Origin of the sequence: Arenibacter certesii DSM 19833 (assembly GCF_000429545.1) — a bacterium.
Classification (GTDB): Bacteria; Bacteroidota; Bacteroidia; order Flavobacteriales; family Flavobacteriaceae; genus Arenibacter; species Arenibacter certesii.
This window is the reverse complement of record NZ_AUCB01000037.1, coordinates 1-48,546: the sequence shown is the minus strand read 5'-3', so window position 1 is coordinate 48,546 and position 48,546 is coordinate 1. Positions and strand designations below refer to the sequence as shown.

Here is a 48,546-nt window from a genome sequence, read left to right as displayed (position 1 = left end):
AGTAGTGAGTAGTGAGATAAAGAGACACAGGCCGCGAGAAACCTCAACACATTATTAAAAAGATAAGCCCTTTCCAACTCTATAAAAAAAAGAGCTATTCATATTATATATAGTAGTGAGTAGTGAGTAGTGAGATGTTAGTATTGAGATAGCAGAATTGAGCAGTGAGATTTGGTTACTCAACATAAAATCGATGACCATGGTCAACCTCAACACACCAACAAGGCACGACTTTTCTCTAATCGGAGCAACAGACCTATATCGATGTAGATACAATAAGGAATAGGCGCATTTCGATATAACCTATCCTATATATAGTAAGGAGCAGTATGATGCATCCATTTTGGAGTAAAAAAAACTCAACAGGCCGCGTTAGCGATCGCAGTGGCATCCCCGCACCAACGCAAGGGATATAACGAAGAGCGCGACCTAACGAAGGAAGGGAACGCCCAAATGAATAACAGCCTAATTCTGAATTAAGAAAAGAAGTTCCAAACCAATCCAAAACGGATTACAAAATCCCTATATGGATAGTTTGGTGCTGCGTAAAACTTATTATCCGAAAACAAAGAATTGAAGTGTTCCGCTTTTAAGAACACCCTAGTCTGCTGGATACGGGCATTAATAAAGAAATCTAGCATGGGGAAACCACCCAACTTCTCGTTGTCCTGCGAATAGAATTCCCCCAATACCGGGTTATAGGCATCCATAGTGTATTCCGTAAAATACTTGAGTGTCACCCCCGTCTGAAAGTACAAGGCTTTTTTAAATCCATAATTGGAGTAGTACAGGGTGTTCCTGGTCACAAAATCGGGCAGATTTAAAACTGCATTGGGTTGCGACACATTTTGATACATAATCGTATTATTAAGCGCAAACCCTTTCCACTTAAACTCCTTTTCGTATTTTAACTTAACAAGATCAATAGTCCCCGACTCTTGAAACGGCTTAATAAAAGCCTGCTCCCTACCTTGGACTATGGTTTCCGACGGATCTGATGCAAAATAGGTATAGTTGGTTAAGGTAGTGTACTTAGCCATGAGATTACCCCAAAACTTGGAATCTAAATCGAACTGAAACCCATTGTTACCTACCTTCTTAAAGTCTGATGTATGTTGCCAGTTGTAATTGCGATAATCACTTTGGTATAACAAGTAATTAAAATCAGGCATCTTAAAAGAAGAATGAACTGAAAACTTAAGAGCATGGTTTTCATTAATGCGATAACTAGCAAAGGCATCCAACATAGTACCAGAAAGATCTCCAGAGATATTGGATCGTAACAACCCATTCAATTGGAATCCTCCTATCTTTTTTACATATTTCGCGCCAATAGCTATTTCATCCCCCTTTAGCTGACTCTGTATCAACTGGGTATCCGTTTGTAGCACCGTATTAAAAAAATAATTGTACTGATAAAGATCCAAATGCCCCGTGAGCACCCCTAGAGTCTTATTTGAAAACTGGGCACTGAGCTGATTATTCATGGTCTTTAAATGCGCCTTGTCTCCAATAACAGCGGTAAACGCATCCCCGAAATAGGCGTTTTCCGAAGTTTGCTGGTAATGATAGTATTTTGTCTCATAATTAAACTGGTGTCCAATAGTAAGCGCGGTAGTCTTTACTTTTCCAGAATCTGATTGCTTACCGAACAATACATATTGATGATCCAAAAAATATCGCTTCCCTAAAAGCCTATTATTGGCGTTAGAAAACAATACGTCTATCCTTGACCGATCTCTAAACTCGGGATCATTAGATTCAAATTGTAATTCTTTATTGGCTAATCCGCCATTTTCTTCAGTCTCCTGGTTTTGAGCGGCAATATGCGCTCTTATATTATACCGTCCATTCTGTGTAACGTAATTGGTAGTCGCTTTAAAACTTCCTGCCTCTGCCTGACTGTATTGATATTTTCCCAACGACTTAAATCCTTTATAACCTATAGAAAAATTAAGCCTTCTAGAAGTATTAAAGGTTAGCAAAGCATCTAACAACTGGCCCTGCTCAAAGGTTGTCTTGAACATTAGGTCTGACATAGGAGTAGCCACATTGTAATAATCTACTTCCCTTGCCTCCAAATAATTAAAATGTTTGGCATTGGCCCCTAGTCGGGGGTAAATATCTTTGGCATCTAAATCTACCCCTAACTTATTATAAGGTTGCCCTACATTGGCAAAGGGCATAAGCTCGAAATTATCTCGTCGTAAAAAATTGTATTTATACTCTTTTTGAATTGATATGGTGGTATCCAAAAAAGTAGTATCCCTTTGATAATTGATTATCTTATAATCTTTAATCGTTATTTCTTGCACTTTGCCCCCTCCAGCACGCTTAGAAGGGATCTTTCTATTCATACCACCAACGGCAGGGACATCAATTTTCCTTTCGGAAGGAATTGAATCTTCTTGAGCCCAAAGGGCTTGACCAAAAAACACTAATAAAAGCGCCAATACATGTTTCATTCTATAAACTTACGCCGACAAAGTTAATTTTTTTGTCCTTAACGAAATACTAAACTTCAAAAAACAGAAAAACAATACCTTAGCTACTGAATTAAAGATTGTCATTCTTGATTTAAAGATCACGAACCCTAAATTACTTTTTAACCTTATCAGCCGATTTCAAAGGTATAGAAAATATAAAACCCGCAGTTAAAAACTGCAGGTTTCATCTTAAGTTATAAATCCTTTTTTTTAATTTTTATATTTGGCATTGGAGATAAAGCAATTAAACCCAAATAGGTTAAAGTTTGAATAGATAAGCCATGGCTTAATTACAGATTTCCACTTACGTAATTGAATAAAACCCATAAATGCTACAACCGTATTATACTACCTCTATAGAAGCGGGCACCGATGAAGCCGGAAGAGGATGTCTTGCTGGGCCGGTTACTGCAGCTGCAGTAATATTACCCCCTAATTACACCAATAAAATATTAAACGATTCCAAACTGTTGTCGGAAAAGAAAAGAGATCTCATTAGGCCTACTATAGAAATTAGCGCTGTGAGCTATGGCATTGCACATATTTTTCCGGGTGAGATTGATGATATAAATATTTTAAACGCCTCTTTTTTGGCCATGCACAAAGCATTGGATCAATTACACTTACCCCCGGAATTTATAATCGTAGACGGCAATAGGTTTAAGCCATATAGGAATATTCCCTTTACTTGTATCGTTAAGGGAGATGCCAAATACCAGAGTATTGCAGCAGCATCGGTTTTAGCAAAAACGGCAAGGGACCGATATATGGAAGAATTACATTTGGAATTCCCCATGTATAATTGGAAAAAGAACAAAGGTTACCCCACAAGAGAACATAGGGAAGCCATTAAAAGGTATGGAATTACGAAATACCACAGAAAATCATTCCGACTATTATCCGACCCAATAAATCTAGATGTTTAAAAATCCTATTTTTGCGCAAAGTTCTTTCTATGAAATTTAAATTAGCCATTGTATCCTTATTACTTTTTATTGGATGTGCCAAGGAGAACAACACTACTTCTCCCCTGTTAACGTATGTTCCCCAAAACAGTGCGGTAATTATTACGATAAATGATAAAACCGCTTTTTCCAGTGATTTAGGAGATAGCGACCTATTAAAATCCTTTTCCGCTACCAAAACTTACACTTCCATTGTAAATAAGGTACAACCATTGGATTACCTACAGACCGAAATGGAGAGTATTCTTGCCTTTGTAGAATTAGGCAAAGGAAATTTTGAAGTCCTGTTTGTGGCACATTATTCCGATGAGCTTTTTAACTTGGAGGAAGTTACCGACAAAAAGGTAGAACAACTCACTTATGAGGGGAAAACCATTGAGAAATATATTTTAGAAGGAAACACCTTCTTTTCAATTAAAATCAATGATAAAATAATTATTAGTTCGGCCAAAATGCTACTGGAAAATTTGCTGCGAAATAAAAAGAGCTTGGTTATAGACTCATCGTTAGCCAAACTAAATGCGGTTACCAACACGCAAAGCAGTGCCAATATTTTTATAAATACTAAGAAAAGCACTTCCCTACTTTCCAGCATTTTGGCAGAAGGAATAAATTTGGATATTTCAAAATTTACCGAATGGGTATACTTAGACTTTAAATCCAATAAAGATCACATAAAACTAAATGGAATAAATACGGTAAACGATACCATTCCAAAGGTAAGTGACCTGTTTAAGAACACCCACGCACTAGTAAATAAGACACCCAACCTAGCTCCTATGGCTTCGGAAGCGATATTATCATATACTTTTGACAATTATAATGCCTTTGCCCGTAATCAAAAAAAGCATTTGGATAGATCTATATTAATCGACAACACTTTTGATGCTGTTGAGGAAATAGGTCTTATCCGTTTAAAGGGAGACCTATCCATTGTATTGTATACCAATGGGTCAGAAAAGATCCACAAATTTTTAGATGGGGTAAAAACAAGCTCAGAGGAATATCAAGGCCATGAAATAATTGCGTTAACTAAAGGTAACTTTTTAAACTTATACTTTGATCCCCTTATAAAAAATTACAATGCCAATTTCCATACTATTATAGAGAATGCTTTTGTGTTTTCCAGTACTGCTGAAAGCCTAAAAACTATTATCGCAAACTATAAAAATGAAGCCACTTTTGACAAAACAGCGACATATAGGACCGCTAAAGAACAATTGGCAGATGAATCATCTATTCTATTTGTTGCCAATGCCAACGGAATGGAATATTATTTAAACCACTATTTCTCGAACGAAATTGCTAAAGAAGTTAAGACCAAGGAGCTATCCGAATATTCTTTTGCCGCCCAAATGGTAGCAGAAGACAATTTTCATCATACTAATATTTTGTTCCAAAAAATTGCTCACGAAACTTCCTTAAACAAAACCACCCCCCTATTTACACTAACTTTGGAAAGCGAAGTGGCCACAATCCCACAATTCGTGAAAAACCACCACACCAACAAAGATGAAATAGTGGTTCAAGATCAAGAAAACAAGCTATATCTAATTTCTACAGAAGGGAAAATATTGTGGAAAAAGCAACTAGATGGGAGGATACAAGGACGCATAGAACAGGTAGATCTCTATAAAAACGGTCGATTTCAGCTAGCATTTACTACAGAAAAGCAATTTTTGATATTAGACAGAAATGGAAATGTGGTTTCCCCATTCTCATTTTCCTATGATGGAGAAATCCTAAATCCCTTAGCTGTGTTTGATTATGAACGAAAAAGAGATTATCGATTTGTTATATCTCAAGGTAGCAAGGTGTACATGTATAATAGACTAGGAAAGTCAGTGTCCGGTTTTAAATTTAAAAAGGCCGACCAGCCCATTTTAGGTAGCGCAAAACATTTCAGGGTAGGCAGAAAAGATTATCTAGTTTTTAAAGAAGAGGGAGGTAAAATAAGAATACTATCTAGAACAGGCGATACACGGGTCCCGGTAAAAGAAACAATAACATTTTCCGATAATGAGATACAACTCCACAAAAACAAGTTTACCTTAACCGATACCGAAGGCCGATTGTATCAGATAGATGAGAAAGGCAAAATGAGTTCGGCCAACCTCAATCTATTACCCGATCACGGTGTGGATGCTACTAGCAATACCTTGGTCATTATGAACGATAATGAATTATCTATTAGAGGAAAGAAGGTAGAACTAGAGCTAGGAATGTATTCCAAGCCCAGAATATTTTACCTGAATGACAAAATATATGTTAGCGTAACCGATATTCAGAATCAAAAAATTTATTTGTTCGACAGTCAGGCAAAACCCATTTCCGACTTTCCCGTACCAGGTAGTTCGCTAATAGATCTTAGTGATATGGACAACGATCATAAATTAGAATTGGTTGCCAAAGACCAGAATAACTCTATTATTGTTTATAGAATTAATTAAACCAGCGTTGGGTTGGAGTAAAATCACCTAACCCAACACTTTATTTCAGAATTATCACTGTTAAAACCGTCTCATATTTAGGCTTCCGCCAACTTGTTTCATCCTTTTAGGCGGGTACATAAACCGAGAATACCCAATGTTAAGCTCTTTCACGATAATAAATGGATTGGCTTTTTAGCCAATCAAAAGTACCTGCTGTTTGCTTTAGCTTTCTTTATCTGACCAAAGCAAAATAATTCGTCCCGATATCAACCAAGTATATGCTCTAGGCTATTTTTTAAAACTTCATACTTCTCTAAAAAATAGCTATATCCTCTGACCTTTCCAAGACACAAAAATGGCAGGGACATCAAGGTATTTCCTACCTTAAAATGCCATAGGAAACGGACTATCCAAAATTATTTACCACTAGTACAATAAATCGTGCATTACATACAGTCTGTATACATAAATCATTCTAATCGCCTTATTTTTAAAGGAATATGATGCCAGGCATTATTAATTAGATTAATCATAAAATTTGAAATATGAAACTTAGGATAATCCTACCAAAAGCAACACTTTGCTTCTTACTATTTTTTTGCTTTACGAATGTAACCAATGCCCAATTTTTAAAAAAACTAGGAAAAATAACTGAAAAAGCCGCAGAGCGGACTGTCGAACGGCGAGTAGACAGGGAGGTCAGTAAGAAAACAGATGAGGCCTTAGACGAAATGCTTGAGCCTGGAGCCAATACTCCTAACCCTCGGACCAATCCACCAATAAAGCAGGAAGAAAAAAATTCTCCAAATACTAATACTCCGGAAGAGGCAAACCCTACAACCAATGAGGTTAATGAAGGCTCCAAAACACTAAAGTTCTATACCAATTATGATTTTGTTGCTGGGGATAGAGTTTTATTGTACGACGATTTCTCAGTGGATAATGTGGGCGATTTTCCTGCCAAATGGAACACCAATGGTTCTGGTGAGGTCGTTACCTTTAACGACAGTCCCGATAAATGGTTAAAATTATCGCATAGTACTACTTTTATTCCTGAGCTCCCAGGAACATTACCTAACGACTTCACTATTGAATTTGATATGATTACCTCCGGACTCGATAGGAATACAAGTATAAACTCTCGGTTAACACTACTTTTAGACGATAACAATTCTTTTAACTATGGCGCCAATTACGCAGAAATGGGAATTCCCCTAGCGCAACATACGGATGCGGGGATTTACGTAAATAATCGCATTAACAATGAAAATACTATTAGGAACTCTGTTATGAAAGACGTGCGCAATGAGGTACTACAACTTTCTCATGTGGCTGTAGCTGTTAATGGTACGCGATATCGTATGTGGATGAACGAACGCAAATTGGTAGACCTTCCACGGTTTATTGGATCAGGTCTAATTAAAGACGCTAAGTTTATCTTACATAATGTAAATAGCGAAAACAAGGAACAACCTATTTTTATAACAAATATAAAAGTGGCAGAAGGCGGCGAGGACCTTCGTAGCAAATTACTAAAGGAAGGGAAATTTTCAACAACAGGGATTTTATTCGATTCCGGATCTGATAGGATTAAACCCGAATCTTATGGCACCTTAAAAAAAGTTGCCGATGCCCTGCAGCAAGAATCGGGAATAAATGTACGGATTGTAGGCCATACCGATGCAGACGGTAGCGATGTTACTAATCTTGAACTATCTAAGAAAAGAGCCGCTTCTGTAAGGCAGGCCCTGAGCAACGATTTCGCAATATCGGAAAGTCGGTTGCAGATTGACGGCAAGGGCGAAGCCGAACCCGTAGGGGATAATAGCTCTGCCGCTGGCAAAGCACAAAACAGAAGAGTGGAGTTTGTGAAATTTTAATCAAACAGCCAGCGAATGCAATTCCAACTTTAATAGCACTTTAGTATAGATTTTACAATAAACCTAATATTTGAAATTATGAAAAAAAGAAATATCATCGTATTGTTTTCCGTTGTAATAACCTCTTTAGGCTTTTCTCAGAACAATTGCAGTAAATTCTATCCCATGGAAGAAGGGGTAAGCTTTCAATACACCATGAGCGATAGAAAAGGTAAGCCCGATGGCACTACCGATTACTATGTTAAAGACGTATCGAACTCTGGAGGGACTACCACAGCAACTATGAATATGAAATTTACCGACAAAAAGGGCAAGGAAGTTATGGTTTCCGATTTTAAATTCAGTTGTACGGGAGATGGCGTTAAAATAGACTACAATTCCCTGGTGCCCTCCCAAATGATGAAACAATACACTGATATGGGAATGGAAATGGATATTTCTGGTACTGATATTGACATCCCCAATAGCCTAAGTGTAGGCCAAGAATTAAAAGATGCCAATGTAACCGTAAACATAAAGATGACTGGTATGAATATGACCATGAAGGTAGATCAGACGAATAGAAAGGTAGAAAAAAAAGAAAGTGTTACTACCCCTGCTGGAACATTTGACTGTTATGTCCTAACTGAAAACAACGTTTCTGAGACCATGGGTATCAAGCAAAACATGACTTCAAAGATATGGCTTGCAGAAGGTATAGGAATGGTTAAACAAGAAATGTATAATAAGAATGGTAATTTAAGCAGCCATATGGAACTGACCAAGTATAACAGATAACACTCAAAATATAATAAAAGTAAAAACCGGGACATGATCTCGGTTTTTACTTTTATTATACCTTATTATAAGCGAGTTGGAATTCAGCTTCAAAGAGGGCAGAAAAATGTTTTAATAATTTTTTCTTCACTTCATCCGTATCCACCTCCTTCACGCCCAATTCCACATTTAAGGAAGTTACCGCCTTGCCCTTTATCCCACATGGAATCATCAGGTCAAAATAACCTAGCTCTGTATTTACGTTTAAAGCAAAACCATGCATGGTCACCCAACGACTTGCTCGCACTCCCATGGCACATATTTTCCTAACAAAGGGCGTTCCAACATCGATCCAGACCCCTGTCTCACCTTTAGATCGTTCTCCCTTTATGCCATATTCTGCCAAGGTAAGAATAATCATATCCTCCAAAAGTCGTAGATATTTATGAATGTCGGTAAAAAAATTATCCAGATCTAAAATAGGATAACCTACAATCTGACCTGGTCCATGATAAGTTATATCCCCACCTCTGTTTATCTTATAAAAAGTAGCTTGTTTCTCTGCCAAATAGGCTTCATCTACTAATAGATTACTCATGTCTCCACTTTTCCCCAAGGTATATACATGGGGGTGTTCCACAAACAAAAAATGGTTAGGTGTTTCCTGTCCGGCCTCTTCCCTTCTATTCTTTATTTTTAGGTCAATAATAGATTTGAATAGCTCTTCCTGATAGTCCCAGGTTTCCTTATAATCTCTATTTCCTAAATCTTTAAGGAGAATCTTTTTATTCATACTGCAAAGATACAAACTCCACCTAAATTAATGACCTAATTAGGATTGTTAAGTATGATCAAAGCAGCAACCACACCGGGGACCCATCCACATAAAGTAAGTAAAAAAACAATTATAATAGATCCGCAACCTTTGTCTATTACCGACAAGGGTGGGAAGATTATGGCCAATAATACTCTAAAACAGCCCATTTATTTTTGATTTTGATTGATGTACTAAAAAGACGAAAATAAGAAGTTTTTGTTACAACAAGTTGGGGAAAATACGAACGGGGATATAACAATGCTATATACAAATTGATAGATTAAGCGAGAGTAGCTATATTTGCAGCCTTAATCATTATTGTATGCAACTTTCGGAACAAGAAGTAATCAGAAGAGAAAAACTTGGCAAGTTACGGGAAATGGGAATAGACCCATACCCTGCGGCGCTTTACCCTGTAAACAGCATGTCCAAGACCATCAAGGAAAATTATGAAGAAGACAAAGAGGTGATTATTTCCGGAAGGCTAATGTCCCGAAGGATACAGGGGAAAGCCTCCTTTGCCGAATTACAGGATAGTGAAGGAAGGATCCAAGTTTATTTTAACCGGGATGAAATTTGTCCCGGAGAAGATAAGACCTTGTACAATGAGGTGTATAAAAAACTCTTAGATATTGGGGATATCATTGGTGTAGAAGGAACCCTTTTCACTACCCAGGTAGGAGAGAAAACAGTTATGGTAAAGAAATTTACCCTTCTCAGCAAATCCCTGCGTCCATTACCCCTTCCAAAGGTAGACCCAGATGGCAAGGTACACGACCAATTTAATGATCCAGAGTTACGTTACCGTCAGCGTTATGTAGACCTAATTGTAAACCCTGAGGTAAAGAAAAACTTTATAAAGCGCACCAAGATTACCAACAGCATACGTCAATTTTTTAACGATGCAGGTTATTTGGAAGTAGAAACCCCTATTCTACAGCCTATTCCAGGTGGTGCTGCGGCCCGTCCCTTTGTAACTCACCACAATGCGCTTAACATCCCCTTATATTTAAGGGTAGCTAATGAGCTATATCTAAAAAGATTGATCGTTGGTGGTTTTGATGGGGTTTATGAATTTGCGAAGGATTTTAGGAACGAAGGCATGGACCGAACTCATAATCCTGAATTTACGGTTATGGAACTTTATGTGGCCTATAAGGATTATAACTGGATGATGGACATGACAGAAACGCTATTGGAAAAGGTAGCAGTAGATTCTAATGGTACATCAAAAGTTTTAGTAGGTAAAAACGAAATTGAATTCAAAGCTCCATATCCTAGAATTCCTATTTTGGAAGCCATTAAAACACATACCGGCTATGATGTTGCTGGCATGGACGAGAAGGAGCTTAGGGAGGTTGCCAAAAAATTAAATCTAGAGGTAGACGATACCATGGGAGTCGGAAAATTGATAGATGAAATTTTTGGTGAAAAATGTGAACATCACTATATACAACCAACCTTTATTACGGACTACCCAAAAGAGATGAGTCCGCTTACCAAAGAACACCGAAGCAATCCGGCCTTAACAGAACGCTTTGAATTGATGGTAAACGGGAAGGAGTTAGCAAATGCGTATTCCGAGTTGAACGACCCTATTGATCAGCGAGAAAGATTTGAAGACCAACTACAACTCTCGGAAAAAGGAGATGATGAGGCTATGTTTATAGATCAGGATTTTATCAGGTCTTTGGAGTATGGAATGCCCCCAACAAGTGGTATTGGTATTGGAATAGACCGCTTGGTAATGTTGATGACCAACAATGCTTCTATACAAGAAGTCTTGTTTTTCCCTCAAATGCGCCCCGAAAGAAAAGAGGTGGATTTAACCGATGAAGAAAAAGAAATCCTTGCTCTACTAAAACCTTCTGGCTCCATGAACCTGGAGGATCTAAAGGAAAAAGCAGGATTAAGCGGCAAGAAATGGGATAAATCCATAAAAGCTCTTTCTAAGCACGAACTAATTAAGGTTACTACAGACGGTACTTCAAAAATGGTAGTTTTAAAGAAGTAAGTTTTATTTTATTTACTTTAACACACAATAGATTTGTGTTATACTATTAAGGGTCGGGAATCAAATTTCGGCCCTTTTATCTTTTTTACACTTTACATTATAGTGTCAATCTAATGCAGGCTTATACCTCATCTAATCGCCAAATTATAAAACCAGCCAACCTATTTTCCTATATTGTGTTTGGCAAATTCTATATTTTAAATCTAGTACTTTTCATTCTAAGCGTTTAGCGCATATAGAGTAGCCGTTTAATTCCCTATATTTATAAGTACCATAAAATGGTCATTTCAACCAAGGGCATTTGTACATAACGGAACAGCAACACCCTGGTTAAACGCAAAATTGTATCATGATTTGTAATTTTGATAGAAGTAAATAGGTTATTTTATCCCTATCATTGTTACACTAATTACTCAGAATCAATATAGTAATAAGGATAATTTGCAGGAGACATCAATTTAGTTCTCTTCTATACTTTATAGTTAGATTAACGGCAAACATAAACAACTTGAAAAACAAACTATACATACTTATTTTTATTTCAGGATTTATTCTGCTAGGACTATTTATGTGGAACATCTTTAAACCTGAAGACACTATAGATTTTAGCACTCAGATAAAACCCATCCTAAATAAGAACTGCATCACCTGTCATGGAGGTGTTAAGAAAAACGGTGATTTTAGTTTATTGTTTGAAGAAGAAGCTTTTGCTAATACCGAATCAGGTTCTCCAGCAATAATTCCAGGCAATGCCGCAAAGAGTCCTCTGATCCAACGTTTACATGAGGACGACCCGGAACTCCGAATGCCCTACCAAAAGCCCAAATTATCTAAGGAAGAAATTGAATTACTGACCAAATGGGTAGACCAAGGTGCCAAATGGGGTGAACATTGGGCGTATACCTTACCTAAAGAGGTAGAAGTACCTACTAGCACCCAATCCGCCGGAATGGCGAGTTATGGACCAGATGGTTTTATAAAAAACAATATTGATTATTTTGTTTTAAAAAAATTAAATCAAAACGGGCTGGAACCTAGTCCACCTGCAGATTCCAGTGTTTTAACAAGACGGCTAGCACTAGACATTACGGGACTTCCTCCGGACTCCGGTTTATATGAGGATTATAACTCAGGAAAAATTACCTACGAACAATTGGTAGATAATTTACTGGCCGATACATCTTATGGTGAAAAATGGGCTAGTTGGTGGTTGGACCACGCCAGATATGCCGACACAAAGGGTTACGAAAAAGATATGGGGAGAACCATGTGGAAATATCGTGATTGGGTAATTAAGGCTTTCAATGAAGATATGCCCTTTGACCAATTTACAATAGAGCAATTGGCTGGAGATTTATTACCAGACCCCTCCGAAGATCAATTGATCGCTACCGCCTTTCATAGAAATACTATGAGCAATGATGAAGGAGGAACGGAAGATGAGGAATTTAGGGTAGCTTCAGTAATAGATAGGGTGAATACCACCTTTGAAGTATGGCAAAGTACTACTATTGGCTGTGTACAATGTCACTCCCACACCTATGATCCGTTTAAACAACGGGAGTACTATAATCTAATGGCATTTTTCAACAATTCTAGGGATGAGGACACATCGGAAGATGAGCCTAACCTAAGGTTTTATAATGAAAATCAAAAAGTGGAAATCGACAAGATTTATGAATGGATTTCCAAAAACAACAATAAGGAGGTCGCCACCTCCTATAACAAATTCCTAAAATACCTAGAACCTGTTTACCATGCCCATTTGGCATACAATTACACAAATGGGAATTTGGCCGATACCAAATGGCTAGCCTTGCGTGACAATGGCTCCTGCTACCTTGATGATGTTTTTACACAAAATTCCAATTTCATTTACTTAAGGTATTCCTCTGGTATAGATGGCACCAAAATGACCATTCGCCAAGATAATTCCGAAGGTGAAATTCTATCCCAATTTACTATTAATAAAACAAGGGGAAGGGTAATACAAAAATTCCCCTTTAAAAAGGTGGATGGGAAAATAAACCTATATATAGAGGCACACAATGACAAAATTCCCTCTACCAGCCCTACTAGCTATATCACCTGGTTTGCATTTCTACCTGAAATCACCTCTGCTAATGAGGCACAAGCACAAATAGAGGATAACTTTATGGCTCTAATAAATTCCCATGTACCCACTTTACCAATTGTAATAGAAAACCCTGACTATCAAAAAAGAACCACTCAGGTATTTGAACGTGGCAACTGGCTTATGAAAACAGATACTGTTGAACCGGCTACTCCACAAAGTCTCAATAAATGGAATGAGGCATGGCCAAAAAACAGACTGGGACTCTCTAAATGGTTGGTCAGCAAGGATAATCCGCTTACCGCACGCACCGTAGTTAATCGTGTTTGGCATCAACTTTATGGGAGAGGTATTGTGGCAACATTAGAGGATATGGGCTCACAATCCGATCCCCCTTCCCACCCCGAACTATTGGATTGGCTGGCCCTAAGATTTATGAACGAGCATCAATGGAGCATTAAAGCATTGGTTAAGGACATTGTTATGTCTGGCACCTACCAACAAAGCTCCAAGAGTAATGCACAACTATTCAATTTAGATCCGAACAACACACTTTATGCCAGAGGTCCTAGAATACGCCTAAGCGCAGAGCAGATTAGAGATCAAGCCCTTTCGGTTTCTGGACTCTTGAGCAACAAAATGTATGGCCCCAGTGTAATGCCCCCACAACCCGATGGCATTTGGCAAACTGTTTATAATGGAGGTAATTGGGTAGAAAGCAAAGGCGAAGATAAATACAGGAGAGGTTTATATACCTATCTAAAAAGAACCAGCCCCTATCCTTCCTTTCTAACATTTGATGCTGGCAGCAGGGAGGTATCTACGGTAAGGAGAACGGTAACCAATACCCCACTGCAAGCATTGGTAACTCTTAACGATCCCGTATATTTGGAAACGGCCTTTTATTTGGCAAAGTATATGGAACAGAGTAAGGAAGTAGAAATGGGCATTAGAAAAGGCTATAGTAAAGCGGTACTGGTAGATATCGATAATGAAAAGCTTATGATTTTAAAAGAGCTGTACGATAACTCCCTATCCGATTTCATAAAAAACCCGAACAATATAAAAGAGTTTATACCTAATGATGAGAATGGGGATGCAAAATTAGCTGCACTGACCGTAGTAGCCACATCCATTATGAATTTGGACGAATTCTTAACAAAATCGTAGCGATGAATAGTTTAGACCGACTTATAAAAGAACAAATAAACAGGGAGATTCAGGCAAAAACCCGTAGACATTTCATTAAGGAATGTGTTGCTGGGATGGGCGGATTAGCCTTAGGCTCCATGTTTATGGGCTGTAATCCCTTCCTAGGCAATAGTAAAAATGGGAAAATAGCGCTTACAGAGAGGGATATAAACCCTTTGGCCTCCATGCCTCCTCCATTTCCCGCAAAAGTAAAGTCTGTTATTTACCTGCACATGGCTGGCGCTCCATCGCAATTGGAAATGTTTGATTATAAACCAACCCTCCATAAACTAGATGGACAGGCTACCCCGCAATCCCTCTTGGAAGGAAAAAAGTTCGCATTTATTAGGGGAACACCTAAACTGCTAGGGCCACAAGCCGAATTTAAACAATACGGAGAATCGGGAAATTGGGTTTCCAACTTTCTGCCCCATTTCTCCAAAGTAGTAGATGAAGTAGCTTTTCTTAAAGCCGTAAATACAGATCAGTTTAACCATGGTCCCGCTCAACTGTTTATGCATACCGGTGGCCCGCGATTAGGAAGACCTAGCATTGGATCATGGGTAACCTACGGATTGGGATCGGAAAATCAGAACCTTCCAGGTTTTGTAGTACTTACTTCGGGCGGAAAAACCCCGGATGCGGGGAAGAGTGTATGGGGAAGCGGATTTTTACCATCGGTATACCAAGGAGTACAATGTCGTTCCAAAGGAGACCCAGTACTGTATATCGAAGATCCGAAAGGCATCAGTAGAAATTTAAAAAAGAGCACCATAGATGCTATAAATAAAATAAACAAAGCTGAATTTAATGAATATGCCGATCCGGAAATTTTAGCCCGTATCAATCAGTACGAAATGGCTTATAGAATGCAGACTGCCGTTCCAGAAGTAATGAATATCAACGATGAGCCAGAGTATATCAGGGAAATGTACGGAGTAGAACCAGGGAAGGAGTCTTTTGCCAATAACTGTCTCCTAGCAAGGAAACTAGTGGAAGACGGAGTACGGTTCGTTCAATTGTTCGATTGGGGCTGGGACAGCCATGGAACAGGACACGAAACTTCTATTGATCTTGGTCTTAGAAATAAGTGTACGGAAATAGACCGTCCTATGTCTGCCCTTCTTTTAGATTTAAAACAAAGAGGGTTATTAGAAGAAACCCTTGTGGTATGGGGAGGCGAGTTTGGACGAACGCCAATGTTAGAAAATAGGGAAGGTCAAAAAATGGCCTATTTAGGTCGGGACCATCATGGCGATGCATTTACCATGTGGATGGCAGGAGGCGGTATAAAAAAAGGAGCCAGTTGGGGACTTACAGATGAAATAGGGTTTTCTGCGCTAGAGGGACAAGTTTCCGTTCACGACGTACATGCTACAATTCTCCATCTATTGGGATTTGACCATGAGCAATTTACCTATGAGTTTCAGGGTAGACCATTCCGACTTACCGATGTAGAAGGTCAAGTAATCCATGAAATCCTTTCCTAACCAACCGTAAATATTACTATGAATTCCATTAAGACCTTTATAATTCTCCTTTTTAGTAGCATATCAATTTCCCTTGCCCAGGAAAAAGTATTGTTTTTTCAAACAGATTGGGGCAATCAGTTAAATTATGATGCCTTTTGTGAACGGGTAAAAGATGCGGGCTACGATGGCATAGAAGTTTGGCGTCCATCTAAACGTGAGTCACAAACCAGTTTAAAAGAGGCAATCGCAAAACACGGGCTTAAACTGATTTTTTTACATGGCACCAATAAAGGATTACCGTTTAAAGAAAGTTTGGAGGACTATAAAAATAACTTAGAAGAAATTCTGAAATGGAATCCTATTTTAGTCAATTGCCATACCGGCAGCGATTTTTATACTTATGAGGAAAACCACGCATTTATAGAAGCCGCAAATTCCCTGAGCACAAAATATAACATTCCCGTTTATCATGAGACTCACAGAGGCCGATTTAGCTATAGCCTACCAGAAACCAATAAATACCTAACACAAAATCCCGAATTAAAACTTACCTTGGATGTAAGTCATTGGATGGTGGTTCACGAATCCCTGCTACAGGGAAAAGAAAATCTGCTTGCACCGGTAATTGATCGGACGCATCACATCCACGCCCGTATTGGTCATGCCCAAGGACCTCAGGTGAACGACCCCACCGCACCCGAATGGACAAATGCGTTGGAAAAACATCTAGACATATGGGAGGCCATTATCAAAAAAGGCTGGAAAGAGCATAAGGGAATATTTACAGTAACTACAGAGTTTGGCCCTGCAGATTACATGCCTACATTGCCCTATACTAGACTTCCCTTGTCCGACCAATGGAAAGCGAATGTATTTATGATGGAAGCGATAAAAGAACGTCTAAAATTGAGCCAATAACGTATGGAAGTTATTCAACAGCTCATAGGGCGCTTGCATCCAGTAGTCGTACATTTACCAATTGGTTTTATTATTACTGCTTTGCTACTTCAATGGATAGACCGCAAGGAAAACCAATTAGAAGTAGTAATTGCCAAAATTTTCCTATGGGGCTTCATAGCAGCAACGATTGCGTGTATAAGTGGATATCTCCTCTATATAGGAGAAGGGTACTCTTTTGATACCGTGAAATTTCATTTATGGGTGGGAGTGGCCACTGCCCTATTTTCTGTGCTAATGTATTTTAGAATCAAAGAAACTTCCCAAGTGGAATTTTTAAAGCGCATACCTAAAATTCTATTTTCCTTTTTATTATTATTCTTAATCTCAATAACTGGTCATCTCGGTGGTAGCATTACACACGGATCAGATTACCTCTTGGACCCCTTGCCATTAAGTATAAAAACCGCTTTGGGAATTGATAAATCATACAAAATGCCCCTACTTGAAGAAGCCACTTGGGAGGAGACGCATTTATATAACGATGTGATACAGCCTGTTTTAAACAATAAATGTTTAAGTTGTCACAACCCAAAAAAAAGTAAAGGAGATTTACAATTGCATAATGCTGAAGGACTTATAAAAGGGGGTGAAAATGGGGATGTCATTATACCTAAAGACATTTTAAACAGTCCTATTTATGCACGACTCATCCTACCATTAGATCATGAGGACCATATGCCCCCAAAAGAAAAGACACAATTGTCCAAGGAAGAAATAGCAGTGATTAAGGCATGGATAGAAACCGGTTCATCATTTGATAAAACCATAGGAGAACTAGAACTTCAGAAACCACTGTTTGCCGCATTCTTTCCTAAAGTGAACACTACTAACTATCCTGATGTTACGGTAGATGCAATCCCTGCGGATACTATTATTGCGATAAGAAAACAAGGTTTCCATATAGAACCAATCAGTGAAACCAGTAATTTAATCCGAGTCTCCTGTATTAATAAACCTACTTTCTCCGACGTTGATATAGATTTGCTCAAGTCCGCAAAACAACAAATAGTATACCTAGATCTAGGGAATACAGAAGTATCCGATGCCATTTTTGAGCATCTAACGAAATTTCCCCATCTGGCAACCCTAAATTTGAGCCATACCGTTATAACCGGTAAAAATATTGAAAAACTAGCCTCTTTGGAGCACTTAAGGTCCCTTAACCTAACCCACACTCAATTTAAAGAGGAATACCTCCCTGCTATTACTTCTTTTAAACAATTAAAAAACCTATTTCTTTTTAACACTCAAGTTAAACAACCCAAATCCCAAAGCGTGGAGTTTCACAATGACTTAAATATTGATTATGGAAACTATCAACTTCCCCAAATTGCCACCGATACAATAACTTATTAAAGGACACCAAATGGAGCATATAGAATTCAATGTTTACCAACTTAGGTGAAGAGTTGTATAATTTTTCATTTTTAAAACATTAAAAAATAGTTTAGCTTAGAAGTCCACAAATCACTGTATGGATATTACTAAAAAACTGGGATTAATTCTAGGTCCCTTACTCTTTTTTATCCTAATTAATTTACCTTCAGTAATGGTATCCGAAAAGGGCGATGCGGTAATTGCTGTTGCAGTTTGGATGGTCATTTGGTGGATCAGTGAAGCAGTTTCTATTTCAGTTACCGCACTTTTTCCCCTAATTCTATTCCCCTTGCTAAAGGTAATGCCTATTGCGGAGGTAGGTGCTAATTATGGCAGTCCCATTATTTTTCTCTTTTTCGGAGGATTTGTCTTGGCCTTGGCCTTAGAGAAAGTAAACCTTCATAAACGTATAGCCCTTAATATTATACGGATTACAGGAACCACTCCCAACAAAGTAATTCTAGGGTTTATGATCGCAACTGCGTCTTTGAGCATGTGGATAAGTAACACCGCCAGTACTGTTGTAATGCTTCCCATAGCCATGTCCGTTATCCGATTATTGATCCATGACACTGACGGTTTTACCAAAGACGATCGAAATTTTGCATTGAACGTTATGCTGGGAATTGCTTTTTCTGCCAATGCTGGAGGTATTGCTACGGTTATAGGCACTCCCCCAAATTCAATTCTAATCGGTTTGTTGGAAAACGAATATAATATAGAGATCTCATTTTTAAAATGGATGATGATTGGATTACCATTTTCAATCGTTATGATAGCTATCATCTATTGGGTATTGGTAAAGTGGATGTTTCCTAACAAACAATTAAAATTTACCGCTTCCAAACAAGTTATTGACGAGGAACTAAAAAAACTAGGTCCAATGAGCGGTAAGGAAAAAATGGTTCTTGTTATATTCGCAATAACCGTCTTCCTTTGGATCTTTAGAGCTTTAATAAATGAAATATTCCCTTCGTTAGCCTTATCCGACACAATTATAAGTATGATGGCCGCCATAGCCCTATTCGCTATCCCATTTAACATTAAAAAGGGTGACTTTATAATTGGTTGGACCGACACGGAAAAACTCGCATGGGGTATACTCATTCTTTTTGGCGGTGGATTGGCACTCGCACAAGGGATGTCCGTAAGCGGTATTGTAGATATGGTTGCAACAATGATTGCTAACAGTGAGATTGGAGTACTCCTTACGGTTACCTTATTACTTTTCTTAATACTATTTATGACCGAACTAATGAGCAATGTAGCTTTGATTGCCGTACTAGCACCTGTAGTTGCTGGTATAGCAATAGGATTAGGGATCCCAATCCTGTACCTACTGATACCTGTTACCATAGCCAGTAGCTGCGCCTTTATGCTTCCCATGGCCACTCCGCCCAATGCTATTGTTTTTGCCAGTGGCCATATTAAAGTCTATCAAATGGCAAGGGTAGGTATTATCCTCAACCTTATTTCAGTAGTATTGTTAACACTTGTATTTCAATTTATACTCCCTTTACTTTATTAAAAACTGCTAAAGGGTCAAAGAATAATTTTTCAATTGAGGATAATTAACACCCCCAAAAATAAATATTATTTTAAGACACCTATTCTGGAGACAAATCCTTGTATATAAAATTACACGCACAGAATCAACCCTCCGCATTTTTTCAGATATGACAACTCCAAAGTGAAATAATTTTTATGTGCGATCTAATTCTAAATAAGAAAAGCCATTCCCAAAATAGAATCACTATCATTTTCATGACAAAAACGAATCTTAAACTCACTATTCATCAAGTGATAGGACCATATTTAAATTTTTCACACCTATTAAATCCTTTTCCTGCAGATTTTTGAATACCTCACTCACACTTCCACAATTTAAATTTAATTCAGTTCTTTGATAAAATTGAAATAGCACTTATAAAACAATTCACACATGTTTAAAAATCAACTCCCAAAAATGCTTTTCGCATTTTTGTTATTGGGCTTTATCACAACAACTGAAGCCCAAATTTTTAAAAAGAAATCTAAAAAGACCGAACAATCCAAAGAAGGGGAAAATCAAAAAAAAGGAGGCATTGAGCCCTACGAAAAGATAATTACCAAGGAGGCCATTACGGATAAGGGCCTTTTTGATGTTCATAAGGTAGATAGTAAATACTACTATGAAATTCCGGACAGTTTGTTCACGAAAGAAATGCTAATGGTAAGCAGGATTTCCAAAACTGCTAGTGGAATAGGTTTTGGGGGAGGTAAAATCAATACCAAAGTCCTGAGATGGGAAAAAAAGGATGAAAAGGTGCTGCTTAGAGTGGTTAGTCATGATGTAGTGGCGTCGGATTCCCTACCAATTTATGAAGCGGTAGTGAACTCCAATTTTGAACCGGTTCTATATGCTTTCGATATAAAAGCTATAAACAAAAAAGATTCTACCAAATTAGCTACCGTTATTCAGGTAAATGAACTATTCGAGAAAGATGTGAATGCCTTGGGGATGCCAGAATATTACCGTAAGCAATATAAAGTATCCCGTCTAGAAGACTCTAGAAGTTATATTGAATCTCTTAGAAGCTTCCCTTTAAATATAGAGGCAAGGCATGTAAAGACGTATGCTGCAGTCAATCCTCCATCTAATGCTACAGTTGGATCTATCTCTATTGAAATTAACAACTCTATGGTTCTTCTACCTGAAGAGCCTATGAAACGGCGAAATTTTGATCCTCGTGTAGGCTGGTTTACAAGCAGCCAGATAGATTATGGCCTTGACGTACATGAAAGCAAACGAATAGCGTTTTTAGATCGCTGGAGATTAGAGGTTAAAGACGAGGATATTGAAAAGTTTAAGAGAGGTGAACTGGTAGAACCAAAGAAACCAATTGTTTATTATGTGGACAGAGCTACCCCAAAACAATGGGTTCCTTTTATTAAACAAGGAATTGAAGATTGGCAAGTAGCTTTTGAGGCGGCAGGTTTTAAAAATGCCATTTTGGCGAAAGACCCACCAAGTATTGAGGAAGACCCAGATTGGTCTCCCGAAGATGTAAGGTATTCTGTAGTTCGCTATTTGGCCTCTCCAATACCAAATGCCAACGGCCCCCATGTTAGCGACCCTAGAACGGGTGAAATATTAGAATCAGATATTAACTGGTACCACAATGTCATGTCTTTACTTAGAAACTGGTATTTTGTACAGACCGCTGCCATAAATCCAGATGCTAGGGGCGTTGCCTTTAAGGATGAAGTAATGGGCCGTTTAATCCGTTTTGTATCCTCTCATGAAGTTGGTCACACCTTAGGATTGCCCCATAATATGGGAAGTAGTGCAGCTTATCCAGTTGACTCATTACGATCTGCAACTTTCACCAAAGAATTCGGCACGGCACCCTCCATTATGGATTACGCCAGATTTAATTATGTGGCACAGCCAGGGGATAAAGACGTTGCTTTAATGCCCAACATCGGTATTTATGATAAGTATGCCATTAATTGGGGCTACCGCCCAATTCTAGATAAAACGGAAATTGAAGAGAAAGATATATTGGATAGCTGGATCTTAAAGCATGCAGGAGATCCATTATATCGTTTTGGACATCAACAAGTAGGTGATGTAGTAGATCCTAGTTCACAAACCGAGGACCTAGGAGATGATGCTATTAAAGCAAGCACTTATGGAATAAATAATCTAAAATTGATAGTTCCAAGACTTCTAGAATGGACAGCAGAAGACGGTAAAGATTACAAGGACCTAAATATTATGTACGGACAAGTTGTTGGACAATTCAACAGGTATATGGGCCATGTAAGTAATAATATAGGTGGAGTTTATGAACACCAAAAGACGTATGATCAGGAAGGCCCAGTATATTCTCCTGTAGACAAGAACCATCAACAAAACTGTATGGCTTTTATTCAAGACCAACTCTTTAAGACGCCTGATTGGCTTATTGATCAGAACATTTTCAATAAAATAGAATACTCGGGATCTGTAGAACGCATAAGAAACATACAGGAAAGAACCTTGAATAATATCTTAAGCTTGGGAAAAATGGCCAGGCTAATTGAAAATGAAGCTATTAACGGCAAAGAAGCCTATAGCCTAATCAGTATGATGAACGACCTTAGGAACGGAATCTGGTCCGAAATTAGAAATGGTAAAACTATAGACATCTATAGAAGAAATTTACAAAAAGCGCATATAGACCGGCTAGCCTATTTGATGGTTGCGGAAAGCGAAGGGAAAAAATCCGATATGGGAGGCTATCAGAAATCTACCGCGATACATACCAGTCAGTCCGATATACGATCAATAGCCAAAGCGGAATTAAATATCCTAAGACAGGATATTAAGAACGCTATTTCCAGAACCTCTGATGCCATGAGCAGATATCACTTACAAGATGCAATAACAAGAATAGAGCAAATATTAGATCCCAAATAACGACAAAAAGAATGCATTATAAAAAAAGCTAGGATCTCTTAGAAATCCTAGCTTTTTTGTTTTTAACAATAGACGGTGTTTAATCACCTTAGAGAAAAGCTAAAAATGGGAAAGTTTCACAAAATATGACACTTTCTGTAAAACTTCTAAAGATAATTCCTACATTTGATATATTATTTTAAAACCCCCAAACCGTGTCTTACAAAATAAAAAGCCTTCTTTATTTTATCTGTTTTATGGGATCATCCCTACTCTATTACTCTATGGATATAGAGAACGAACAGTCCATCCCAGTCCAATCTGTGAAAACTACTATTGAGGATAGTGACACGCTTAAACCTAATGAAAGAATTAGCGAGCTGTACGAAACCACGGAACAGCCTCAATATTCAGGTTCTTAAAAACTTAAAAACACTATTGCGTATCTTCACAACAAAAAAGAACTCTTTCACAACATTTGAACTTACTAATTTAAAACTTCATTTAATTTAGAGGTATTAATTAATTCCTCAAATCTATGAACTACAGAATTAAAAGTCTTTTTTATCTTATCGGATTCGTCGCTTCGGCATTGATTTGCAATCACCTACAAGAGGAATCCACTACCGAAAAAGAAGCATTAACCATAGAAAGCAATGAGAAGGTAAACAATTCTATTGCCAGCCTTGAATAATGGGTTATTTCATTATTACGTAATAGGCATACACAAAAACAAACAATTAACACCAACAAAGCCGTCCTATTAGAATAGTACGGCTTTTATATTATAGTTAATTCTCTTCCCTATAATTTAAACCACATCTGGGTAATTCTTAATTTTTATTAAATCAGGATGTTTGCTGATATTACAATCCCTTTAGTTTCTATTTAATGTTCTTACCTTACCGTTAAACTAAGGAACACACCTACAAATAAAACATTTTACCTTGCGGACATGGTCTAGTTCAATGATTAGATTAATTTCTCATTTAAGTAAAATCCGCACACCATAGTGCTCATCAGAACTAAAATAAGTGGTTGTTAAACTTTACTAAAGTTAATAGCTGTGATTAAACCTAACTTCATTTCCAGTATCCTAGTATTAAACAACTTAAAATTTCAGATGATGAGAAAATTAACTTTTACAATCTTGTTAATGATAGGCTTTACAGCTTTCGCACAGAATGATCACAGAAAAGGAATGAAGGATATGAGCCCAGAACATATGGCCACCCTTCAAACCAAACAAATGACATTATCTCTAGGTTTAAATGATACCCAACAAGCTCAGATCCAAAAGTTAAATGTGGAAAATGCGACTCTTCGCATGGAGAAAGTAAAAGAGATGAGAGCAAAAAAGGAAAACGGAGAGATGAAGAAGCCGACCTCGGAAGAACGATATGCTCTTAAAAATGAACGTTTAGACCATCAAATTGCACAAAAGCAACAATTACAAAAAATACTTACTAAGGAACAATTTGAGAAATGGGAAAGCACAAAAGCCGATAGGATGTCTAAAAGAAAAGGGAGAAGCAAAGGCAATAATAGAGATAGAAAAAAGAAACAATAATACAATACCAGTAGGTAATCTGCCTTCCAAGCACCCTTCCCTCTCTTTAGAGGGAACTTAGAAGGCAAGCACCTATTCTAATAGTGTATTATTTAAGATCATCTACGATATTGGAAAGGGCAGCAATTGTAGCATCCAAATCCTCATAGGTAAGTGCATCGTTTAAAAAATAGCTTTCAAATGCACTAGGAGGAAGATAAACACCCTCTCTCAACATCCCGTGGAAATATTTTTTAAATTTATCATTGTTCCCTTTAACAGCGCTTTCAAAATCTACTACGGGTTCATCCGTAAAGTGAATAGACATCATAGAGCCAAATCTATTTTTTTGAAAGGGAATATTATTTTCGGACAATACCTTGGCCAGTCCAGCTCCTAAATAGGCAGTCTTATCAGCAAGGCTTCTAAACACATTGGGATTCTTGTTTAGTTCGGTCAACATGGCTAATCCCGCACTCATCGCTAAAGGGTTACCGCTAAGTGTGCCTGCCTGGTAAACTGGGCCATCTGGAGCTAAATAACCCATAATCTCATCCCGTGCGGCAAAAGCACCTACGGGTAATCCACCACCTATAACTTTCCCAAAGGTTACGATATCCGCATCTATTCCCAATACTTCTTGGGCTCCGCCCTTAGCGAGTCTAAATCCGGTCATTACCTCATCAAAAATTAATAATATCCCTTCTTGGGTACAGAGTTCTCTTAGTCCTTTTATAAAGCTTTCCTCAGGAATAATACATCCCATATTACCTGCAATCGGTTCTATTATAACGGCAGCTATTTCCCCTTTATTGGCCACTGCCAAGGATTTTACACTTTCCAAATTATTGTATTTAGCCAAAAGAGTGTCTCTGGCTGTACCTTGGGTAACCCCAGGACTGTTTGGAGTGCCAAAAGTTACTGCTCCACTACCCGCTTGGATCAGAAAGGAGTCTGAATGCCCGTGGTAACATCCTGCAAATTTAATTACCTTATCCTTTCCAGTATAACCTCTAGCCAACCTAACCGCACTCATACAAGCTTCGGTACCGCTATTGACAAATCGGATTTTATCTATATTGGGTACCATGGAAACAGCCAATTCTGCCAATTGGGTCTCTATTTCGGTAGGCATTCCAAAAGATGTTCCTTTTTTAGCTTTCTCTATTACCGCATTAATTACGGGTTCATAGGCATGGCCCAAAATCAAAGGCCCCCAAGAAGCTATATAGTCTATTAAACGATTACCATCCTCATCATACAAATAAGCACCTTTGGCTTCTTTAACGAATATGGGGTCACCACCCACTGCTTTAAACGCTCTTACTGGAGAGTTTACCCCTCCTGGAATAAATTTTTGCGCTTCGGCAAACAACGCACTACTTCTTTTATATCTCATTATTACCTATTTTTTTTCAGCTTTAACGGTCAGCTTTTGACCTACCGCCAAATTACTGTTCTTCATATTATTCATTTTCATCAAGTCTGGAACGGAGACAAAGTACTTTCTAGCAATGGAATACAAGGTATCTCCCTTTCTAACCACATATGTTTCGAAATTATATTGTTTAGGTTCCTTTTTTACTATTCTCCCGGTTTTTATAACTTCTTGGTCATATTTATCTAACTGGTAACGTTGTATAACTGAAATTAATTTATCAGGATATTTTCGGTCCGTGGCATAGCCAGCTTTTTTTAAACCATTGGCCCAGCCCACATAATCGTCATGATCCAATTCGAATAGAAAGGCATACCGCGCACGGGAAGATAAAAAGATACTACGGTCCCTAAAGGAATACATAGGATGATTGTACTTCCTAAAGCACTCTCCTTTTTCATCATCATCGTGAAAATCATAATCCCCTTCCCAACCGACATGACATTTTATTCCAAAATGATTATTGGTCCTTTGGGTAAGAGACCCTCTACCTGCACCACTCTCCAAGATTCCTTGGGCCAAAGTAATACTAGCCGGGATACCATATGCCTTCATTTCAAAACGGGCAATATCAGCAAAAGACGCTATATACTCCTCCACGGAGTTAATAGAAAATTGAACAAAATCTCCAGTATCCTCTGGAAGTGGATACAGCACACCGCTGTCCTGTTCGTATTCTTTAACAGCTGTTCTTTCGGCAGGCTTTTTCACCGTTCTCTCTATTGGTTTCTTTGTATGTGTAACCCGTTTTTTAGATCCGCAAGCGATCATTAAAGATCCAAAAATAAATACCGCTATTATTCTTTTTATCATACTTCTATCAATGGTTGCTGTCGCTTCTTTAATATTAAATTCATGCCTTCAATCCCTTGCAATCCCCCAGTATGTATTACCAAGATAGACGACCCAGGTTTAAAATAATTCTGTTTCATTAGATCCAGAACACCATAGAACAACTTTCCAGTATAAATGGGGTCTGTTGGAATGCCGGTTTCTCGCTTTAACCAATTTATAAATGATATAAGCGGTCCGGATACTTTGGCATAACCACCAAAGTGATAATCAGTCCTTACTTCCCAATTATCCTTGGTGACAAAATTACGAATATCTTTTGTTAGAAAATCACCTTTTAGGGAAGCAAACCCTATTACCTTTTTTGTTGAGTCAGAAGAATTTATAATTCCGGCCAAGGTACCTCCTGTTCCTACACTACAACATATATAATCAAAATTATGGTCGCTATCTTCCAATATTTCTTCACAACCTTTTATTGCCAAGTCATTGGTTCCCCCTTCCGGAACCAGATAGAATTCTCCTACTCTATCCTGTAAAATCCGTAAAAAATGAGGATTGCTTTTGTCCCTATACTGTTCTCTAGTAATAAAAATAAATTCCATTCCGTTTTTACTGGCTTGTGCCAGTGTAGGATTACTTTTATAACCCTCTCTTAATTCCTCTCCTCTTATTATCCCAACGGTTCGCAAACCCATCTCTCTCCCTGCATATGCAGTAGCCGCAATATGATTGGAATATGCACCACCAAAAGTGACAATGGTATGGTGGCCTTGGTTTTGAGCTTCTATCAGGTTGTATTTTAACTTACGTAATTTATTTCCAGAAATAAAAGGATGATTCAAATCTTCCCTTTTTACAATAAGGGATACCTGCTTTTCACTTAATAAGGAAAGTGCAACTTGTTGATGGATTACTGACACGCCTAACGCTTTTCACCCCAAAGATATTTAATAAAACTATACGGACTTCGTTGTTGCAAATAAAGTAGGTTGGATTCATTACAATATGCCTCGCGTTCAAAACTGATGTTTCGATAGGCGGTATAGGCATCAAAATAAATAAAAAAACGGATTAACCCCTCCAACAGGTAAATCAAATAAAACGGAATAATTAATAATTCCCGTTGCTGCTTCAAATGAATCTTTTCATGATTGATGAGCACCGCATCATTTTTTAACTCGAGGTTCTTCACTATGATAAACGGCCATAGCGATAGTCCGACATAATTTTTATAAAAAAGATGTTTAAATACAATGATCATAAAATCAAAAGAATTACAACTTACCCAAAGATAAAGGTCCCTATTTAAAAAACAGACTCTATTCGATTTAAAACTACCTAATTTGGGTTAACTACCTAAAAATACGTAGACAAGAACCAAATATCACCAAAGAAGGAGGTTATAGTCTCATTTTTCATTTAAATCCTATAAATTTACACAGATGAAGAAGTTAATACCATTGGAGGAAGGGGATTATTATCTTTCAGAGGAAGGATACAAAGTTTTCACAAAACAATACCTATTAAAAAGAGGATATTGTTGTGAAAGTGGCTGTAGACATTGTCCTTACGGCTATAATCCGCGCACTAACCGCAGAAACTAGCACCGCTCCGTTCGGCATGGTTTTTGAGATTATTTATAAGGAGTATAAATTCAAAAAAATAACAGCTATGAAAAATATTAGATTTTTAATCGTCCCTATTTTCGCCTTACTTCTTTTAGTTTCGTGTACATCTGTACAAGTTTTAACAGATTATGATAGGGAAGCTAATTTTGACACCTTTAAGACCTACGCTTTTTATAAGACGGGAATAGACAAGGCGCAAATTTCCGATTTGGATAAAAAAAGAATCTTAAAAGCCATTGATTCCGAAATGAGCTCCCGAGGATTCGTAAAATCTAATGAGCCAGATATCCTTCTAAGTATTTTTACGAAGGAAAGGCAGCAAGTAGATGTTTATAGCAACTATTGGGGCAGCGGGTATTATGGTTGGGGATGGAATCCTTATTTCTGGGGAGGCCCCTACAGTAACAGCAATGTAAGCACAAGAACAGAAGGCTCTTTATATATAGATATTATAGATGCCAAAAACAAGGAACTGGTATGGCAAGGAAGAGGCGTTGGCAGTCTGCACAACATAAAAAATATTGAAAAGAAAGAGGCCCGTATAAAAGAATTTGTTGCCGAAATTCTGCAAGCCTACCCCCCAGGATCTGATCGTAAATAAAAAGCCAAGCTAAAGCACTTCCTAAAAAAATAATCCTTTTAGTTGTTATTACAGCTAGCGAGGTACCAAGATTTACAGACAACCATAATTTTCTGTATTAGCCACGCCTTAAGAAAGCAAGACTCCCTTAAGGCGTGGCTTTTTTGTACCTTTATTTTAAAACAGAGCAGATGGCCTTCGAAAGCAATTATATACTGGATAAGCTTCCCCAGCATTTGAAGCAATTTATAAAACCTCAGGACTATGAGGAATACACTGCAATAAACCAGGCAGTATGGCGGTATGTAATGCGAAAAAATGTTGACTATCTCAGTAAGGTGGCTCATAAAAGTTATGTAGACGGCCTCCATAAAACGGGAATTGCCATAGACCATATCCCCAATATGTACGGAATGAACCGTATTTTGAAAGAAATTGGTTGGGCTGCGGTAGCTGTAGACGGGTTTATTCCACCAAGTGCATTTATGGAATTTCAAGCCTATAACATTTTGGTGATCGCTTCCGACATAAGACAGTTGGAGCACATAGAATACACCCCAGCTCCAGATATAATTCATGAAGGAGCAGGACATGCGCCAATTATAGCCAACCCTGAATATGCAGAATACCTAAGAAGGTTTGGGGAAATTGGCAGCAAAGCAATTTCTAGTAAAAAAGACTATGAACTCTATGAAGCCGTAAGACACCTTTCCATCATAAAAGAAGCTGAGGGAACACCCCAAGACCTTATTGATAAGGCAGAAAAGCGGATTGAGGAATTACAGCAGAATATGGGAGAACCCAGTGAAATGGCCCTCATTAGAAATCTACATTGGTGGACGGTGGAATACGGACTAATTGGTATCTTGGAGAACCCTAAAATATATGGCGCAGGGTTATTATCCTCTATTGGAGAAAGCGCTTGGTGCATGACCGATGAAGTAAAGAAAATACCATATTCTATTGAAGCGGTACACACTCCATTTGATATTACTAAACCCCAACCTCAACTGTATGTAACACCAGATTTTGCTTACCTCAACCAAGTACTAGAAGAATTTGCTAACACAATGGCGCTCCGTAAAGGCGGTTTAAGCGGATTGGAAAAATTAGTAGAATCAAAAGAATTGGGTACCGTAGAACTAAGCACTGGTATTCAAATTTCTGGGAAATTTAATAAGGCCATAGCCCATGAAGGGAAGCCCATTTATTTTTTCACTGAAGGCAAAACTGCGCTTTCCTATAGAGAGAAGGAACTAATTGGTCATGGGAGCAAGCATTACCCCAATGGATTTGGTTCCCCAATAGGAAATTTAATGGGAATAAATATTGCCATTGAAGATATGAGTCCAAGGGATTTAAAGGCTTATAATATTTATGAAGGTGAAGTGGTTACCCTAGAATTTGTTGGAGGTATCACCGTAAGCGGGCAGATTATAACTGGAACACGAAATTTAAAAGGAGAAATTATCTTGATCACCTTTTCGAACTGCACCGTAAAACACCACGATCAACTACTTTTCCATCCAGAACAAGGATTATATAATATGGCAGTTGGTCAATCTATTGTTTCTGTTTTCAATGGTCCGGCAGACTTATCTAGCTTTGACCTTATTACCCACAAAATTTCCGATACTACCATTAAGGCTGCCAAGACCAAAGTAGGTCTCCACTTGGAGCAGCTGTACAAACAAGTTAGGGAGTTTAGGGTAGGAAAGAACACCAATATCTCACGAAACAAAGTATTCCAGGAACTCCTGTTGAATCATCCCGAAGATTGGCTCTTATCTGTGGAATTATATGAGTTGGCTATAAAGAGCGGAGACAGAGAGTTTGCTAATGAGATTACCACCCATCTCGGCAATGTAAAGCGCAACAAGCCTAGCGTAGGACGTTTAATAGATGACGGGTTAGAACTGGTAGATAAAAATTTAGTAATTTAGACTTTTGTCTAAATTAAACAGTTACAGAGTTTAGATGACCATTAATTTATAATGTTATGAAAATGCCAGTTCATCTTACAATGCTCTTATTCTTTATTTCCATGTCCATTTCCAAAGCCCAAACCAATTACACTGAAAGCGAAGTACCTTTTTTTGAGGTACCAAATCCCTTAACCACCTTTAAAGGAGAAACCATTAGCACCAATACAGCCTGGGAAAAATCAAGAAGGCCGGAATTACATGCTTTTTTTAGAGAAAATGTTTATGGACGGGTGCCCGAAAATCTTAAGATAGATTCATACAACATCTTAGAACAAGACCACAATGCGCTTAATGGAAAAGCTAAGCGCACACAGGTAGAACTGACTTTTACTAAGAACAATAAAGAATTGAGTTTTACTATTTTGCTTTATCTCCCAAAACATGTAAAAAATACAGCCGTTTTTTTAGGCTATAATTTTTATGGAAATCATACGATAACTGAAGACGAATCGGTAATAATTTCAACTGCATGGACCGATAACAATAAAGAATTTGGTATTGAGAATAACACCTTAACGGCAGCATCACGGGGAAAGCGCACCAATCGATGGGCAATTGACAAAATCATAGATGCGGGTTATGGCCTTGCTACCATTTACTATGGAGAAGTGGATCCAGACAAAAATGATTTTTCCGACGGAATCCACCATCTTTTATACGGTGAAAATCAAAATCAACCAAAACCAGATGAATGGGGAAGTATTGCCGCCTGGGCATGGGGCTTGAGCAAAGCAATGGATTATTTTGAAACGAATCCTGAAATTGAGGCTACAAAGGTTATTGCTTTTGGACATTCCAGATTAGGAAAAGCAGCCCTTTGGGCAGGAGCCAACGACCAAAGATTTGCTGGTGTTATTTCCAACAATTCGGGATGTGGTGGCGCCGCAATGTCCAAACGAAAATATGGGGAAACTTTAGCTGTTATAAATCAACGCTTTCCTCATTGGTTCTGCACTAACTTTAAACAATATAATAATAATGAGGAGGCCTTAGTCGTAGACCAACACCAACTATTGGCCCTTATTGCACCAAGACCTTTATATGTCGCAAGCGCAGAAGAAGATAGATGGGCAGACCCAAGAGGTGAATTTTTATCTGCTAAATACGCATCGTCTGTTTATGAATTATACGGCAAGAAAGGTATTGGTGACATGGAGATGCCCAGTACAAACTTACCTATCCATAACACTGTTGCCTACCATATACGTACAGGTAAGCATGATGTTACGGATTATGATTGGGAACAGTACATTAAGTGGGCCAACATCCACTTAAGGTAAGTTTTAACCTTATCTAATTTTTAATAAGTGGATTGGAAGGTTTTAATTCCTCTAAACTCTCTATGGTATTATCACCATAGACCAAGGTCCAGCCCATGGTATTCGTTAGCACCAAAAACTTAGACAGCTCACTTATCAGTCGGTTTTCAGCATTGGACTTTAGGGAAGAAGCGTCTATTTTCTTCATCAGAGAAGCATTAACGTTTCTCTTTATCTTATTATAATCTCCCGCATTAAATTGGTTTAGGAAGTCTGCGGTAACGTCGTAATACTCAAAATCGGGATAAATCTTAATCTCTGCTTTAGGAATACTTCGTATATACAAAGTTTTGGACTCCTTGTCCACTTCAAAATCAATCTTGCTTAGATCATAGGCTACGGTCACCTCTGCATTTACAACTACTAGCGCCTTTTTATCTGCAGTGATCAATGGTCCAAATAGTTGTTGGGAATCTTTATAATTATACACTTCAGCAAAGTGTCCCTCGGTAACGATTAGTTTGGCCACATTATTTACTTGCTCTTGTATTAACATGGAATTCTCCTCCAAAATAGAAGTCTTCTTTTTGTCCTCGGAGCAGGAACGGAAAACTAATACCACCGTTAAGGTTAGCACTATCCCTATTATAATATTTCTCATTTCTTAAAATTTCATAAATGGGTACTCCTCTTGGAGATCCATAATTTTTTGTTGTTGTTTATCTAGAAACTGTTTATGCTGTTCTGAAGATAAATTAAATGGCCTATGCTGCATTCCTTTTTGAACCTTGGCAACCCTTTCCATAACAGGAAATGCAGATTCTGACATCCAAACATAAATAAATTTTTCCCATATGTAATCTATGGCCAAAGGGTTGGGGTGAATCATATCTGTGTTATAAAAACGGTAATCTCGCAATTCATCCATCATAATTTCATAAGACGGAAAGTAGTGCCCCCTAGTTACTGTGCCATTAAGAAGGGAATGGATTGAGGTAATTAGGATCGCTTTACTAAGTTGATTTTCCACAAACCCATCCTTGAGATGCCTTACAGGAGAAACTGTAAAAATAAATTGGGCACTTTTATTTACGCTCTCAATACCTTCCACAATATTCCTGAGACTCTTTACATTGGAATCTATGGAAACTATTTCCTTAGAGAACTCCTTTTGCGGAACCTTATGGCAGTTAGCAACCACTTTATCTGTTGCATTGTGCCTATATGCCCAAGCTGTACCCAAAGTAATTATTATGTGTGTAGCCTTAGTAATATGATCTAAAGCGATACGTAAGCCTGAATTTAGATTCTGCAGCAATTGATCTTTAGAATGCGCCGATAAATCGGAATGCGCATCAAAACAGTGCCATAGTCCATTATGAAAAAAAACATCCTCTTCGGTGTAATTTTCCTTTTCAATAGATCTACACACCAACTGCTCTATAGCTTTGGGATGAAATTGCGTTCCAAACGGATTACAAAGCGTCCGAAATTTAAAATAATCTAGCTTGTCCCCAATATTTTTAGAAAAACAGGAGCCCAACAAAACTACCCTGCTTTGGTAGTCCATTAGGCCCTTTGCCTTCTTTAGTGGTATATGGGTCTGTAGCTTCATCCGCTTCCGCACTTCATTTAAAAACCATACTGCAATATACTATTTGTTGAAGCGCATGTATTCCTTATCGTTTCAAACAAAAACTTGACATTAGTCTAAATATTCCTTTGCCTTATTTAATACTTCTGGAATACCTGCAGGGTTCTTTCCACCTGCGGTAGCGAAGAAAGGCTGACCTCCCCCGCCACCTTGAATACATTTCCCCAATTCCCGTACTATAGTTCCGGCATTTAAATTCTTCTCAGCTACCACTTCTTTGGAGATATAGCAAGATAATAAAGCCTTCCCATCCTGTTCTGTAGCGAATAATAGGAATAAGTTATCCTTATTACTTCCCATGTCAAAGGATAGGTCTTTAATACCAGCGGCATCCAGATCTACCTTTTTTGCAAGGAACTGAACTCCGTTTACCTCGCTTAGCTCTTTTAAAAGCTCCCCTTTTAAATTCCTGGCTTTATCCTTTAAAAACCCTTCTATTTGTTTTTTAAGCAATGCATTTTCTTCTTGCAGGGAAGACACGGCCTTCACTGGGTCTACTGCATTATTCAATAGATCTTTGATTTCGAGCATTAACTTATTGTTCTCCGAATAAAAATCTTTAACGGCGTCTGAGGTAATGGCTTCTATTCTACGTATTCCTGAAGCCACCGCTCCTTCGGACCTAATTTTAAAATGCCAAATATCTCTTGTATTCTTCACATGGGTACCCCCACAAAGTTCAATAGATTGTCCAAAGCGGATGGTTCTTACCGTATCCCCATATTTCTCTCCAAAAAGAGCCATAGCTCCTTGTTTTAAGGCTTCTTCCATTGGAATGCCCCTTTGTTCCTGTAGGGGTAAATTGCCGTAGATACGCGAGTTAACGAAACTTTCTATATCCCGTATCTCACTTACAGTAAGCTTAGAAAAATGTGAGAAATCGAATCGTAAATATTTTGAGTGTACCGCGGAACCTTTCTGCTCTACGTGGTCACCTAATACCTCCCGTAACGCCTGGTGTAAAAGATGGGTAGCGGTGTGGTTACATGCAGTTCTCCAGCGTTGCTTTTTATCTACAACAGCCTTAAGATTCTCATCTACTTCAACTGGCAATTCCTTGGTGAAATGAACAATTTCATTATTCTCCCTTTTAGTATCTAAAATATAGTATACGTTCCCATTTGAAGCTTCTAAATAGCCTTTATCGCCAACCTGTCCACCACCTTCAGGGTAAAATGGGGTTAGGTTAAACACCATTTGGTATTGTTCTCCCTCTTTTTTAGAAGTCACTTTTCTATACTTCACTAGCTTAACGGAGGTCTCCATTAAATCATAACCAACAAACTCCTGCTCTAGATCATTTGATAAGACTACCCAATCATCTTTGGAAACTTCGGAGGCCGACCTAGAGCGATCCTTTTGTTCTTGCATGGCAGCCTCAAATCCCTTTTCATCCAACTCATAACCTCTCTCACCTAAAATAAGTGCTGTTAGGTCTATTGGGAACCCAAAGGTATCATAGAGTTCAAAAGCCTTTCTCCCATCTACAGTACGCCCTTTGTTCGCCAAGATCATGGTATCTAACAATATTAACCCTTGGTCTAAGGTCTTCAAGAAAGATTGCTCCTCTTCCTTAATCACATTCTCTATCAACTGTTTTTGTACTCTAAGTTCTGGGAAGGCTTCGCCCATTTTATCAGCAAGCACCTTAACCAATCTATACATAAATGGATCCTTGGTATCCAAAAAAGTAAACCCATATCTAATAGCTCTTCTAAGAATCCTTCGGATTACATAACCAGCTCCCGTATTGCTGGGTAGTTGACCGTCTGCAATAGAAAAGGCCACAGCTCTAATATGATCTACTATCACCCTAATGGCTATATCCACTTTTTCGTCTTTACCATATTTGGCATTCGCTATAGTCTCTACCTCTCTTATGAGTGGGGTAAATATATCTGTGTCATAGTTGGAACGGACATTTTGCATCACCATACAGAGTCGTTCAAACCCCATACCAGTATCTACATGCTTTGCAGGCAATGGCTCCAGGTTCCCGTTAGCCCTCCTGTTGTATTGCATAAATACCAAGTTCCATATTTCCACTACTTCGGGATGGTCCATGTTCACTAAGGAAGCACCAGAAACCTGCTCTTTCTCTTCCTTTGTTCTGATATCCACATGAATTTCTGAACAGGGTCCGCAAGGGCCCTGATCGCCCATTTCCCAAAAGTTATCTGCTTTATTACCAAACAGAATTCTATCTTCTGCCACGTGTTTGCGCCATAATTCCAAGGCCTCCGTATCTTGTTCTAGATTGTCTGCATCTTTACTACCTTCAAAAACAGTTACATATAGACAATCCTTATCTATTTCACAGACCTCTGTTAGAAATTCCCAAGCCCATGCTATTGCATCTTCTTTAAAGTAATCTCCAAAACTCCAATTCCCTAACATCTCAAACATAGTATGGTGGTAGGTATCCTTACCCACCTCTTCCAGATCGTTATGTTTTCCACTCACCCTGAGGCACTTTTGGGAATCTGCCACCCTTGTGTGTTTAGGAACGGAATTGCCTAAGAAAAACTCCTTAAACTGGTTCATTCCGGCATTGGTGAACATCAAGGTTGGATCATCTTTTATGACCATGGGCGCAGAAGGAACAATTTTATGAGTTCTTTCCTTAAAAAATTCTAAAAACTTGGCTCTAATTTCTTGAGATCTCATCTATATTGGTAAGCTTTTTATATATTTAACTGATGCTAGAAAACATTTCTTAACTTTGCGGGTAGCTGATAATTGCCGGCACAAAAATAGAATAAATTACATACATGTCTAAGGTAAAATATTATTACGACCCGGACACCCTATCTTATCGAAAGATAGAACCCAAAAAGGCAAAAAGGTATAGAAATATTGCCTTCTTTTTTCTGGGCTCATTACTTTTTGGTTTTTTAGGATTGATATTTTTATTGAATACCAACTTAATCAACACTCCGCACGAACTTTCCTTACAGCGAGAACTTAAGAATTACGAACTCCAGTTTGAAATTCTCAACAGAAAGATGTCTCAAATAGAACAGGTTTTGGGCAATATAGAAGAAAGGGATAACAATCTTTATAGGCTGTATTTTGAAGCCAATCCTATTCCAGAAGAGCAAAGAAGAGCTGGTTTTGGTGGAATAAACCGATATAAATCCTTGGAGGGCTACAATAACTCTGATATGATTATAGCGTCTACTAGGCGACTGGAAATCATTCAAAAGCAAATGGTAATCCAATCAAAATCTCTGGATGAGATCACCAAGTTAGCAGAAGAGAAGGAAAAACTTTTAGCGGCAATCCCCGCCATACAACCAATAAAAAATGAAGACCTTACTAGAATGGCTTCGGGATATGGATGGCGCACAGACCCTTTTACTAAAGCTCGGAAAATGCATTGGGGAATGGATTTTACTTCACCAAAAGGCACCCCTATATACGCATCTGGGGATGGTAAGGTAGAAAGAGCAGACAACAATTCTTCAGGATACGGAAAGCACATTAGGATAGATCACGGCTATGGTTATATGACTCTCTACGCCCATTTAAGTCAGTACAATGTTAAAACGGGTCAAAAAGTAGAGAGAGGAGACCTTATAGGTTTCGTAGGAAATACAGGAAGATCTGAAGCACCACACTTGCATTATGAAGTGTGGAAAGACAATGAACGTATAAATCCTATAAATTTTTACTACGGAAGTTTAACCGCGGAAGAGTTTGAGAATATGCTGAAATATGCTACACAAGAAAATCAATCTTTAGATTAATGCATATAGATCTCCCTGAAAAAAGATATTACGGAATAGGCGAAGTTGCCAAAGCCTTTAAGGTTAATGCCTCCCTTATCCGCTTTTGGGAAAAGGAATTTGATGTACTTAAACCTAAAAAAAACGCCAAGGGTAATAGAAAATTTACCCCAGAAGACATTAAAAACCTTCAACTTATCTACCATTTGGTAAAGCAACGCGGCTTTACTCTTGAAGGAGCAAAAATTCAATTGAAGGAAAATAAATTAAAAACCTTGACTACTTTTGATGTCATTCAAAAATTAGAAAAGGTAAAAGCAGAATTGATAAAAATTAAAAATCAACTATAAACTCTAACATCTATAAAAATAAAACGTATGAAAAAATGGTTAATCCCGGTAATCGTCATTATTATTATCGCATTTGGGCTTTATCGTTGGGGTGTAGGCTTCAATAATACCGCCATTAAGTTAAATGAAAATGTAAGTGAGGCATGGGGTAATGTTCAAACCTCGTATCAACGCCGTAATGATCTTATTGGAAATCTGGTAAAAACGGTACAAGGCGCTGCTGATTTTGAACGCAATACCCTAACAGATGTTATAGAAGCACGTTCCAAAGCTACTCAGACCACCATTGACCCTTCCAATATCACTGCGGAACAATTACAAGAATTTAATCAAGCACAAGGAGGATTAAGCAGTGCACTGTCTAGACTTCTAGTAACTGTGGAACGATATCCAGATTTAAAAGCAAACCAAAACTTTTTAAAACTTCAGGATGAATTAACAAGTACAGAAAATACCATACAGACCTCCAGAACACGTTTTAATGAGGCCATAAAACCATATAACAACCACGTAAAAACTTTTCCAAACTCTATTCTAGCGGGTTGGTTAGGGTTTGATGACAAGCCTTATTTCGATTCTGAGCCAGGGGCTGAAAAACCTGTAGATGTTGAATTTGATTTTAATTAGAAGAAAATGTCCGCCAGCGAAGATTTTTTAACCGCCATAGAAGAGCAAGAAGTTATTGAAGCCATTCGCACCGCAGAACGAAATACTTCAGGGGAAATTCGCGTGCACATTGAGAATGGCATTGGGAAAGACCCATTGGAACGCGCCAAGGAAGTTTTTCATCATTTAAAAATGTACAATACTAAAAATGACAATGGGGTTTTGATCTATATAGCAGCAAAGGATCACACATTTGCAATATGTGGGGGAAAAGGGATAGACCAAGTAGTACCAAGAAATTTCTGGGATGCCACCAAGAATACAATTATCTCGCATTTTAAAGAAAAGAGATTTAAACAAGGCCTAACAGAAGGTATTTTGCTTGCCGGAAAAGAACTTAAAACGCATTTTCCTTGGCGAGAAGATGATACAAATGAGCTTTCTGATGAGATCTCAAAAGGGTAAATCGCAAAATTAATGTTTAAAAGAACACTTTTATCCTGGATCCTTATAGCGTGTTGCACAAGCATTTTCGCTCAATTCGATATTCCCGAGACACCAAAAACACCCACCAGTGTTTATGATTACGCTAAAATGCTAACCCCTGCAGAAGAACAAGCGTTAAAGACAAAGCTCCTTTCTTATGCAGATTCTACTTCAACCCAAATAGTTATTGCAATAGTCAATACTATAAATGGCGAAAACATAGGCTTACTAACACCCAGATGGGCTCATAAATGGGGCATTGGACAAGCAGATAAAGATAACGGTGTTTTTATTTTACTGGCCGAGAAAGAACGCAATATTTGGATATCTCCAGGCTATGGTGTAGAGGATAGACTTACCGCTGGAATTGTAGGTGAAATTACAAGAAACATTATTATCCCTGAGTTTAAAAAGGACGATTATTACGCAGGTCTAAATAAGGGTAGCGATGCCATTATTCAAGCTTTAAGTGGCAAGTATAGAGAAGACCGCACGTTTGGCCAATCCCAAGGCTTTCCATTGTCTTCAGTACTTCCAATTATTATATTCATCGTTTTTATGATAATTCTATCCAAAAGAGGCAATAGAGGCAACAATGGCGGAAAGGGCGGCGGAAGATCTTCAGGATTAGACATATGGGATATGATCATTCTTAGCAATATGGGACGTAGCGGCCGTAGAACTGGCTCTTCTGGAGGAGGGTTTGGCAGTGGCGGCAGCTTTGGCGGTGGTTTCGGCGGAGGATTTGGTGGAGGAGGCTTTAGCGGAGGTGGCGCAGGAGGAAGCTGGTAAGAGATCTGATTATATTAAACACTCCAATTCTTTTGCTAAAGAGGACCACCTGCGATTGTACTATAGCAATAGCTCTTCCCTTACAGTTAGCAGCTGCAAACAGAAACCATAACTTAAAATGGATTTCTAATTTTATGACATAGAGTGTAGCCCAAACATATTCCCCTCTGTATCATAAGCTAAGGAAACAAACCCATACTCCCCAATGGAATGTTTGGCCTGAAATACCTTTCCCCCAGCCTTTTCAACTCTATTCTCTTCTACTGCGCGATCGTCACAATTAAAATACACTACAGTACTGTTTCCACCTGCTTTAAAATCATCCATTTTCACTAAGGCACCACTTGCTCCAGACGCATTCATATTCATCGGAAACGCAACCATGGTTATATTACCCTGAATCTCTTGAGGCATGGGAAGCATACTACATTTAATTTTTAAAACAGCCTCATAGAAGTCTCGGGCCCTTTCCATTTCGTTTACATATATTTCAAACCAAACCACAGGATTGCTAGCTGCCATATCTTGATATATTAGGGGTTGTTATTCCTTAAAATTACGAGATTTTGCCGTAAACAACATCCATAAAAGAAACTAATTAATACGATAAGGCCATCTACTCTCCATACCGTTATTAGATCTCAACCCTTATACAAAGCTATACACCCCACAACTTAGTGTGGTTTGCGGAGTGGATTCACAGTCAATAGAACAAGAATATACGAGACAACACGTATAAATGAATCACTTTTGAAGAAAGTGGTACAAGCCTTAGAAACGCCTACCCCTACTTTGTTTCTTACCGCCAAACTGATCAAATTTATAGCTAAAACTAGCCATAAAATAGCGCTTTAACATAGTACCCTGGTAGTCTTGGATAAAATCTTCTCCAGTTGTCCTACGTGTATTTATATTCTGATCCAACAGGTCATATGCCAATACTTTTATCGTTCCCTTTTCCTTTAGCACCTGAAGACCTAGGCTCATATTCCAGAATAAGGCATCTTTCTTAAATCCTGGCCCAACATTCCCGTTATAGCTATAGCGTAGGTCGTTCCCCCAAATTAAATTTTTTGGCCAATAACTAGTGACCCTTAAACTAGCGTTCTGGGAAGTATATGATATATCATCTATTCGATCTAGGTTGTATTTGGTATTATTAAACGAAACCCCATACCCTGGTTCTATTTCCAAAAGCTCCTTATAATTGTAGGTAGTAGAAACGTAAGGAAAAACACTAATGCTATTTCCTTTAAGCTCTACCCCATTGGTAAAACTTACTCGCTGATCTATACTAACGCTAGGCCTAATGTTAAACCTAAGCGTGTACACACTATCTTTTTTAATCTGTTTGGAATAACCAAAGCCGCCATAACCGTTATAGTTGCCATTGACATTGGCAAATCTAGTAGTCCTTAAGAAATTCTCATCGGTGGTAGTTACAGCCGAAACCCAGTTATTTTGCATATTAAGTCCAGAGTACAAATAAACACCACTACGTTCCCTCCAATTGTAATTATTAAAATTAAAACTAATACTGTGATTTACACCCGGCTGTAAGTTTGGATTACCAATAACAATATTTAAAGGATTATTTACATTTGGAACTGGCTGCAATTGATTTACATTAGGGATATTCAATCTAGAATTATACCGAAGAGATAATCGTTTATTTTTCCCTAAAGTATAATTGATGTTACCGTTGAACGTTAAGTTTTCATAGGAATTGGAAAAGCTACTACTCCTTAAATAATCCGTATTATTGAGATCGGTAAAAACATAATTTGCACTGACCATAAAGTTAAGTTTCTCACCTTGACTTTGGATTCCTAATGAAGGGGTTTGTTGTTTGTTGGTAAAATTAAAATCGGAGCTCAACGCTTCGTTAAATAGATTGTATCCATTCGTATTATCATCGTAATCCATTACCTCTATATTATCTCCCCTTTGCTCGTGAGAAAACTGATAACCTAGATTTAAGAATACTTTACTGCCCAAAGGTTGCCTAAAAGAAGCCTCCAAGTCGTAGGAGTCTTGCCTATTATCCACTTCCGATAATTGATCCAAGATCTCTAAGTTGGCATCGTCACCATATATTTCACGAATAGAGTTTAAACTGGAAGTACTCTTATTTTCAGAATTATTATTAGAAAAGGTAAAACTTAGAATGGTACCAATGGTATCTAATTTTTTCATTAGGCTAATCCTATTGGAGAAGTTCCTCTGATAGCCATCGCTTATAGACACTCGCTCGTTAGAATTTATTAGGTCACCGTCCTCATTCTTACTTACCGTATTATTACTATTGTTGGAGTTGTTCCAATTGACACTTAAGTTGGGTTGTACCGACACCCTAAGGGTTTTGTCAATATCAAATTCTAGGTTTGCAGACCCCTTATTAGAGTTGGTAGCCCCCACAAAATTGGATACATTTTCAGTGAAATATCTACGATCAGGCAAAATATTTTCCCTATTGGTCATCTGATCATTATAAGAGTCGCTGTACGCAAAAAAGTAATTTCCGTCTACTTTATATTTACCTTTTTTTGCATTGGCATAACTAGCTCCCAAATTTGATGAAGTCGTAATCCCATTTCCAAAATTATTTAGAAGACTAGATCCCCTGGCCCCAGAATTCCCTACCATATCATAAATCTCATCGTATGAGAAACCGGAGTTATTAATATTATTGGCACCTCCTATAAAACTTACGCGTTGGGTATCGTTGAAATAATTGAGTAATCCACTTAGCTGATACCTATCATCCGTACCGTAACCTGCAGAAGCACGCCCCATATACCCTTTATTCTTATCTTTCTTGATGGTTAGGTTAATGGTCTTATTCTCGCCATCGGCATCGTCTCCTGTAAATTCTTGCTTTTTTGTCTTGGTGTCGGATATTTGGATTTTACTTATAATATCTTTAGGCAGACTCTTGGTAGCCACCTTGGGGTCGTTACTAAAGAACACCTGCCCATTAACCAATACACGGTCTACTTCTTTACCGTTTACGGTAATTTTACCATCCGAATCCACCTCCACGCCCGGTAATTTTTTCAACACATCTTCTACCGTGGCATCTGGTCTGGTTTTAAAAGAATCCGCATTAAATTCTAGCGTATCTTTTTTTATAGCAATAGGAATTCTATGCCCTACAAGGCGTACCTCATCTAATTCCTCTGCCTGCTCCTCCAATTGCACCTTACCTAAGTCTACTTTCTCCTTTAGCTTCACCTCCATCACTAAGGACTTATATCCATTGTAAGTAAAAAACAGTTTTACATCCTTCAAATGGGTCTTACCTTCCAGCTCAAATTCTCCTTTCTGATTAGAGATGGTATAGGAAATTAGGGTACTATCCTTTATAGATTCCGCATAAATAGTAGACGCCTCCAAAGGTGTATTGGTCATTGCATCTACAACTTTACCACTAAGTGTAAAATCCTGGGAATAAGAAGTGTAAAAAAACAAAAAGGAAAGTAGGGTAGAAAAAACTAATTTAGTCATTAGGTAAGTTGGTGTTGGATTATTGGCGTTTTCACAAATGACCAAAAATAACCCAACACCTAGCAAGACCCAAATGGTTAACAGAACTTTAATAGTCCAAGGGCACCTAGCCCATGAAAAAAAAAGATTGTCTTTATTTTTTCCTCATAAACACCGATACGGGAACTCCCGTAAAATCGAAATTCTCTCTTAGTTTATTCTCCAAAAATCGCTTGTAAGGATCCCTTACATATTGCGGTAGATTACAAAAGAATGCGAACTGGGGATATGGGGTAGGCAATTGAGTACAGAATTTAATCTTTACGTACTTATCCTTATACGCCGGAGGCGGATAATTCTCTATAATAGGCAACATAATATCATTCAGTTTTCTGGTAACCACTTTTTTGGAGCGGTTCTCATAGACTTTTACTGCTGTCTCAATAGCTTTAAAAATACGCTGTTTGGTAAGCACGGAAATAAAAAGAATAGGCACATCTACAAATGGCGATATAGCCTCTTTTATTTTTTGAGTATACGCTTTAATAGTATTGGTTTCCTTATCTTCAATAAGATCCCATTTATTTACTAGAATAACGATACCCTTGTTATTACGTTGCGCCAACCAGAAGATATTTTCTACCTGCCCATCAAAGCCACGAGTTGCATCTAACATTACAATACAAACATCTGAATGCTCAATAGCCCTTACAGAACGCATTACAGAGTAAAATTCCAAATCCTCACGTACTTTGGACTTACGTCTAATCCCTGCGGTATCCACTAGATTAAACTCAAATCCAAAACGATTATATTTAGTATCTATACTATCTCTAGTAGTACCTGCAACATCGGTAACAATATATCTTTCCTCTCCAATAAGAGCGTTTATAAACGAAGATTTCCCAGCATTTGGTCTCCCTACTACGGCAAAACGCGGTAAATCGTCCGGTTGCTTGGCTCTTTCTGGCAACACTTTTACCAAATCATCCAAAAGATCTCCGGTACCACTACCGCTAATACTGGCAATAGTGTAGTAATCTCCAAGTCCAAGCGAATAAAACTCTACTGCTTCCTGAGCCCTCTTTGCATTATCAACTTTATTCACCACTAGAAAAATGGGTTTATCTACCCGTCGCAATAATTTGGCTACATCCTCATCCATGCCAGTTAATCCTGACTCTACATCCACCATAAATACAATGGCATCTGCCTCATCTATTGCTAATTCTACTTGTTTATCTATTTCTTTTTCAAAAACATCATCACTACCCAACACATATCCTCCAGTATCAATCACTGAAAACTCTACTCCGTTCCAATCACTCTTCCCGTAATGGCGATCGCGTGTAACCCCGCTCACGGCATCAACAATGGCCTCTCTTCTTTGGATAAGTCGGTTAAATAAGGTGGATTTACCCACATTAGGCCTTCCTACAATGGCAACTATAGCACTCATATACTTAAATTTGATGCAAAAGTACTATTAATAATTGAGGTAAAAACAGTATCTTTTCTCCTTTATTCATAGTTAGTTACTTCAATGGCCCTCCCCAACAGTATTGTCTTACGACCTAGGTTTCAACTCATACTGAATGAAAACGTGCTCGTAATTATAGAACTGTTCAAGAATTCAGCTGAACCTCCTTTTATAACGAGGATCTCGGATCATCATGTTTTCATAAAATTCAACAAAACAGAATCCAACTTCTGGTCGCCCCAGTTGCAAATCGAAATCCTTGACCAAGAAGAGGGTCAAAGTAAAGTTTACGGTCTATTTGGCCCTAACCCAACTCTATGGACATTTTTTATGTTCATCCATTTTGTAGTGGCAACCCTATTTATAACTATAGGAACTTGGGCCTATTCCAGCCATGCTATAGGGAAAACCTATGGGCTACAAATAGGACTTTTGGCTTTAATGGTGCTTATATGGACAGCATTATATTTTATTGGCAGAAGAGGCAAAAGAAAAGGTAGGCACCAAATGCAGTGCCTACACAATTTTTTAATGCAACGAGTGGGCATCCATGTTATGGAATCCCCACATAAGGATTAATTGTTATAACCAAATCGTTTGAGCTGATTAGGATCGTTCCTCCAATTCTTGTTCACTTTTACATAAAGCTCTAAGTGCACCTGCTTCTCGAAGAATTTCTCCAAATCTTTCCGCGCCTCCACACCTACTCTTTTTAGGGCAGCACCTTTATGACCGATGATGATCCCTTTTTGCGTCTCTCTTTCCACCATAATTACGGAACGCATGCGTATTATCTTTTCGTCTTCAAAAAATTCCTCTGTATCAATCTCAACAGCGTACGGAATTTCTTTTTTATAAAATTGAAGAATTTTCTCCCTAATAGTTTCGTTCACGAAGAAACGCTCAGGTTTATCTGTTAGCTGATCCTTAGGATAATATGCTGGCGCCTCCGGTAATAGCTCCAAAATTCTATGGAACACTTCCGTCACATTAAAATTCTGTAATGCGGATATAGGATGAATTTCTGCATTGGGCAACTGCTCTTGCCAATATTGCACCTGCTCTTCCAACATCCCTTGCTCAGAGATATCAATTTTATTCAGCAACAACAGAACTGGAATAGTACTATTTTTAATTTTTTCAAAAAAACGCTCGTCCTTTAAAGCTTTCTCTCCTATCTCTACCATGTAGATCAACACATCCGCATCCTCAAAGGCCGATTTAACAAAGCCCATCATAGAAGACTGTAATTCATAAGCAGGTTTTATAATACCGGGTGTATCAGACAGTACCATTTGAAAATCCTCACCATTTACAATACCTAATATCCGGTGTCTGGTAGTTTGGGCCTTAGAGGTTATAATAGATAATTTCTCTCCTACAAAAGCATTCATGAGCGTGGATTTCCCGACATTGGGATTTCCTATTATATTTACAAAACCGGCTTTATGAGACATATTCCAAAATTAATTTATGTTGACACAAAGGTAATAGAATCCTTGGTTCTAGATGATAATTAACCCTAAAATAACGTATAGCACCACCGTAACTATACCACCGATTAAGGCATAGGGCATTTGCGTATTAATATGATCTATATGATCGCTCCCCGAGGCCATGGAGGATATAATGGAGGTATCGGAAATAGGGGAACAGTGATCTCCAAAGATACCCCCTCCAAGAGTTGCCGCCACTACGAACGGCAAGGGAACTCCATGGATATCTGCCATGGGCACTGCAATTGCCATCATAATAGCAAATGTTCCCCAAGACGTTCCAGTTGAAAAAGCAATAAAAGAACTGATTACAAAAATAATTGCGGGCAAGAAAGCGGGAGACAACCATTCTTTAGACCAATTGGCCACAAACTGCCCGGTCCCTAATGTATTTGAAGCATCCCCAATTGCGAAGGCCAATAACATTAACAGGGCCAAGGGCATAAGTTCACTAATCCCTTTCAAAGCCAACTCTACCATCTCCTTGGTTTTCATAATCCTTTGCGACCTATAAAGCACCATAGCTACCAAGATTGCTGTTAACACGGAATATAATACGGAAGACGATCCAGAACCATTACCAATAGCTTTAAAAACATGGTCTCCAAAGGAAATAGCATCAGGAACTGCATCCCATCCGGTATAGGCAAGAAAAAAGGGCATCATCAATACCATTGTGGCCAACGGCACAATCATATTGTAGGCTTTAGCCTTAATTCCCTTCTTAGATTCAAAGGATGTTACTGTACTAGATAACATCGGTTGGGCATTATCATTCATTAATTTCCCCGTTTCCAATGTCCGTTTTTCAGCTTTTGCCATGGGTCCAATATCCTTATTTAGAATAATCACCAAAAACACAAACAAAATAGCTAGAATGGGATAAAAATTATACGCCATAGAAGAAAGCATAGTCCCAAAGGGATCTTCTATCCCTTGTGCAAGTAATAACCCCATTATAAAAGCACCCCAAGCATTAAAGGGAATAAGAATAGAAGAGGGTGCAGAACTAGAGTCGGCGATATAAGCTAATTTTTCCCTAGGGATCCTCAACTTATCGAATACCGGTCTATATAAGGTTCCTACGGTTAAAGAGCTAATACTAGTTTCTACAAACAATAGCATACCTGTAAGTAGCGCCATAAGTTGCACTACCACCCTACTATAACCAGTTTGTTTCTTTTCGAAATAGCGAATTACCTTATTTAGCACATTGATAAATCCTTCAACCCCTTTGGAGTATTGAATAAACAATAATAAGGCTCCTACCAATGCACTAAACATTATGGTCCTGGTATTGCCCGGAGATTTAAAAACATTGACCAAACCTTCTACAGTTGCCAAAGTCCCTGTAAGAAAATTCCAGTCATGAATGATAATCCAAGAAAACCAGATCCCAAAAAGTAAGGCAATATACACTTGCTTAGTTCTAAGGGCAAGAATTATTGCAATGACGGGTGGCAAGATGGAGAGAAAACCGTAGTTATCCATAAGTAGTCGGGCGAATTAAATTATAACCTCTTCTTAAAACGCTACAAAATATAAAGAATTTGACAAGGTGGTACATCACATTGCATTTTAAAACAAAAGATTTATTAATACCTATCATAATTCACACATATTAGAACAGCAGAACATTGGATTTATACTATTCAAACTATTCAGCCACTCATTTACTGATAAGAAATGGAATTTACGCCAGCCCTAAGACCATATCACCTCTGTCTTCAGGAATAGTATGACAACTTTTTGAAATTTAATTAGAAAATTGTTTGGCTAATCGTAAAAAGCGTGTATCTTTGCAGTCCGAAATAATTCAGTCAGCATTATGAACTGAGAGTTAAAAGCTAAGTTGATTATTTTGGAAACGCACATCGCGGGATAGAGCAGTAGGTAGCTCGTCGGGCTCATAACCCGAAGGTCACTGGTTCGAGTCCAGTTCCCGCTACTAGTAAAGACAAGGGTTTCAAGAGATTGAGACCCTTTTTTTATTTTTACTGTACATCATATGTACAACAATTTTGAGGATCATGGGATCATTTCGGATCAAGTCAAAAAGTTGTGGGATTAAGGATTTAAGCAAAAATAGTTGTCAGCCTATATAAGAAGAATTCTACGTTCCTGACACCCCTGAACTGTGCCCTAAATGCTTTTATCTTGGCATTGAATGATTCTGCCGAGGCGTTGGTGCTTCTGTTGTCAAAGTAGTTCAGGATATTTTGATAATGGATCGACATTGTCCTGGATATGGTGCTGAAGCTTTTGAAGCTGGCCTGCCTCACTTTTTCGTCCCATTTCGCTAATCTTATGAGCGCCGAGGTTTTGTCCTTTGTATTGTTGAATATCCAAGATAGATTCTGGCATAAATTATATGCTTTCTCTAGATC

At 38.2% G+C, this 48,546-nt stretch carries 40 protein-coding genes and 1 tRNA gene; 25 read left to right on the top strand and 16 right to left on the bottom strand.

What is annotated here, in order from left to right; genetic code table 11:
- Positions 1-476 precede the first annotated feature (476 nt).
- A complete protein-coding gene (locus G466_RS0115950) occupies positions 477-2,465 on the bottom strand; it encodes a putative porin (protein ID WP_026814554.1) in 1,989 nt (662 codons plus the stop codon).
- 350 nt (positions 2,466-2,815) lie between these two features.
- On the opposite strand from G466_RS0115950, the gene G466_RS0115945 reads away from it, so the two are divergent.
- The 4 genes from G466_RS0115945 to G466_RS0115930 all read left to right on the top strand — a co-directional run bounded on the left by G466_RS0115945 (position 2,816) and on the right by G466_RS0115930 (position 8,540).
- The gene (locus G466_RS0115945; RefSeq protein WP_026814553.1) at positions 2,816-3,412 is read left to right on the top strand and encodes a ribonuclease HII; all 597 of its coding nucleotides are present in this window, start codon (positions 2,816-2,818) and stop codon (positions 3,410-3,412) included.
- Between the two features lie 29 nt (positions 3,413-3,441).
- Positions 3,442-5,901 (top strand): hypothetical protein, encoded by a 2,460-nt coding sequence (locus tag G466_RS0115940; RefSeq protein ID WP_026814552.1) that lies wholly within the window; start codon positions 3,442-3,444, stop codon positions 5,899-5,901.
- A gap of 527 nt (positions 5,902-6,428) precedes the next feature.
- The gene (locus G466_RS0115935) at positions 6,429-7,763 is read left to right on the top strand and encodes an OmpA family protein (RefSeq protein WP_026814551.1); all 1,335 of its coding nucleotides are present in this window, start codon (positions 6,429-6,431) and stop codon (positions 7,761-7,763) included.
- A gap of 78 nt (positions 7,764-7,841) precedes the next feature.
- A complete protein-coding gene (locus tag G466_RS0115930) occupies positions 7,842-8,540 on the top strand; it encodes a TapB family protein (RefSeq protein WP_026814550.1) in 699 nt (232 codons plus the stop codon).
- A 55-nt stretch (positions 8,541-8,595) separates the two neighbouring features.
- On the opposite strand, the gene lipB is transcribed toward G466_RS0115930, so the two are convergent.
- The gene (gene lipB, locus G466_RS0115925) at positions 8,596-9,312 is read right to left on the bottom strand and encodes a lipoyl(octanoyl) transferase LipB (RefSeq protein WP_026814549.1); all 717 of its coding nucleotides are present in this window, start codon (positions 9,310-9,312) and stop codon (positions 8,596-8,598) included.
- Between the two features lie 35 nt (positions 9,313-9,347).
- On the bottom strand, positions 9,348-9,503 hold the full coding sequence (locus G466_RS23575) for a YqaE/Pmp3 family membrane protein (RefSeq protein WP_084418889.1): 156 nt from the start codon (positions 9,501-9,503) through the stop codon (positions 9,348-9,350).
- Between the two features lie 155 nt (positions 9,504-9,658).
- Here G466_RS23575 and lysS point away from each other — a divergent pair, with 155 nt between their 5' ends.
- The 10 genes from lysS (at position 9,659) to G466_RS0115870 (ending at position 24,417) form a co-directional block, all read left to right on the top strand.
- A complete protein-coding gene (gene lysS, locus G466_RS0115915; RefSeq protein ID WP_026814548.1) occupies positions 9,659-11,350 on the top strand; it encodes a lysine--tRNA ligase in 1,692 nt (563 codons plus the stop codon).
- Between the two features lie 508 nt (positions 11,351-11,858).
- On the top strand, positions 11,859-14,594 hold the full coding sequence (locus G466_RS0115910; protein WP_026814547.1) for a PSD1 and planctomycete cytochrome C domain-containing protein: 2,736 nt from the start codon (positions 11,859-11,861) through the stop codon (positions 14,592-14,594).
- A gap of 2 nt (positions 14,595-14,596) precedes the next feature.
- The gene (locus G466_RS0115905) at positions 14,597-16,105 is read left to right on the top strand and encodes a DUF1501 domain-containing protein (protein WP_026814546.1); all 1,509 of its coding nucleotides are present in this window, start codon (positions 14,597-14,599) and stop codon (positions 16,103-16,105) included.
- Between the two features lie 18 nt (positions 16,106-16,123).
- Positions 16,124-17,005, top strand: coding sequence for a sugar phosphate isomerase/epimerase family protein (locus tag G466_RS0115900; protein ID WP_026814545.1), 882 nt, complete (start codon positions 16,124-16,126; stop codon positions 17,003-17,005).
- 3 nt (positions 17,006-17,008) lie between these two features.
- The gene (locus G466_RS0115895; RefSeq protein ID WP_026814544.1) at positions 17,009-18,403 is read left to right on the top strand and encodes a c-type cytochrome domain-containing protein; all 1,395 of its coding nucleotides are present in this window, start codon (positions 17,009-17,011) and stop codon (positions 18,401-18,403) included.
- A gap of 118 nt (positions 18,404-18,521) precedes the next feature.
- A complete protein-coding gene (locus G466_RS0115890) occupies positions 18,522-19,952 on the top strand; it encodes an SLC13 family permease (protein ID WP_026814543.1) in 1,431 nt (476 codons plus the stop codon).
- Positions 19,953-20,366: 414 nt separating this feature from the next.
- Complete coding sequence (locus G466_RS0115885) at positions 20,367-22,868, top strand: zinc-dependent metalloprotease (RefSeq protein WP_026814542.1); 2,502 nt, start codon at positions 20,367-20,369, stop codon at positions 22,866-22,868.
- A 194-nt stretch (positions 22,869-23,062) separates the two neighbouring features.
- Entirely contained in the window at positions 23,063-23,269 is a 207-nt protein-coding gene (locus G466_RS23935) for a hypothetical protein (protein ID WP_157373935.1), read from the top strand.
- 116 nt (positions 23,270-23,385) lie between these two features.
- Positions 23,386-23,541 (top strand): hypothetical protein, encoded by a 156-nt coding sequence (locus tag G466_RS23930; RefSeq protein WP_157373933.1) that lies wholly within the window; start codon positions 23,386-23,388, stop codon positions 23,539-23,541.
- A 429-nt stretch (positions 23,542-23,970) separates the two neighbouring features.
- Positions 23,971-24,417, top strand: coding sequence for a DUF4890 domain-containing protein (locus G466_RS0115870; RefSeq protein WP_157373930.1), 447 nt, complete (start codon positions 23,971-23,973; stop codon positions 24,415-24,417).
- Positions 24,418-24,505: 88 nt separating this feature from the next.
- Here G466_RS0115870 and hemL read toward each other — a convergent pair whose 3' ends face one another.
- Genes hemL through G466_RS0115850 form a run of 4 tightly spaced genes read right to left on the bottom strand, consistent with a single transcriptional unit; the run spans position 24,506 to position 27,890 of the window.
- Positions 24,506-25,795: a glutamate-1-semialdehyde 2,1-aminomutase gene (gene hemL / locus G466_RS0115865; protein ID WP_026814540.1), complete on the bottom strand. Its 1,290-nt coding sequence runs from the start codon at positions 25,793-25,795 to the stop codon at positions 24,506-24,508.
- 6 nt (positions 25,796-25,801) lie between these two features.
- Positions 25,802-26,647 (bottom strand): glucosaminidase domain-containing protein, encoded by an 846-nt coding sequence (locus tag G466_RS0115860; protein WP_026814539.1) that lies wholly within the window; start codon positions 26,645-26,647, stop codon positions 25,802-25,804.
- Positions 26,644-27,549 (bottom strand): 1-aminocyclopropane-1-carboxylate deaminase/D-cysteine desulfhydrase, encoded by a 906-nt coding sequence (locus G466_RS0115855; protein WP_026814538.1) that lies wholly within the window; start codon positions 27,547-27,549, stop codon positions 26,644-26,646. The genes G466_RS0115860 and G466_RS0115855 overlap by 4 nt, the downstream gene beginning before the upstream one ends.
- A gap of 2 nt (positions 27,550-27,551) precedes the next feature.
- Positions 27,552-27,890, bottom strand: a complete 339-nt coding sequence (locus G466_RS0115850; RefSeq protein ID WP_026814537.1) for a hypothetical protein — start codon at positions 27,888-27,890, stop codon at positions 27,552-27,554.
- A 181-nt stretch (positions 27,891-28,071) separates the two neighbouring features.
- Here G466_RS0115850 and G466_RS24130 point away from each other — a divergent pair, with 181 nt between their 5' ends.
- From G466_RS24130 to G466_RS0115835, 4 genes are all read left to right on the top strand, one after another.
- Positions 28,072-28,233 (top strand): DUF5522 domain-containing protein, encoded by a 162-nt coding sequence (locus G466_RS24130; protein WP_169720763.1) that lies wholly within the window; start codon positions 28,072-28,074, stop codon positions 28,231-28,233.
- Positions 28,234-28,300: 67 nt separating this feature from the next.
- Complete coding sequence (locus G466_RS0115845) at positions 28,301-28,858, top strand: DUF4136 domain-containing protein (protein WP_026814536.1); 558 nt, start codon at positions 28,301-28,303, stop codon at positions 28,856-28,858.
- A gap of 170 nt (positions 28,859-29,028) precedes the next feature.
- Positions 29,029-30,780 carry an aromatic amino acid hydroxylase gene (locus tag G466_RS0115840; RefSeq protein ID WP_026814535.1) on the top strand — a complete coding sequence of 584 codons (1,752 nt, stop codon included), beginning with the start codon at positions 29,029-29,031 and terminating at the stop codon, positions 30,778-30,780.
- A 56-nt stretch (positions 30,781-30,836) separates the two neighbouring features.
- Positions 30,837-32,102: a glucuronyl esterase domain-containing protein gene (locus G466_RS0115835; RefSeq protein ID WP_026814534.1), complete on the top strand. Its 1,266-nt coding sequence runs from the start codon at positions 30,837-30,839 to the stop codon at positions 32,100-32,102.
- A gap of 13 nt (positions 32,103-32,115) precedes the next feature.
- On the opposite strand, the gene G466_RS0115830 is transcribed toward G466_RS0115835, so the two are convergent.
- The 3 genes from G466_RS0115830 to alaS form a co-directional block, all read right to left on the bottom strand.
- The gene (locus G466_RS0115830) at positions 32,116-32,742 is read right to left on the bottom strand and encodes a DUF4230 domain-containing protein (protein WP_026814533.1); all 627 of its coding nucleotides are present in this window, start codon (positions 32,740-32,742) and stop codon (positions 32,116-32,118) included.
- 3 nt (positions 32,743-32,745) lie between these two features.
- Positions 32,746-33,696, bottom strand: coding sequence for a GSCFA domain-containing protein (locus tag G466_RS0115825; RefSeq protein WP_026814532.1), 951 nt, complete (start codon positions 33,694-33,696; stop codon positions 32,746-32,748).
- A gap of 90 nt (positions 33,697-33,786) precedes the next feature.
- Positions 33,787-36,402: an alanine--tRNA ligase gene (gene alaS, locus G466_RS0115820; protein WP_026814531.1), complete on the bottom strand. Its 2,616-nt coding sequence runs from the start codon at positions 36,400-36,402 to the stop codon at positions 33,787-33,789.
- A 104-nt stretch (positions 36,403-36,506) separates the two neighbouring features.
- Between alaS and G466_RS0115815 the strand changes: the two genes are divergently transcribed.
- From G466_RS0115815 to G466_RS0115795, 5 genes are read left to right on the top strand one after another with little or no spacing between them, the layout of a single operon-like run.
- The gene (locus G466_RS0115815) at positions 36,507-37,484 is read left to right on the top strand and encodes a M23 family metallopeptidase (RefSeq protein WP_026814530.1); all 978 of its coding nucleotides are present in this window, start codon (positions 36,507-36,509) and stop codon (positions 37,482-37,484) included.
- Positions 37,484-37,813 carry a MerR family transcriptional regulator gene (locus tag G466_RS0115810; RefSeq protein ID WP_026814529.1) on the top strand — a complete coding sequence of 110 codons (330 nt, stop codon included), beginning with the start codon at positions 37,484-37,486 and terminating at the stop codon, positions 37,811-37,813. The genes G466_RS0115815 and G466_RS0115810 overlap by 1 nt, the downstream gene beginning before the upstream one ends.
- A gap of 27 nt (positions 37,814-37,840) precedes the next feature.
- Positions 37,841-38,440, top strand: a complete 600-nt coding sequence (locus G466_RS0115805; RefSeq protein ID WP_026814528.1) for a LemA family protein — start codon at positions 37,841-37,843, stop codon at positions 38,438-38,440.
- Positions 38,441-38,446: 6 nt separating this feature from the next.
- Entirely contained in the window at positions 38,447-38,884 is a 438-nt protein-coding gene (locus G466_RS0115800) for a TPM domain-containing protein (protein ID WP_026814527.1), read from the top strand.
- A gap of 12 nt (positions 38,885-38,896) precedes the next feature.
- Positions 38,897-39,697: a TPM domain-containing protein gene (locus G466_RS0115795; RefSeq protein WP_034235944.1), complete on the top strand. Its 801-nt coding sequence runs from the start codon at positions 38,897-38,899 to the stop codon at positions 39,695-39,697.
- A 132-nt stretch (positions 39,698-39,829) separates the two neighbouring features.
- On the opposite strand, the gene G466_RS0115790 is transcribed toward G466_RS0115795, so the two are convergent.
- The 3 genes from G466_RS0115790 to der all read right to left on the bottom strand — a co-directional run bounded on the left by G466_RS0115790 (position 39,830) and on the right by der (position 44,642).
- Positions 39,830-40,219 (bottom strand): VOC family protein, encoded by a 390-nt coding sequence (locus G466_RS0115790; protein WP_026814525.1) that lies wholly within the window; start codon positions 40,217-40,219, stop codon positions 39,830-39,832.
- A 249-nt stretch (positions 40,220-40,468) separates the two neighbouring features.
- The gene (locus G466_RS0115785) at positions 40,469-43,204 is read right to left on the bottom strand and encodes an outer membrane beta-barrel protein (RefSeq protein ID WP_034235941.1); all 2,736 of its coding nucleotides are present in this window, start codon (positions 43,202-43,204) and stop codon (positions 40,469-40,471) included.
- A gap of 133 nt (positions 43,205-43,337) precedes the next feature.
- The gene (der, locus tag G466_RS0115780; protein ID WP_026814523.1) at positions 43,338-44,642 is read right to left on the bottom strand and encodes a ribosome biogenesis GTPase Der; all 1,305 of its coding nucleotides are present in this window, start codon (positions 44,640-44,642) and stop codon (positions 43,338-43,340) included.
- A gap of 144 nt (positions 44,643-44,786) precedes the next feature.
- Between der and G466_RS0115775 the strand changes: the two genes are divergently transcribed.
- On the top strand, positions 44,787-45,242 hold the full coding sequence (locus tag G466_RS0115775) for a GTP-binding protein (RefSeq protein ID WP_229797242.1): 456 nt from the start codon (positions 44,787-44,789) through the stop codon (positions 45,240-45,242).
- Here the strand turns inward: G466_RS0115775 and era are convergent.
- The gene (era, locus tag G466_RS0115770; protein WP_026814521.1) at positions 45,239-46,120 is read right to left on the bottom strand and encodes a GTPase Era; all 882 of its coding nucleotides are present in this window, start codon (positions 46,118-46,120) and stop codon (positions 45,239-45,241) included. The two genes, G466_RS0115775 and era, sit on opposite strands and share 4 nt — an antisense overlap.
- A 48-nt stretch (positions 46,121-46,168) precedes the next feature.
- Positions 46,169-47,650 (bottom strand): Na+/H+ antiporter NhaC family protein, encoded by a 1,482-nt coding sequence (locus G466_RS0115765; RefSeq protein WP_026814520.1) that lies wholly within the window; start codon positions 47,648-47,650, stop codon positions 46,169-46,171.
- 384 nt (positions 47,651-48,034) lie between these two features.
- Here G466_RS0115765 and G466_RS0115760 point away from each other — a divergent pair.
- A tRNA-Met gene (locus tag G466_RS0115760) sits at positions 48,035-48,107 on the top strand.
- A 127-nt stretch (positions 48,108-48,234) separates the two neighbouring features.
- On the opposite strand, the gene G466_RS23570 is transcribed toward G466_RS0115760, so the two are convergent.
- On the bottom strand, positions 48,235-48,546 hold a 312-nt coding region (locus G466_RS23570), incomplete at its 5' end, for a transposase (protein ID WP_240488305.1).

Excerpts from the sequence above, each read along its gene's own strand:
- G466_RS0115950 (WP_026814554.1), bottom strand. The coding sequence starts at position 2,465 with ATGAAACATGTATTGGCGCTTTTATTAGTGTTTTTTGGTCAAGCCCTT.
- G466_RS0115945 (WP_026814553.1), top strand. The coding sequence starts at position 2,816 with ATGCTACAACCGTATTATACTACCTCTATAGAAGCGGGCACCGATGAA.
- G466_RS0115940 (WP_026814552.1), top strand. The coding sequence starts at position 3,442 with ATGAAATTTAAATTAGCCATTGTATCCTTATTACTTTTTATTGGATGT.
- G466_RS0115935 (WP_026814551.1), top strand. The coding sequence starts at position 6,429 with ATGAAACTTAGGATAATCCTACCAAAAGCAACACTTTGCTTCTTACTA.
- G466_RS0115930 (WP_026814550.1), top strand. The coding sequence starts at position 7,842 with ATGAAAAAAAGAAATATCATCGTATTGTTTTCCGTTGTAATAACCTCT.
- lipB (WP_026814549.1), bottom strand. The coding sequence starts at position 9,312 with ATGAATAAAAAGATTCTCCTTAAAGATTTAGGAAATAGAGATTATAAG.
- G466_RS23575 (WP_084418889.1), bottom strand. The coding sequence starts at position 9,503 with ATGGGCTGTTTTAGAGTATTATTGGCCATAATCTTCCCACCCTTGTCG.
- lysS (WP_026814548.1), top strand. The coding sequence starts at position 9,659 with ATGCAACTTTCGGAACAAGAAGTAATCAGAAGAGAAAAACTTGGCAAG.
- G466_RS0115905 (WP_026814546.1), top strand. The coding sequence starts at position 14,597 with ATGAATAGTTTAGACCGACTTATAAAAGAACAAATAAACAGGGAGATT.
- G466_RS0115900 (WP_026814545.1), top strand. The coding sequence starts at position 16,124 with ATGAATTCCATTAAGACCTTTATAATTCTCCTTTTTAGTAGCATATCA.
- G466_RS0115895 (WP_026814544.1), top strand. The coding sequence starts at position 17,009 with ATGGAAGTTATTCAACAGCTCATAGGGCGCTTGCATCCAGTAGTCGTA.
- G466_RS0115890 (WP_026814543.1), top strand. The coding sequence starts at position 18,522 with ATGGATATTACTAAAAAACTGGGATTAATTCTAGGTCCCTTACTCTTT.
- G466_RS0115885 (WP_026814542.1), top strand. The coding sequence starts at position 20,367 with ATGTTTAAAAATCAACTCCCAAAAATGCTTTTCGCATTTTTGTTATTG.
- G466_RS23930 (WP_157373933.1), top strand. The coding sequence starts at position 23,386 with ATGAACTACAGAATTAAAAGTCTTTTTTATCTTATCGGATTCGTCGCT.
- G466_RS0115870 (WP_157373930.1), top strand. The coding sequence starts at position 23,971 with ATGATGAGAAAATTAACTTTTACAATCTTGTTAATGATAGGCTTTACA.
- hemL (WP_026814540.1), bottom strand. The coding sequence starts at position 25,795 with ATGAGATATAAAAGAAGTAGTGCGTTGTTTGCCGAAGCGCAAAAATTT.
- G466_RS0115860 (WP_026814539.1), bottom strand. The coding sequence starts at position 26,647 with ATGATAAAAAGAATAATAGCGGTATTTATTTTTGGATCTTTAATGATC.
- G466_RS0115850 (WP_026814537.1), bottom strand. The coding sequence starts at position 27,890 with ATGATCATTGTATTTAAACATCTTTTTTATAAAAATTATGTCGGACTA.
- G466_RS24130 (WP_169720763.1), top strand. The coding sequence starts at position 28,072 with ATGAAGAAGTTAATACCATTGGAGGAAGGGGATTATTATCTTTCAGAG.
- G466_RS0115845 (WP_026814536.1), top strand. The coding sequence starts at position 28,301 with ATGAAAAATATTAGATTTTTAATCGTCCCTATTTTCGCCTTACTTCTT.
- G466_RS0115840 (WP_026814535.1), top strand. The coding sequence starts at position 29,029 with ATGGCCTTCGAAAGCAATTATATACTGGATAAGCTTCCCCAGCATTTG.
- G466_RS0115835 (WP_026814534.1), top strand. The coding sequence starts at position 30,837 with ATGAAAATGCCAGTTCATCTTACAATGCTCTTATTCTTTATTTCCATG.
- G466_RS0115830 (WP_026814533.1), bottom strand. The coding sequence starts at position 32,742 with ATGAGAAATATTATAATAGGGATAGTGCTAACCTTAACGGTGGTATTA.
- G466_RS0115825 (WP_026814532.1), bottom strand. The coding sequence starts at position 33,696 with ATGAAGCTACAGACCCATATACCACTAAAGAAGGCAAAGGGCCTAATG.
- alaS (WP_026814531.1), bottom strand. The coding sequence starts at position 36,402 with ATGAGATCTCAAGAAATTAGAGCCAAGTTTTTAGAATTTTTTAAGGAA.
- G466_RS0115815 (WP_026814530.1), top strand. The coding sequence starts at position 36,507 with ATGTCTAAGGTAAAATATTATTACGACCCGGACACCCTATCTTATCGA.
- G466_RS0115810 (WP_026814529.1), top strand. The coding sequence starts at position 37,484 with ATGCATATAGATCTCCCTGAAAAAAGATATTACGGAATAGGCGAAGTT.
- G466_RS0115805 (WP_026814528.1), top strand. The coding sequence starts at position 37,841 with ATGAAAAAATGGTTAATCCCGGTAATCGTCATTATTATTATCGCATTT.
- G466_RS0115800 (WP_026814527.1), top strand. The coding sequence starts at position 38,447 with ATGTCCGCCAGCGAAGATTTTTTAACCGCCATAGAAGAGCAAGAAGTT.
- G466_RS0115795 (WP_034235944.1), top strand. The coding sequence starts at position 38,897 with ATGTTTAAAAGAACACTTTTATCCTGGATCCTTATAGCGTGTTGCACA.
- G466_RS0115790 (WP_026814525.1), bottom strand. The coding sequence starts at position 40,219 with ATGGCAGCTAGCAATCCTGTGGTTTGGTTTGAAATATATGTAAACGAA.
- G466_RS0115785 (WP_034235941.1), bottom strand. The coding sequence starts at position 43,204 with ATGACTAAATTAGTTTTTTCTACCCTACTTTCCTTTTTGTTTTTTTAC.
- der (WP_026814523.1), bottom strand. The coding sequence starts at position 44,642 with ATGAGTGCTATAGTTGCCATTGTAGGAAGGCCTAATGTGGGTAAATCC.
- era (WP_026814521.1), bottom strand. The coding sequence starts at position 46,120 with ATGTCTCATAAAGCCGGTTTTGTAAATATAATAGGAAATCCCAATGTC.
- G466_RS0115765 (WP_026814520.1), bottom strand. The coding sequence starts at position 47,650 with ATGGATAACTACGGTTTTCTCTCCATCTTGCCACCCGTCATTGCAATA.